The 57,671-nt window shown below is 38.7% G+C and carries 57 protein-coding genes (1 of these 57 running past the window's edge); 48 read left to right on the plus strand and 9 right to left on the minus strand.

Annotated elements, in window-relative coordinates; all coding sequences use genetic code 11:
• Positions 1 to 417: 417 nt before the first annotated feature.
• Both V7138_RS23175 and V7138_RS23180 read left to right on the plus strand, forming a co-directional pair.
• Complete coding sequence (locus V7138_RS23175; RefSeq protein WP_335402146.1) at positions 418 to 1,125, plus strand: Crp/Fnr family transcriptional regulator; 708 nt, start codon at positions 418 to 420, stop codon at positions 1,123 to 1,125.
• 16 nt (positions 1,126 to 1,141) lie between these two features.
• On the plus strand, positions 1,142 to 1,591 hold the full coding sequence (locus V7138_RS23180; protein WP_335402148.1) for a flavodoxin: 450 nt from the start codon (positions 1,142 to 1,144) through the stop codon (positions 1,589 to 1,591).
• Between the two features lie 102 nt (positions 1,592 to 1,693).
• On the opposite strand, the gene V7138_RS23185 is transcribed toward V7138_RS23180, so the two are convergent.
• Positions 1,694 to 2,560 (minus strand): VanW family protein, encoded by an 867-nt coding sequence (locus V7138_RS23185; RefSeq protein WP_335402270.1) that lies wholly within the window; start codon positions 2,558 to 2,560, stop codon positions 1,694 to 1,696.
• Positions 2,561 to 2,981: 421 nt separating this feature from the next.
• On the opposite strand from V7138_RS23185, the gene qoxA reads away from it, so the two are divergent.
• From qoxA to qoxD, 4 genes are all read left to right on the plus strand, one after another.
• Complete coding sequence (gene qoxA / locus V7138_RS23190) at positions 2,982 to 3,875, plus strand: cytochrome aa3 quinol oxidase subunit II (protein ID WP_335402150.1); 894 nt, start codon at positions 2,982 to 2,984, stop codon at positions 3,873 to 3,875.
• A gap of 280 nt (positions 3,876 to 4,155) precedes the next feature.
• The gene (gene qoxB / locus V7138_RS23195; protein ID WP_335402152.1) at positions 4,156 to 6,105 is read left to right on the plus strand and encodes a cytochrome aa3 quinol oxidase subunit I; all 1,950 of its coding nucleotides are present in this window, start codon (positions 4,156 to 4,158) and stop codon (positions 6,103 to 6,105) included.
• Positions 6,102 to 6,698: a cytochrome aa3 quinol oxidase subunit III gene (gene qoxC, locus V7138_RS23200; RefSeq protein WP_335402154.1), complete on the plus strand. Its 597-nt coding sequence runs from the start codon at positions 6,102 to 6,104 to the stop codon at positions 6,696 to 6,698. Before qoxB ends, qoxC begins: the two co-directional genes overlap by 4 nt.
• A gap of 1 nt (position 6,699) precedes the next feature.
• Positions 6,700 to 6,984 (plus strand): cytochrome aa3 quinol oxidase subunit IV, encoded by a 285-nt coding sequence (gene qoxD / locus V7138_RS23205; RefSeq protein WP_335402156.1) that lies wholly within the window; start codon positions 6,700 to 6,702, stop codon positions 6,982 to 6,984.
• 145 nt (positions 6,985 to 7,129) lie between these two features.
• Here the strand turns inward: qoxD and V7138_RS23210 are convergent, their stop codons facing one another.
• A complete protein-coding gene (locus tag V7138_RS23210; protein WP_335402158.1) occupies positions 7,130 to 7,348 on the minus strand; it encodes a hypothetical protein in 219 nt (72 codons plus the stop codon).
• Between the two features lie 427 nt (positions 7,349 to 7,775).
• On the opposite strand from V7138_RS23210, the gene V7138_RS23215 reads away from it, so the two are divergent.
• The 8 genes from V7138_RS23215 to V7138_RS23250 all read left to right on the plus strand — a co-directional run bounded on the left by V7138_RS23215 (position 7,776) and on the right by V7138_RS23250 (position 14,017).
• On the plus strand, positions 7,776 to 8,426 hold the full coding sequence (locus V7138_RS23215; protein ID WP_335402160.1) for a DsbA family oxidoreductase: 651 nt from the start codon (positions 7,776 to 7,778) through the stop codon (positions 8,424 to 8,426).
• Positions 8,427 to 8,741: 315 nt separating this feature from the next.
• Positions 8,742 to 9,629 (plus strand): DMT family transporter, encoded by an 888-nt coding sequence (locus tag V7138_RS23220; RefSeq protein WP_335402163.1) that lies wholly within the window; start codon positions 8,742 to 8,744, stop codon positions 9,627 to 9,629.
• A 43-nt stretch (positions 9,630 to 9,672) separates the two neighbouring features.
• On the plus strand, positions 9,673 to 10,068 hold the full coding sequence (locus V7138_RS23225; protein ID WP_335402166.1) for a VOC family protein: 396 nt from the start codon (positions 9,673 to 9,675) through the stop codon (positions 10,066 to 10,068).
• A gap of 195 nt (positions 10,069 to 10,263) precedes the next feature.
• Positions 10,264 to 10,983, plus strand: coding sequence for a YebC/PmpR family DNA-binding transcriptional regulator (locus tag V7138_RS23230; RefSeq protein WP_335402168.1), 720 nt, complete (start codon positions 10,264 to 10,266; stop codon positions 10,981 to 10,983).
• Positions 10,984 to 11,117: 134 nt separating this feature from the next.
• Positions 11,118 to 11,504, plus strand: a complete 387-nt coding sequence (locus V7138_RS23235; RefSeq protein ID WP_335402170.1) for a DUF2500 domain-containing protein — start codon at positions 11,118 to 11,120, stop codon at positions 11,502 to 11,504.
• A gap of 53 nt (positions 11,505 to 11,557) precedes the next feature.
• Positions 11,558 to 13,141, plus strand: a complete 1,584-nt coding sequence (locus tag V7138_RS23240; protein ID WP_335402172.1) for a M2 family metallopeptidase — start codon at positions 11,558 to 11,560, stop codon at positions 13,139 to 13,141.
• A 132-nt stretch (positions 13,142 to 13,273) separates the two neighbouring features.
• Complete coding sequence (locus tag V7138_RS23245) at positions 13,274 to 13,525, plus strand: hypothetical protein (RefSeq protein WP_335402175.1); 252 nt, start codon at positions 13,274 to 13,276, stop codon at positions 13,523 to 13,525.
• Positions 13,526 to 13,786: 261 nt separating this feature from the next.
• Positions 13,787 to 14,017 (plus strand): excisionase family DNA-binding protein, encoded by a 231-nt coding sequence (locus tag V7138_RS23250; RefSeq protein WP_335402178.1) that lies wholly within the window; start codon positions 13,787 to 13,789, stop codon positions 14,015 to 14,017.
• 65 nt (positions 14,018 to 14,082) lie between these two features.
• On the opposite strand, the gene V7138_RS23255 is transcribed toward V7138_RS23250, so the two are convergent.
• Positions 14,083 to 15,039, minus strand: coding sequence for a D-2-hydroxyacid dehydrogenase (locus V7138_RS23255; protein WP_335402180.1), 957 nt, complete (start codon positions 15,037 to 15,039; stop codon positions 14,083 to 14,085).
• Positions 15,040 to 15,359: 320 nt separating this feature from the next.
• On the opposite strand from V7138_RS23255, the gene V7138_RS23260 reads away from it, so the two are divergent.
• The 17 genes from V7138_RS23260 to V7138_RS23340 all read left to right on the plus strand — a co-directional run bounded on the left by V7138_RS23260 (position 15,360) and on the right by V7138_RS23340 (position 33,311).
• Positions 15,360 to 16,730 carry a hypothetical protein gene (locus V7138_RS23260; protein WP_335402182.1) on the plus strand — a complete coding sequence of 457 codons (1,371 nt, stop codon included), beginning with the start codon at positions 15,360 to 15,362 and terminating at the stop codon, positions 16,728 to 16,730.
• Between the two features lie 13 nt (positions 16,731 to 16,743).
• Positions 16,744 to 17,691 carry a phosphoglycerate dehydrogenase gene (locus V7138_RS23265; RefSeq protein WP_335402184.1) on the plus strand — a complete coding sequence of 316 codons (948 nt, stop codon included), beginning with the start codon at positions 16,744 to 16,746 and terminating at the stop codon, positions 17,689 to 17,691.
• Between the two features lie 477 nt (positions 17,692 to 18,168).
• A complete protein-coding gene (locus V7138_RS23270) occupies positions 18,169 to 18,861 on the plus strand; it encodes a GntR family transcriptional regulator (protein ID WP_335402185.1) in 693 nt (230 codons plus the stop codon).
• Between the two features lie 265 nt (positions 18,862 to 19,126).
• Complete coding sequence (locus V7138_RS23275; RefSeq protein ID WP_335402187.1) at positions 19,127 to 19,906, plus strand: fumarylacetoacetate hydrolase family protein; 780 nt, start codon at positions 19,127 to 19,129, stop codon at positions 19,904 to 19,906.
• Positions 19,907 to 19,929: 23 nt separating this feature from the next.
• Entirely contained in the window at positions 19,930 to 20,940 is a 1,011-nt protein-coding gene (locus V7138_RS23280; RefSeq protein ID WP_335402190.1) for a Bug family tripartite tricarboxylate transporter substrate binding protein, read from the plus strand.
• 60 nt (positions 20,941 to 21,000) lie between these two features.
• Positions 21,001 to 21,447, plus strand: a complete 447-nt coding sequence (locus tag V7138_RS23285; protein ID WP_335402191.1) for a tripartite tricarboxylate transporter TctB family protein — start codon at positions 21,001 to 21,003, stop codon at positions 21,445 to 21,447.
• Between the two features lie 12 nt (positions 21,448 to 21,459).
• Entirely contained in the window at positions 21,460 to 22,965 is a 1,506-nt protein-coding gene (locus tag V7138_RS23290; RefSeq protein ID WP_335402193.1) for a tripartite tricarboxylate transporter permease, read from the plus strand.
• 12 nt (positions 22,966 to 22,977) lie between these two features.
• Positions 22,978 to 23,742, plus strand: a complete 765-nt coding sequence (locus V7138_RS23295; protein WP_335402195.1) for an SDR family NAD(P)-dependent oxidoreductase — start codon at positions 22,978 to 22,980, stop codon at positions 23,740 to 23,742.
• A gap of 81 nt (positions 23,743 to 23,823) precedes the next feature.
• Positions 23,824 to 24,156, plus strand: coding sequence for a DUF3870 domain-containing protein (locus V7138_RS23300; protein WP_335402198.1), 333 nt, complete (start codon positions 23,824 to 23,826; stop codon positions 24,154 to 24,156).
• Between the two features lie 117 nt (positions 24,157 to 24,273).
• Positions 24,274 to 25,266: an NAD(P)H-quinone oxidoreductase gene (locus V7138_RS23305; RefSeq protein WP_335402201.1), complete on the plus strand. Its 993-nt coding sequence runs from the start codon at positions 24,274 to 24,276 to the stop codon at positions 25,264 to 25,266.
• Positions 25,263 to 26,351 (plus strand): amidohydrolase family protein, encoded by a 1,089-nt coding sequence (locus V7138_RS23310; RefSeq protein WP_335402204.1) that lies wholly within the window; start codon positions 25,263 to 25,265, stop codon positions 26,349 to 26,351. Before V7138_RS23305 ends, V7138_RS23310 begins: the two co-directional genes overlap by 4 nt.
• A 23-nt stretch (positions 26,352 to 26,374) precedes the next feature.
• A complete protein-coding gene (locus V7138_RS23315) occupies positions 26,375 to 26,728 on the plus strand; it encodes a Rieske (2Fe-2S) protein (RefSeq protein WP_335402207.1) in 354 nt (117 codons plus the stop codon).
• A 52-nt stretch (positions 26,729 to 26,780) separates the two neighbouring features.
• Positions 26,781 to 27,830, plus strand: a complete 1,050-nt coding sequence (locus V7138_RS23320) for an Ldh family oxidoreductase (protein WP_335402210.1) — start codon at positions 26,781 to 26,783, stop codon at positions 27,828 to 27,830.
• Positions 27,831 to 28,576: 746 nt separating this feature from the next.
• Entirely contained in the window at positions 28,577 to 30,805 is a 2,229-nt protein-coding gene (pflB, locus tag V7138_RS23325; protein WP_335402212.1) for a formate C-acetyltransferase, read from the plus strand.
• Positions 30,806 to 30,825: 20 nt separating this feature from the next.
• Positions 30,826 to 31,554: a pyruvate formate-lyase-activating protein gene (gene pflA, locus V7138_RS23330; RefSeq protein WP_335402215.1), complete on the plus strand. Its 729-nt coding sequence runs from the start codon at positions 30,826 to 30,828 to the stop codon at positions 31,552 to 31,554.
• A gap of 187 nt (positions 31,555 to 31,741) precedes the next feature.
• The gene (locus V7138_RS23335; protein WP_335402271.1) at positions 31,742 to 32,266 is read left to right on the plus strand and encodes an RNA polymerase sigma factor; all 525 of its coding nucleotides are present in this window, start codon (positions 31,742 to 31,744) and stop codon (positions 32,264 to 32,266) included.
• A complete protein-coding gene (locus tag V7138_RS23340) occupies positions 32,250 to 33,311 on the plus strand; it encodes a hypothetical protein (RefSeq protein WP_335402217.1) in 1,062 nt (353 codons plus the stop codon). Before V7138_RS23335 ends, V7138_RS23340 begins: the two co-directional genes overlap by 17 nt.
• A gap of 404 nt (positions 33,312 to 33,715) precedes the next feature.
• On the opposite strand, the gene V7138_RS23345 is transcribed toward V7138_RS23340, so the two are convergent.
• From V7138_RS23345 to V7138_RS23355, 3 genes are all read right to left on the minus strand, one after another.
• Entirely contained in the window at positions 33,716 to 34,192 is a 477-nt protein-coding gene (locus tag V7138_RS23345) for a hypothetical protein (RefSeq protein ID WP_335402219.1), read from the minus strand.
• Between the two features lie 17 nt (positions 34,193 to 34,209).
• On the minus strand, positions 34,210 to 34,404 hold the full coding sequence (locus tag V7138_RS23350) for a YwbE family protein (RefSeq protein ID WP_335402222.1): 195 nt from the start codon (positions 34,402 to 34,404) through the stop codon (positions 34,210 to 34,212).
• Positions 34,405 to 34,574: 170 nt separating this feature from the next.
• Positions 34,575 to 35,558: a polysaccharide deacetylase family protein gene (locus V7138_RS23355; RefSeq protein ID WP_335402224.1), complete on the minus strand. Its 984-nt coding sequence runs from the start codon at positions 35,556 to 35,558 to the stop codon at positions 34,575 to 34,577.
• Positions 35,559 to 35,814: 256 nt separating this feature from the next.
• Here V7138_RS23355 and V7138_RS23360 point away from each other — a divergent pair, with 256 nt between their 5' ends.
• From V7138_RS23360 to V7138_RS23370, 3 genes are all read left to right on the plus strand, one after another.
• On the plus strand, positions 35,815 to 36,672 hold the full coding sequence (locus V7138_RS23360; protein ID WP_335402226.1) for a carbon-nitrogen hydrolase family protein: 858 nt from the start codon (positions 35,815 to 35,817) through the stop codon (positions 36,670 to 36,672).
• Positions 36,673 to 36,691: 19 nt separating this feature from the next.
• A complete protein-coding gene (locus V7138_RS23365) occupies positions 36,692 to 37,363 on the plus strand; it encodes a GNAT family N-acetyltransferase (protein WP_335402228.1) in 672 nt (223 codons plus the stop codon).
• A 204-nt stretch (positions 37,364 to 37,567) separates the two neighbouring features.
• Positions 37,568 to 38,395: a cytochrome c oxidase assembly protein gene (locus tag V7138_RS23370; RefSeq protein ID WP_335402231.1), complete on the plus strand. Its 828-nt coding sequence runs from the start codon at positions 37,568 to 37,570 to the stop codon at positions 38,393 to 38,395.
• Positions 38,396 to 38,413: 18 nt separating this feature from the next.
• On the opposite strand, the gene V7138_RS23375 is transcribed toward V7138_RS23370, so the two are convergent.
• Positions 38,414 to 39,460: an ATP synthase beta subunit C-terminal domain-containing protein gene (locus V7138_RS23375; protein WP_335402233.1), complete on the minus strand. Its 1,047-nt coding sequence runs from the start codon at positions 39,458 to 39,460 to the stop codon at positions 38,414 to 38,416.
• Between the two features lie 239 nt (positions 39,461 to 39,699).
• Between V7138_RS23375 and V7138_RS23380 the strand changes: the two genes are divergently transcribed.
• The 9 genes from V7138_RS23380 (at position 39,700) to V7138_RS23420 (ending at position 48,239) form a co-directional block, all read left to right on the plus strand.
• Positions 39,700 to 40,287, plus strand: coding sequence for a DNA-3-methyladenine glycosylase (locus tag V7138_RS23380; RefSeq protein ID WP_335402236.1), 588 nt, complete (start codon positions 39,700 to 39,702; stop codon positions 40,285 to 40,287).
• Positions 40,288 to 40,565: 278 nt separating this feature from the next.
• A complete protein-coding gene (locus V7138_RS23385) occupies positions 40,566 to 40,913 on the plus strand; it encodes a flagellar basal body rod protein (RefSeq protein ID WP_335402239.1) in 348 nt (115 codons plus the stop codon).
• A 23-nt stretch (positions 40,914 to 40,936) separates the two neighbouring features.
• The gene (locus V7138_RS23390; RefSeq protein ID WP_335402240.1) at positions 40,937 to 41,587 is read left to right on the plus strand and encodes a PspA/IM30 family protein; all 651 of its coding nucleotides are present in this window, start codon (positions 40,937 to 40,939) and stop codon (positions 41,585 to 41,587) included.
• A 99-nt stretch (positions 41,588 to 41,686) separates the two neighbouring features.
• The gene (gene liaF / locus V7138_RS23395; protein WP_335402241.1) at positions 41,687 to 42,421 is read left to right on the plus strand and encodes a cell wall-active antibiotics response protein LiaF; all 735 of its coding nucleotides are present in this window, start codon (positions 41,687 to 41,689) and stop codon (positions 42,419 to 42,421) included.
• Positions 42,418 to 43,458 (plus strand): sensor histidine kinase, encoded by a 1,041-nt coding sequence (locus tag V7138_RS23400; protein WP_335402243.1) that lies wholly within the window; start codon positions 42,418 to 42,420, stop codon positions 43,456 to 43,458. Before liaF ends, V7138_RS23400 begins: the two co-directional genes overlap by 4 nt.
• Positions 43,451 to 44,083, plus strand: a complete 633-nt coding sequence (locus V7138_RS23405; RefSeq protein ID WP_335402244.1) for a response regulator transcription factor — start codon at positions 43,451 to 43,453, stop codon at positions 44,081 to 44,083. Before V7138_RS23400 ends, V7138_RS23405 begins: the two co-directional genes overlap by 8 nt.
• Before the next feature lie 315 nt (positions 44,084 to 44,398).
• Complete coding sequence (locus tag V7138_RS23410; protein ID WP_335402246.1) at positions 44,399 to 45,556, plus strand: HD-GYP domain-containing protein; 1,158 nt, start codon at positions 44,399 to 44,401, stop codon at positions 45,554 to 45,556.
• Between the two features lie 189 nt (positions 45,557 to 45,745).
• Positions 45,746 to 46,930: a hypothetical protein gene (locus tag V7138_RS23415; RefSeq protein WP_335402248.1), complete on the plus strand. Its 1,185-nt coding sequence runs from the start codon at positions 45,746 to 45,748 to the stop codon at positions 46,928 to 46,930.
• A gap of 82 nt (positions 46,931 to 47,012) precedes the next feature.
• Entirely contained in the window at positions 47,013 to 48,239 is a 1,227-nt protein-coding gene (locus tag V7138_RS23420; protein ID WP_335402250.1) for an ATP-binding protein, read from the plus strand.
• 710 nt (positions 48,240 to 48,949) lie between these two features.
• On the opposite strand, the gene V7138_RS23425 is transcribed toward V7138_RS23420, so the two are convergent.
• Positions 48,950 to 49,174 (minus strand): hypothetical protein, encoded by a 225-nt coding sequence (locus tag V7138_RS23425; protein ID WP_335402251.1) that lies wholly within the window; start codon positions 49,172 to 49,174, stop codon positions 48,950 to 48,952.
• A gap of 281 nt (positions 49,175 to 49,455) precedes the next feature.
• On the opposite strand from V7138_RS23425, the gene helD reads away from it, so the two are divergent.
• Positions 49,456 to 51,756: an RNA polymerase recycling motor HelD gene (helD, locus tag V7138_RS23430; RefSeq protein WP_335402252.1), complete on the plus strand. Its 2,301-nt coding sequence runs from the start codon at positions 49,456 to 49,458 to the stop codon at positions 51,754 to 51,756.
• Between the two features lie 233 nt (positions 51,757 to 51,989).
• On the opposite strand, the gene V7138_RS23435 is transcribed toward helD, so the two are convergent.
• On the minus strand, positions 51,990 to 53,546 hold the full coding sequence (locus tag V7138_RS23435) for an ABC-F family ATP-binding cassette domain-containing protein (protein ID WP_335402254.1): 1,557 nt from the start codon (positions 53,544 to 53,546) through the stop codon (positions 51,990 to 51,992).
• Positions 53,547 to 53,738: 192 nt separating this feature from the next.
• On the opposite strand from V7138_RS23435, the gene V7138_RS23440 reads away from it, so the two are divergent.
• From V7138_RS23440 to V7138_RS23455, 4 genes are all read left to right on the plus strand, one after another.
• Positions 53,739 to 55,067, plus strand: a complete 1,329-nt coding sequence (locus V7138_RS23440; RefSeq protein WP_335402255.1) for a polysaccharide biosynthesis protein — start codon at positions 53,739 to 53,741, stop codon at positions 55,065 to 55,067.
• A gap of 225 nt (positions 55,068 to 55,292) precedes the next feature.
• The gene (locus tag V7138_RS23445; RefSeq protein WP_335402257.1) at positions 55,293 to 55,982 is read left to right on the plus strand and encodes a Na-translocating system protein MpsC family protein; all 690 of its coding nucleotides are present in this window, start codon (positions 55,293 to 55,295) and stop codon (positions 55,980 to 55,982) included.
• Between the two features lie 140 nt (positions 55,983 to 56,122).
• Entirely contained in the window at positions 56,123 to 56,803 is a 681-nt protein-coding gene (locus V7138_RS23450; RefSeq protein ID WP_335402259.1) for a Na-translocating system protein MpsC family protein, read from the plus strand.
• Positions 56,804 to 56,916: 113 nt separating this feature from the next.
• A protein-coding gene (locus tag V7138_RS23455; protein ID WP_335402260.1) for an ATP-binding protein crosses the window boundary here: on the plus strand, positions 56,917 to 57,671 show its 5' portion. The gene runs 439 nt beyond the window's last position; 755 of the gene's 1,194 nt are visible here — the first part of the coding sequence; it begins with the start codon at positions 56,917 to 56,919; the stop codon falls past the right edge of the window.

Consider the following 57,671-nt stretch of genomic DNA (forward strand, 5'->3'; position numbering starts at 1 on the left):
CTTATTTCAGTGGGAAGAGTCAGAAAGGGCGGTTGATTCTAACATGCCATTGAGATTTTCAGAGGTTTGAATCCAAAAGCTGCCTTGATTTTGACATGTAACCAAGCTTTTTGGTCAATTCAGTCCAAATACATCCTGGACACTGACACTCACTTCATATTTTATAAGTTTGAAAGAATTCCCTTTGTTTTTGCACAAGTACTTTCCAATTTTGACCTACGTCAAAGTTTCTCTTTCCGCCCACATTTATAATAAAGGTGAGCAAAAAGACCATGATTGCAATTGTGACAACTTTATTAATCATCGGTGTTGTAAAAGGTGGTTTTCCTTATATCTGGTATGTTTATCTTAGAGTTAATTGTTCTAAACGTTAAACGATCAAAGGGCGAATGAACGATAAACAAAGGAGAGAAGATAATGTCTTGTCATTCTTGTAATCACGATTTTCATATAAAGAATTCATGTATTTCCAGGGTTCCGATTTTTAACCATTTAACCGAAACTGAAATGGTCGAAATTTCACAGGTTGCAGTAAGCAAACGCCTCAAGAAAGGTGAGCTTTTATTCCATGCTGATGAACTTGCTGAACAACTTTTTATTGTCCATAAAGGCTTTGTAAAAATGTACCGAATAACTGAGAACGGAAAGGAACAAATTATCCGATTTGTTGAAGAAGGTGACTTTATCGGGGAACTATCTCTTTTTTCAAAAACGATGACAACTAGCTTTGCGGAGGCAATGGAAGATACGGAGGTTTGTACCATTCAGCAGCAGGACATTCATCAATTGCTCCTTAGATATCCAACCATTTCACTAAAAATCCTAGAGGAATTCACGAGCCGCCTCCATGAAACGGAATCGCTTATTGAAAAATTAAACACACAGGATGTGGAAAAGCGTGTCGCAAGCTACCTAGTAGAACTAATCGAAGATCAAAGTGGAGAATCAATGACGATTCACTTACCAATTCGAAAAGGAGATCTTGCATCCTATCTTGGAACCTCTCAGGAAACACTCAGCCGCAGGCTCTCATCCTTTCAAAACCAAGGCCTCATTGAATTAAAAGGACAAAGGAAAATCATCATAAAACAACTAGAAGAGCTTAGAAATAAGGCAAACAACTAAGGAAAAGGTGATTGCGTTGAACAATGCCATTCTCGTATATGCAAGTATGTCAAGGAATACTGAATTGATGGCAACGTATATTGCAGAAGGTGTGGAGGAAAAAGGGGTTCAACTTGACGTGAAAGAATGCTTTGAAATAGATCCTAATGAACTCGTGAACTACCATGGAATTCTTATAGGAAGCTATACATGGGGGGAAGGCGAACTCCCCGATGAATTACTAGACTTTTACGATGAAATGGACCATCTGGATTTTCATTTTAAAAAAAGTACGGTGTTTGGTTCGGGTAGCGCACTTTACTCAAATTTCGGAGGTGCCGTTGACTTACTAGTAGAGAAACTCAAAGAACGTGGTGCTGACATTATCGCGGATCCCTTAAAAGTTGAACTTACTCCAAACGACAAAAACGAGATAATTTGCAAAGAATTTGGCAGACAATTTGCTGAAAAACTAATTGCTTTGTAAAAATTTCACACAATTGGCCTTCCGGAATAACCGAAAGGCTTTTGATATGTCTATATATTAAAACCGAACATCTACCATATTCACCCAGACTGAAAAAGTTGACTATCCCTTATTTCTTTTAGGAGTGATTTTTCGAGGCGTATAATTGATATCCTCTGAAGAGTAAATAGTCACAATAAGCGATCCGCCGTAAACCTTTGCCCGAATTAATATCGGCTGATTATATGTATTTTTAAAGAGAAAATCAGGTCCATACCAGCTTACTGTTGCATCACGTCCCGGAGGAACATAACCGACACGTTTACTATGGGAATAGCGCTTCACGATCTCAACCCCGGCAAGGTCAACGGCATTAAATAGGGTAGAGGAGGTTTGACAAATCCCACCCCCGATTCCTTCGATCAGTTCACCTCTAATGATTTCAGGTGCCGGCTGATAACCCCTGGCAGCAGTTCGTTTTCCAACGACCTTATTAAATGAAAAGGTTTCATTTTGAAAAAGGACATAACTATCAATCGCTGCGGCTGAAAGAGCAATATTTGTAGAACGTTCTTTATTGGATGAGTTAAAATGGGTCACATACTGCCCAATTTTTTTAACACGAATGGTTGATAAAAGTTCACTATCTACCCTTGGATAGGTTCTCTCAATGGGTACCTCAAGGAAATCCCCTTTTCCAAAAAAGTTAGAGTAAAATAACTTTGTGAATTTATCCTTATCTAATTTTACACCGACTTGTTCCTTAATGATTTCACCCGTTTTGCCAATCTTTGCATCCTTTGATTCCTCATATACTTGTTCATCTAAATAGGAAAGAAAGTCTGTATATTTTTTCGTATCCAATATAGGAACACCAACCAAGGGAAGTGAATATTCAGCCCGATTCACCGTGGCAATTGGATTTCCTTTATAGGTGATATATAGATTATCCTGAGGATGGAATTGCTGTACAGAAAAGAAAAGCATCATTGCCCATAATAATTTCAGTGTCCCCACCACCCTAACGAAACATCGTTTTTTATAGTATGGATGAATAGCTGAAATTCCATTAATGATGGTGGGAAATTTTTAACTTTAATATTGTAACAAAATGTTCAAAAACGAAAAAAACACCTGTGATATGCATCACATCAAGGTTTGAGGCATTTATGTTAATGAGATTTTCTTTTGACAAAAACTTCCTTCCGTTTTCTGTAACAACTTTTTTAGGTTCTTGATGTTATCATCATTTACACAGTGATAAAATTTTCAAAGAAAAGATTGAGAATATAATTAGCTACATATTACAAGTAGCTAAAAAATTTTTGACAACTTTGTGAAGTTGTACACAAATCCAGTACGACGTACATAGTTGTGAAATAAGAGCATCTATTCGGAAAGGAGTACTTTTATGAAAATCAAATGGTTTTTCTTTTCAATGGTTATTACTATTGCCACAGTGCTAACGGGATGTGAACCAGTAATGGTTTTAGACCCAAAAGGTCCTCAAGCTGCAAGGCAAGCCCATGATATCCTACTCTCAATTGGAATCATGGCAGTAGTAGTTATTGTCGTTTTTGTATTGTTAATATATATGCTTGTTAAATATCGGGCTTCAAAAATGCCAGAGGATTACGAGCCACCACATATTGAGGGGAACCCTTGGGTAGAAGCCATTTGTATCGGGATTCCAATTTTAATTGTAGGTTATCTTTCAGTCGTATCGGTTCAGAGTAACTACATCGTAGAGTCTGCGCCACAAGGTTACGAAGATCAAGAGCCATTGGTGATCTATGCGTCGTCCTCCGATTGGAAATGGCATTTTAGCTATCCGGAAGAGGATATTGAAACAGTCAATTACTTATACATTCCAACAGACCGACCACTTGAATTTAGACTTTATTCATACGGACCAATCACAAGCTTTTGGATTCCTCAGCTTGGCGGGCAAAAATACGCCATGGCCGATATGATTACAACATTGCATCTTGCGGCTGATGAGCAGGGCGAATTAATGGGTCGAAATGCGAACTTCAGTGGGAAAGGATTTGCAGAGAACACATTTAGCGTAAATGCTGTATCTCCAAAGGATTTTGAGGAATGGGTAGATGAGGTTAAAGAAACTGCCAAACCTCTAACAGAAGAGAAATTTGATGAGTTGCTAGAACCAGGGCATCTTGGACAAATGACATTTACCGGAACTCACTTAGAGTTTGCACCACCACCAGAGCATGATCACGGATCAGGTGATACTGAAGAGGGTCACGAAGCTCACGAAGCTAATTCGGAGCACGATGAGCATTAATTTATAGGAATTTTGCTATTCATGGACAAAAGTTTCGTGAGAAGTCATTGAATTGTTTTTGGAACCGCGTCTCGAGGACAAGACATACAGTGTGATACCGGAAAATGTCTTTGACAGAGCTATTCACGGACAAAACACAAGGTTGAAAGTAAATAATGTCCCTGATACGATGTCTCGAAAACAAAAACGAACGATTCATTAAAAAAATGTCTTTGAATAATTCAAACAAATAAATCTTGAACGCCGAATTTTGACTTCATTTGAAAGGAGTAACAAACGGATGGAATTCTTCGAACGTTTTGCCATACCACATCCTAGTCCAGCCATCTATGCAGCGATGGTTGCAATAGGACTTACCGTAATCGGAATCGTCGCTGGTTTAACCTATTTTAAAAAATGGGGTTATCTATGGCGCGAATGGTTAACAACCGTTGACCATAAACGAATTGGTATCATGTATTTAATATCCGCTTTAATCATGTTGTTCCGTGGTGGAGTGGATGCAGTTATGTTGCGTGCTCAGCTTGCCACACCTGAAGCTAAGCTGTTAGACGCGCAGCATTATAACGAAATTTTTACAACACATGGTGTAATCATGATCATGTTCATGGCAATGCCATTTATCATGGGTTTTATGAACTATGTTGTACCTTTGCAAGTTGGAGCGCGTGACGTCGCATTTCCACGTCTAAATGCGATTAGCTTCTGGCTTTTCTTTATGGGGGCAATGCTATTTAATATCTCCTTTGTAATCGGGGGATCACCTGACGCAGGTTGGACATCATATTTCCCACTTGCAGGCAATGAGTTCAGTAAATCAGTTGGAACGAACTATTATATGATCTCGTTACAGATTTCTGGATTGGGAACATTAATGACAGGTATCAACATGATTACGACGATTCTAAAAATGAGAGCACCTGGTATGACATTGATGAAAATGCCAATGTTCACATGGTCTACTTTAATTGCTAACCTCATTATTGTAACAGTGTTCCCAATTTTAACCGTTTTGTTAGCAATGGGAACAATGGATCGTCTATTTGGAACACATTTCTTTGCAAGCACAAACGGTGGAATGGATATGCTTTGGGCGAACCTATTCTGGGTTTGGGGGCATCCAGAAGTATATATCTTAATCCTACCTGCATTCGGTATCTATAGTGAGATCATTTCAACCTTCTCAGGAAGAAACCTATATGGTTACAAATCAATGGTTGGATCAATGGTCATCATCTCAGTACTTTCATGTCTAGTTTGGGCGCACCATTTCTTTACAATGGGGCAAGGGGCTGCATCAAACAGCTTCTTCTCAATCTCAACTATGTTGATTGCTATTCCGACTGGTGTGAAAATCTTTAACTGGTTATTCACAATGTGGAAAGGTAAAATCCGTATTACAGTACCAATGCTTTACTCAATTGGATTTATTCCGTTGTTTACAATTGGTGGGGTAACAGGGGTAATGCTTGCGATGTCAGCTGCAGACTACCAGTACCACAACACAATGTTCTTAGTGGCACACTTCCATAACACGATTATTCCAGGTGTTGTGTTTGCGATGCTCGCAGCACTCACATATTACTGGCCAAAAATGTTCGGATTTATGCTAAATGAACGTATTGGAAAATGGACGTTCTGGGCACTTTCAATCGGATTTGTCCTTGCATTCTTCCCAATGTACATTTCAGGATTAGACGGTCAGGCTCGTCGTATGTACACGTACTCTGAAAGCACTGGTTTTGGTCCATTGAACATGATTTCGTTCATCGGTGCGGGAATTATGGCAATTGGATTTGCTCTGATTGTGTATAACATCTACCATAGTATCCGCTACGCATCAAGAGATATCGGAAGCGATCCATGGGATGCACGTACATTAGAGTGGGCAACACATACACCAGTTCCTGAGTATAATTTTGCGTTAACTCCAAATGTGAACTCAAGTCAACCATTCTGGGATGACAAAAAGAAAAAGCATAAGCTATTCCCAGGTAAGATTGAAAAAATTCACATGCCAAACAAAAGTGGGCTTCCATTTATCATGAGTAGTATTTTCTTTGTATGGGGCTTCTCATTCGTATTTGCAATGTGGCCACTGTTGATTATTTCAACAATTGCTATCTTTGTATGTATGGCATACCGTTCATTTGAAAAGGATCATGGACATTATATTCCAGTTGAAAAAGTAATAGAAACAGAAGAAAAACTTGGAGGTGCTAAACTATGAAGCTAGGACACTCGCAACCTCTTGAATATAGTACGCACCAAAACGAGTTAAATATATTTGGTTTCTGGGTTTTCCTAGGTGCAGAAATCATGCTTTTCGCAACCTTGTTTACATCGTATTTTACACTAGAGAACCGTATTGGAAGCGGTCCGTCAGGTGCAGAAATTTTTGAAATTACACCTGTGTTAATTGAAACATTTTTACTTTTAACTAGTAGTTTTACAATTGGTCTTGCCGTTCATGCGATGCGCATCGGCAGACAAAAGGCAATGATCGGCTTCTTCGTGGTGACATTGCTTCTAGGTCTAACCTTCCTAGGTGTCGAAATCTATGAGTTTGTTCACTATGTTCATGTTGGCGCAGGTCTACAAACAAGTGCATTCACAGCGATGTTGCTAACAACTTTAGGAACACACGGAATCCACGTGACATTTGGATTGTTCTGGGGAACTATGATTATCCTCCAAATTAGAAAAAGAGGCTTAAATGCAGAAACGGCTGGTAAATCATTCATCTTTTCATTGTATTGGCACTTCCTAGATGTCGTCTGGATTTTCATCTTCAGCTTCATCTATTTGAAAGGAATGATGTAATATGAGAGAACTTTTTCCAGCTAAACAAATAAGTGGCTTTGTATTTTCATTGCTTCTTACAGTTATTGCGCTTTCCGTGTACTTCCTTGATCTTTCCTTTACAGTTGGTATAACAATTCTTATTGTTACAGCATTTGTGCAGGCATTGGTGCAGCTGATTGTATTCATGCACGCTGGCGAAACAAAGGATCGATGGGCAATTTACGCAAATGTATACTTCATGATTTTTATAGGATTAATTACAATCTTTGGTACACTATTCCTGCTTGTTTGGGATATGTCCTAAGGTGGGTAAAGGGGTGTCTCTTGTTGAGACACTCCTTTATTTTTCACAAGAATATATGTTGCGTGTATATGCGTATCTTTTTTGTGAGGAAAAATAAAAAGCTTAGCCGATTGATGGCTAAGCCTATAAGTAAACGAATGTTTATTTATTCTTTTGAACCCTGTGCCTTAAGTAACATTTCTTCAGATGCAATTAAAAACAGCCCCATTAAAAAGACAAAAATGGCCCCCATCACTGTTCCGATTCCAATCGGTGTTAACACACTGGAACCGCTCCCAAAGAATCCTAGACAAAAAATAATGATACCGGCAATAAGCACTGTTCCCCCAAAATACTTAACAGCCTCAAGCATAGTAAATTTCATTTTTCCTCATCCTCCTACTATAAATTATTCACCTTGTTCACAAAATTGTCAAATATTTTTCACTAAATGTTCGAAATTTAATAATAGGATGTGGAAATTAGGGGCTTAAGCGCTGTTTTTAAACGTTTGAAGCAGGGCTAATAAAGCGTTGTAACGGAAAAGTGTGTCTTGCGTTACATGGTAGAGGTTGTTTTCTATAAGCATGTACTACAAAAGTGGCCTTGTGTGACATGCTGGATCCGTATGCCCCCAAGCATGTACCGCAACAATGATCTTGCGCTAAACGCTCAACCAAACCACCCTTCCGATAACGACTCAAAAGTATTTTGGCTTCCGAAAAAGGGAAATAAAAACCGAAGTCACCAATAGAGCATTTAACAATCCAATGTGTTACCATAGGGAAAACTAACCTAAATGAGGTGTAAAAATGAAAATTGAGGTTTGGTCGGATTTTGTCTGTCCGTTCTGTTATGTAGGAAAACGTCGCTTAGAGCATGCACTTGAGCATTTTCCAAATCGTGATCAAGTCGAAGTGGAATTCAAAAGTTTCGAATTAGATCCGAATGCAAAGCCATATTCAGGAGAGAGTATCCATGAATTGCTTGCTTCAAAATACGGTACAAGCGTTGAACAGGCAAAGCAAATGAATGAAAATGTTGGACAGCAAGCTGCAGAAGTCGGGTTAGATTATAATTTTGATAAAATGAAGCATACAAATACATTTGATGCACATCGCCTCGCAAAATATGCAGCAACGGTGGGGAAAGAAAAAGAAATGACTGAGATTCTCCTTCAATCCTATTTCATAGAAGGAAAACTCATCAGTGACCATGAGGTATTAGCTGATCTTGCGGAATCTGTAGGTATCGAACGGCAAGCAGTGCTTGATGTGTTGAAAGACGAAAAGAATTATGCAAATGATGTACGAATTGACGAATCAATTGCACAACAAATTGGTGTTACCGGTGTTCCATTTTTCGTCATCAATCAAAAATACTCCATTTCTGGTGCGCAGCCAACCTCTACTTTCCTAGGTGCCCTCCAGCAGGTTTGGAAAGAAGAAAATCCTGAACAGTAATCAGGTCTAGTATATCAGAGAAAAGATAAAAAAAGTATGAAGGTGTACAGAGCCAATATGGTTTTGTACTTTTCTTTTATAGAAAAAAGGATGGTACCAATCACGTTTCCCAGTTGAGATGGACAATCTAATTCTCTTTTTGATAACATGTTCAATGTACTATAGAATGTGTACATTTTGCTGGATCCTTTACCAATTTGAGACAGGATACCCGTGTTACGGCTGTTCTTCATGAACGCAAAGGTGATTTTCAACATCCAAGAAGAAGAACTTAAGTACTTTAAAAAGAAAGAATAAAAAGGTGAGATCATCCTGATGTTTATATCTTTAGCTATTCTGTGTCTCATTTGGGGATTTAATTTTATTGTTATGAAATTGGGAAACGGTGTTTTTCCTCCTGGCGAGTTTGCAGCATGGAGATTTGTCACAGGTTCCATCGTCCTCCTAGCTTTATGTTTCATAAAGAAAATACCATTGCCGAGTAAATCCGATTTCAAGTGGTTCGTTTTATGTGGATTACTCCAAACCACTTATTTTAACATCGCAATTCAAATTTCCCTTAACTATATTAGCGCAGGTCTTACCTCTGTTCTGACTTACAGTATGCCACTTTTTCTATCACTCATGGCGCATAGGTGGATTCCTGGTGAACGGTTAACGGCTAGGAAGACATTTGGAATTGTGATCGGTATCATGGGGTTATTTCTCGCTATGAATATCCATTTTGGCGGATCCATTTGGATCGTGTTACTAGCACTAAGTTCTGCTATATCTTGGGCTTTAGCTAGTTTGCTATTTAAATTAAAATTAGAACATTGTGATACCATTCAGTTTACCACTTGGCAAATGACGATTGGGGCGGTAGGTATATTGGTATACACTCTTTCATTTGAAACTAGTGAACCAAATTGGGGCATCATGCCGGTTATATATATTCTATTTTCTGGAGTTGTTGCCTCAGCCCTTGCTTTTGTCATGTGGAATCAAATTTTGAGACGTACAGAAGTAAGCAAGGCATCGACTTCTTTATTGATTGTCCCACTTGTCGGTGTTATTTCTGGATACCTTTTTTTGAATGAAAGTTTAAGCATTATTACGTTAGCGGGGATATTACTTGTCTTAGTAGGGATATGGTTTGTAAATAGTAAAAGTACTCGCGAATCCCTCATGGAAGAATCGAGTGACTTCAAAAAAGCACTATAAGGAATACTTAAAGTAAGCATTGAATTTAAAGGAGAATATCATTATGGAAAAAGTCACCCCATTTTTAATGTTTCAAGAAGGTAACGCGGAGGAAGCGATGAATTTTTATACATCAATTATTGAGGATTCCGAGATTACAAATATTGTTCGGTACGGAGCAAATCAACCAGGGGACGAAGGGACTGTCATGCATGCAACTTTTACATTAAAAGGGCAAGAGTTCATGGCCATTGATAGCAATATAAAGCATCAGTTTACATTTACACCTTCGTTTTCAATTTATTTAACCTGCAGTACGGAAGAAGAAATCGATACACTCTATCACAAGTTAAAAGAAGGCGGAGGAGAATTAATGCCTTTAGGTGATTATGGTTTCAGTAAGAAATTTGGCTGGGTGAATGATCGCTTCGGTGTTTCTTGGCAACTGAATTTAGCATAAAATGAGAGCCAAAACGCTTAGATGATAAAGTCTAAGCGCTTTTTGGTTACATTTTCTTCTATTTTTTTCTCGAAAAGCGCTATTTGTTGGAGTATAATATAATTTGTTCAAAATGTAGGTTGTGGAACGGTTGCCTTTTTGTAGAAGTCAAAACTTACATTCTAATTTAAGATACGTTGAAAGCGAGTGTTCAAGATGGGACGTAAATGGAATAATATTAAGGAAAAGAAAGCTTCCAAGGATGCGAATACAAGTAGAATCTATGCAAAATTTGGACGTGAAATCTATGTAGCAGCAAAACAAGGAGAGCCTGATCCTGAATCAAACCAACATTTAAAAGTCGTTCTTGAGCGTGCGAAAACATACAGTGTACCAAAACATATCATTGACCGTGCAATTGAAAAAGCAAAGGGTGGTTCTGAGGAAAGTTACGATGAACTGCGCTATGAAGGCTTTGGGCCAAACGGATCCATGGTGATAGTGGATGCCTTAACAAATAACGTCAACCGTACAGCATCAGATGTACGTGCTGCTTTTGGTAAAAATGGCGGTAACATGGGTGTCAGCGGTTCTGTAGCTTACATGTTTGATGCAACTGCTGTTTTCGGCGTGGAAGGCAAAACGGCTGATGAAGTTCTGGAACTGTTAATGGAAGCAGATGTAGATGTACGCGACATTCTTGAAGAAGAGGATTCTGTCATCGTGTATGCGGAGCCAGAACAATTCCATGCAATCCAAGAAGCTTTTAAAAATGCAGGAATTACTGAGTTTACAGTAGCGGAACTAACCATGCTCGCACAAAACGATGTCACTCTTCCGGACGATGCAAAAGAAAAGTTTGAAAAAATGATTGATGCTCTAGAAGACCTAGAAGATGTACGTCAGGTATACCACAACGTTGACCTAGGCGAATAATGAATAAGTACGAAGACCTTTTGGACAGTGACTTGCCAAAAGGTCTTTTTTCATAAATATTTTTCGAACTATGAAACTTTCTGCTTATTAATGCGTATTTGTCTACTATAGATACCTTAAAAAGGGGGAAGTTTATGTATCCAGGTGATGCGGTCTTCAATGCTATCCCAATTTTTGTGATGATTATGTTTATTGTTGTGATTGGACTGATTATTTTTAATATGGGAAAGGGAATTAGTCAGTGGAAAAAGAATGAAGATTCACCTAAACTTAGTGTTCCTGCACTCGTAAAAACAAAGCGGACACATGTTAGCAGACATACCCATCATCATACAGAACCACATCACCACGACCATGTCACATCATCCACTAGTTACTATGTGACATTTGAATTTGAGAGTGGGGATCGTTCAGAATTTAAGGTTTCTGGTGGTGAATATGGTCAACTTGCTGAAGGGGATATGGGGAAACTTACATTTCAAGGAACGCGATATTTAGGGTTTGAAAGAATGAGAAATTAAAGGATTCTGTCAATTTTTCTAGAATTATAGGGTAAAGAGGAGGGGGTTCATTAATGTCAATACAACAATTTTTAGAGGAGCAAAATAAAGCAATTCGAGAATTACATATAAATAGTGCAGAAGCTTCATGGATGGCAGCGACCACTGGGGAGGACGAGTGGAATGCGAAATCAGCAGAAGCGGACACCGCATATAGTGTTTACTTTTCAGATGCGGAACGCTTCGAACAGGTGAAAAAATACATAGACCAAACGGAGGATCCTGTCCAAAAACGCCAGCTTGTGCTTTTATATTCAAACATGCTTGAAAACCAACTTTCAGAAGATAAGTTAAAGGAAATGGTTCAGTTATCAACGGAATTAGTGGGTGTGTTTAACACATTCCGCGCGACATTGAATGGAAAGCAAGTATCAGAAAACGATGTGCGTCAAATTTTAATTAAAAGCAATGACCTTGAACTAAGAGAACAAGCGTGGCATGCAAGTAAGCAAATCGCAAAAGAAGTCGAAGAAAAATTATTAATACTTGTGAAAAAGCGAAATGAGGCAGCTCGTTCATTAGGCTTTGATAACTTCCATCAAATGAGCTTTGCATCACAGGAGCTTGACCGTGAAGAAATCTTTTCGATTTTTACAAAGTTAAAGGAACTCTCCGATGAGCCATTCCGTCAGGTGAAAGGGGAAATGGATGAAGAGCTTGCAGAACGATTTGGAATTAAGGTCGAGAACCTTCGTCCATGGCATTATGCGGATCCATTTTTCCAAGAGGCACCCCCATTAAAAGAATTAGACTTAGATCCCTTTTATGATGGGAAAAATCTGGAGGAATTATCAGCAGCGACCTTCGCTAAAATGGGGATGGATATTACAGATATGCTTCAAAAAAGCGATTTATATCCAAGAGAGAAGAAAAATCAACATGCATTCTGTACCGATATTGACCGCGAGGGGGATGTGCGCGTTTTAAGCAATAATTTGCCTTCTGATTATTGGTCCAATACGATGCTTCACGAATACGGGCATGCAGTCTATTTTAAATATATCGATCGTAGTCTACCATTCTTATTGCGCAGCCCGGCTCATACATTAACAACCGAAGCAATTGCGATGTTATATGGTCGTTTCGGCAAAAATCCTGAGTGGCTTCAGCAATTTTTAGGATTGGACAAAGAGAAGGTGGATGAAATAAAGCCACTTATTGATAAATCTTTACGCCGTCAAATGCTGATCGCGGGGCGTTGGATTATGACGTTTGTGTTCTTTGAACGCGAGCTTTATGAAAATCCTGATCAAGATTTGAATCGTTTATGGTGGAAACTAGTTAGCGAGGTTCAATATTTGACACCACCTGAAAACCAGGATTATCCACATTGGGCTGCGAAGATTCACTTTACGTTGGTTCCAGTGTATTATCAAAACTATTTGCTTGGTGAACTCACAACTTCCCAGCTTCAGCGCTATATTGAGAAGAACATCTCAACTGATCTCTTTACAGAAAAAGTGGGAGAATTCCTGTTGAATGAATTCTTTAAGCCTGGCGCGTTATATAATTGGAATGAAAAAATTGAAAGAGCCACTGGAGAGAAATTAAATCCACAGCATTTCGTTGATCAATTTGTTGCAGTGAATACAAAGTGAAACTTCTTCATTGGGGGCATTCACCCCCAATGAATTTTCATTATACGAAACGATTTTTACTAACAGTTAAAGACACATGTAGTGAATTAAAAACATAATTTATCTCGAGATAGTCGTTAGGGAGATTATAAAGTGAGTGAAATAGATAAAAGAAATCGATTAAGCGATGAACCATTTACTTATCAAATTACGAAAAGCGGAATGGTACTGGTCTATTATTCAGGAAAGCAAATCAAAATAATAAAGGGTAAGGAGGCTGAAAGACTACTAGCAAAGATTAAAGAAGTTGAAGATGATAAAACAAAAATACAGTTATTGCTTGCTAAAGTTACGGGAAACTTTAAACGCGGAAACGAAAAGTTCGGTAAAAATAGCAAAAAGTAAATGAAGCCTCAACAAGCGTTAAGGCTTTTTTGACTTAGGTTGTGAAAGTTAAGACTGAGCTTTCTTCCCATGTTACAATCAAAAGGAGGGTGTAGATGTTCTCTTTTTTTGGTGCGAAATGTGCAATTTGTAAACGAAAAATAAAGCCTCTGCGAAAGTATGTTGATGATAAAGGGAATACAATTAAGGTGTGCAATCCATGCTCGGAATACGCCGAAAGACGTGCATACAAAATCAGAAGGTAAAGAAGGATGAAGTAGGTTGTACTTAACAGTTAAAGAAACAGCAGAATATTTATCAATTCCAGAAGAACTAGTGAAAAAACTTATTCAAGAAAAAAAGGTGCGTGCCCTTTTTGATGGCGAACAGTACCTCTTGAATAAAGACCAATTTAATACAACGGTTGAACAAATTGAAAAATACAAAAAGCTTTACGAAGAATGGCTCAACGAACCTATTCCCGAGGATATCGACGTAAAAGACGAGGATTGAGTTTGAGTCATAGGGATAGGTTCCGCTTCCCACCATGTTGACAAAAAGGGACAGTACGACTGTCCCTAATATCCCTTTTTATAATCCACAACATTTTTCGGTAGGACCCCACCTTGGGCATAGCTCTTCAGATTGGGAATAAAGATATCTTCAATGACACGCTTTGTGTAATGCTCCGTTGAACCAGATGTATGTGGTGTCACAATGACGTTTTCGAAAGTCCACAAAGGGCTGTCTTGATCTAACGGCTCTTTTGTAAACACATCCAACCCAGCCCCGGCAATCTCACCCGAACGAAGTGCCTCAATCAATTCATCCTCAACCACAATCTCACCGCGTCCAATATTAATGAAAAATGCTGATGACTTCATTTGCTTAAATTCGCTTGCTCCAAATAAATGATGAGTTTCATTTGTCAGAGGTAAAGTTATAACCACGTAATCACATCTTGGCAATACATCAGATAATTGGTCTGTTGTATACATTTCATCGACGAATTCCTCTTCACGTCCTGAATGGCGAATGCCAAGGACAGTCATTCCAAAAGCTTTTGCAATCTTAGCCGTTTCCTTTCCGATGTGACCTACCCCTATAATACCAATCGTTTTTTCATGAATCTCAAGCTTCATATCGGCATGATGCCATTTTTTCTCCTGCTGATTCCGTACATATGTATGAATTTTTCTCGTTAAACCTAACATCAATGCAAAGATCGTTTCTGAAATCGGAAAAGCATGGACTCCATTTGCACTTGTAAGCAGAATTTGTTTTCTCTCCATCTCTGGAAGAGGCATGCTATTAACTCCCGCACTCCAGCTTTGCAGCCAACGAAGCTTTGAATCATTATTGATGCAATGCTCCGCAATCTCCTTTTTCCAACCAACAATCACTTCAGCATCTTGTAAATGATCCAACCAAACAGATGAATCACGCCCAGCAACAATCTCCCAGTCAGGAATAATTGCTTGAATTTGTTCTAGATGTAATTGCTCAATATTTTGCGTAATAACTAGCTTTGACATGGTGTTCCCCCAATCCTAGAATTAATTTAATCTTATAGTAATACAGACTAGCTTGCTATACCAGTCGAACATGGTGAACTTTTTCCAAGTACCAATCTAAACAGTCAAGTACGTGTTTTATTCAAAGCTATTAATAAAAAGTCTATGTATTTAGTTATATCTTACATAATTATTGAAATTTTCCTAATAAATAAATATAATAAGTGTATATTATTTGGGTGATTATTGGGAAGGCTCTAATAAAGCCTTGTCTTATAGTAAAAACTCAGTTCCACGCTAGGGGACTGAGTTTTTTTAGTGCCCAGAGAAAGGAGTAAAGTGTGCAAACACCCATCCAAAAGCCAATTGGAACTCAGGGTATGATTATCTGCCTTCTTGCTATTGGATATGTCACTCTTGAATTGTTTCCTGTAGGATCGGTAAAAGCAATAGTATCCATCATGATAATTACTGTAGTTATCTGGATTCTTCCGCGTATCCGGGGCTCACTCATGATTATCAGCCTCATTCTATTAATCATTGGTATAATTTTCATGATTTCTTACGGCGCAACAGTTCGTGAGTGGCTTGATGCTGCAAGAATAAATCTTACTCTTGTTGCTATTTTCCTGTTCACCCCACTTCTCGGGATTCCGGTGCGGACAGGAGGATATGTTAATGCTCTTAAGTTGGTACTGTCAACGCGAATGAACAACCCTAATTTTTTCTTTGCAGGTTCGAGCCTGCTATCTCATATCTTAGGTGTTGTCTTGAACATTGGTGCCATATCAATCATCCACGAGCTTTCAAAAGCTTCAGATATCAAAAACAATAAGATGATTGCCGCATGCATAAATAGGGGGTTTATTAGTACCATATTTTGGGCCCCATATTTCTCTGCGATGGCTCTAATAACTAGTTCCCTTCCAGTTAAATGGGGTGATATTCTCTTTTATTCACTTGGTCTTAGTGGTATCGCACTTATTGTGAGTTATTTATTCGAGAGACCCTATAGGTTGGAAAAAGGTACAAAACTGAAACAAGCAGAAGGTGATACAAATGAGCTAAAAAAGGCAAAAAGAAAAGTAGCAGAACTATTTTTTCTTCTCCTATTGATGATAGTGGGAGTCCTCTTCATGGAGAAATTGACAGAGTCAAGCATGACCTTCATCATATGTGTTTTTTCCGCTCTTTTTCCGCTCATCTGGTGTCTTTTAAAGAGAGAATGGAAAAAATATAAAGTTGAGTTCAAACAACATATTTTCACTGGGATTCCTAGGATGAAGAAAGAAATCGTCTTATTTCTAATTGCAGGATTTTTTAGCGGTGCTTTCGTTAAGACAGGCTGGAGTAGTGAACTCGTTAATGGACTTAATGTAGTATTTTCTAGTTTTAGTATTGGAATTGCATATGCAATCGTGTTTTTAATAGTTCTTACAGCTGTAATCGGGCTGCATCCTATCGTAGTTGTTACTATTATCGTAACGAGCATTGATCCGACAATGCTTGGCATCTCTTATGAGTTTTTTGCCATCCTTCTTCTTTCAGGTTGGGGGATATCTAATACAGTAAGTCCTGCAACTGCAGTAAACAATCTTTTATCAGGGCTAATGAAAACTGACCTTTTCGAGGTTTCTGTTCGTTGGAATTTAAAATATTCTATCGTAATGCTGATTATCATTCCATGTTATTTAAAATTTGTAGGGATTTAAAGGAGGAATTATTTTGTATAAAGTAGTATCATCTTCACCAACGTTTGGTATGTATTCAAAACTTCCTGTAAACTATCTTGAAAATGAACAATGCACAGTATCGATCCTTGATAAAGATACAGCTAATAATGAGGAAAGGCTAGCGCTTGCCTTGAAAGAGGCTGATGCTTTAGTGGTAGGTGTTGAGAAAATTAGTAAGAAGGTAATAGATGCTGCAGAGAACTTAAAGGTGATTGCAAAGCACGGTGCAGGGGTTGACAATATCGACTTACAGGCAGCAAAAGAAAGGAACATATCTGTTGCATTCGCACCGGGAGCAAATAAACATGCTGTAGCTGAACTGGCGTTTGGCCTTCTTTTATCTCTTGCACGTGAGATACCTCTCACAAACCGTAAGGTAATAAATGGAGAGTGGCCAAGGGTGGTCGGTAGTGAATTATATGGTAAAACACTGGGTGTCGTCGGGACCGGAAGAATTGGAAAGGAAGTCATCAAAAGAGCCAGTGGCTTCAATATGGATATCCTAGCTTTTGACGTCTATCAGGATCAGAAATTACTAGAGTCAGGGGTTATATATGAGACTATGGATGTGATTCTAGAAAAATCGGATTTTATTACTATTCATACGGATTTGAACGAGCAATCAAAAAATTTGTTTAGTCATGAGGCTTTTAAAAAAATGAAAAAAAATGCTTACATAGTCAATACCGCAAGAGGTGGGATTATTGACGAAATGGCTCTTTATGATGCACTTATAAGTGGAGAAATCTCAGGTGCGGCGCTGGATGTATTCGAAAATGAGCCTACAGGAAACTCACCGCTGATTTCACTACCGAACTTCATTGCGACACCGCACATGGCAGGATATACGGCTGATGCCCTAGAAGAGGTTGGGATGATTACCGCAAGGAATATTGTAAATGTTTTAAAAGGGGAAAAAGCTGAGTTTGAGTTAGTATGAACGATAAAAGAGTCAGTCTAGGGCATCTAGCAACATGCTATTATAATGGATAAACTGTCTTTAGAAAATATTAATATCCTAACTTTTTTTATTGAGAAAAACACTATTTTCATGTTGACAATAAAAAATATTATATGCTAACATTCAGATTATCGAAATATTTGAAAAGTATATTACAGCTGAATATCTACTGGGGGACTACCCAAATAGTCTCTCACTTCATAGATATAACTCAGTGACGTCCAAACTAGGTTTTAGGTTTGTTTGTCATTGAGTTTTTTTGTTTAACTTTTTTCAAATGGAAGCCGTACGGCCTTCGCCATATCTATTCAAAGGGGAGATACATAGCTGAATTATCAATAAATTATCTGAATGTTTAGTGTTGACGGAATATACTTTTTTTTGTAATATAAAAATCATATATCATATATCATATATGATATATGATTCTTGTCGAGGGATGTGATAAAAATAAAAATGTATCGGACAAAAAAAGAAATGATTTATCAGATTCTGAGAGAAGAAATCCTAAACGGTCAATATAAATTTGGGGAAAAGTTAGTCATTAGCAGACTTGCCATTAGGTTTGAAAGCAGTGAAATCCCTGTCCGGGAAGCTATTAATCTATTAGAATCTGAAAAGTTAATAGAGTTCAAACCCCATGTGGGTGCTGTGGTTAGTACATTATCGGCTAAGGATATTCGGGAGATTTTTGAATTGCGTGTAGAATTGGAAGGGCTCGCAACGAGATTGGCGGTAGAAGCGTTGACGGAAGAAAACTTTTCAGAACTTAGAAAGATACTGGATGATTCCGTTCAAGCTTTTAAGGATAAGGATTACATCCGATTTGAAGAATTAAACGTAGCATATCATAACAAAATTTATTCCGCTTGTAATAATCAGCTCTTAATTCGGACCATTGATGATCTGTGGAGCAACACCAAAAGATACCCTTCTTTATTTAAAGGAAATGATGAACATATTCAGGCTTCAATCCATGAACACGAAGATATCTACAGGGCTTTATTGCGAAAAGACGGCATGCTTTCGGAAAGCTATATGATTAAACATAAAACACGTGCTGGTAGAGAAATTCTTCGGCTAACGCAACAAGAATTTTATGATAAGCTCCATGCTCGTCTTATTCCTAAGTCAAGCAACAGTAATTAATAATTTTTAGGAAACAAAAGAAATATATTCGTTTTGCAAAAAAACGATTAAACTAATCGTCTTGAAAGGAGGCACATAATGGGCATAAATATTGAACAGATCAAATAATTTCTCAATCCCAAATTTCCAAAAAGCCGGGAGAGGTGAGCTATTGTTCTCACTACTGATTTAATTTTAAATGAAAAACGCAAAAGGATATGGGTGTTCCAATGCAGGAACAAACGATTAACATTTTAAATAAATTGGCGAAAGGATTAAATATATAATGAAAATAGTGCAATTTTTAGAAAGCGGTACCAAGTCATATGGGGTATTGAAGGACGGGATTATCGTAAAAATTGAGGGAGACATATTTGGTGAATACCGGGAGACAAATGAAAGATTCTCTCTTGCCGATGTAAAGCTACTCGCTCCGGTCAATCCAGGCAAAATAGTAGCAATTGGTCTAAATTACAAAAAACACGCTGAAGAAGTGAACAAACCACTTCCGACAGAACCTATGATGTTCTTGGTATCCCCGACTGCTGTTATAGGACCAGGTGAGACAGTTGAACTCGTTAACCCTGAAAATCGTAATGATCATGAAGCTGAAATTGCAGTTGTTATTGGAAAAACTGCAGAAAATGTAAGTGTCGACGAAGCACTTCAATATGTATTGGGATACACAATCTGCAATGATATTTCGGACAGAGCACTTCAAAAGTTCGATGGGCAGTTTACAAGAGCAAAAAGTTTTTCAACCTATAAGCCACTTGGACCAGTCATTGTAACCGATATCAATCCGGATGACCGACCGATTACATTGAGGGTGAACGGTGAGATAAGGCAAGATTCAAATACTAGTGATATGATCTTCTCAACAGCTGAGATAGTTTCATTTGTTTCTAATGTCATGAGACTTAATCCGGGGGATGTCATTATTACCGGGACGCCATCTGGTGTATCGCCGCTTTATGATGGTGATACGGTAGAGGTGGAAATCGAAGGAATCGGAGTTTTATCAAATCCTGTTACTGTCAAGAACAGGGCAGTTTTACACAACTAATAAGGATTAAGGGGGAAATGCTGATGAAAAAGAGAAAATTGTTATTTCCAATCATAGCTGCTGCAATGGCAATAGGGCTTTCTGCTTGCGGCAGTAATAAGTCGGGTGAAAAAACAGAGCTTGCCAGCGGTTCGACAAAATCTGATTACCCAACAAGAGCAGTCGAGATGATTGTCCCGTTTGCACCTGGAGGAACGACTGACAGTTCTGCGAGGGCTATAGCGAGTGTTGCAAACAAATACCTTCCAAACGGGCAAAGTGTAACCGTAGTAAATAAGGATGGGGGAGCGGGAACAATTGGTATGAATGAGGTAGCTCAAGCAAAAGGAGATGGATATACCATTGGAATGGCGACAATTGGCCCAATGACTATCAAAACTCATTCAAAAGAAGTCACTTATAAGCCTGAAGATTTTAAACCGATCATCCAAGTTGTTGCAACACCTAACGTACTTGTCGTAAAGTCTGATTCGGAAATAGAGACCTTCGAAGATTGGATGGAGTATGTAAAGGATAACCCTAATAAATTTACATTTGGGACGAGCGGTGCAGGCTTGACCCAGCATATCACGATGGAAAATCTTATGACAAAAACTGATGTGAAGGTTAAACACGTTCCTTTCCAAGGGGGAGCACCTGCTCTAACTGCTCTACTTGGAGGTAATCTTGAAGGGGCACTTGTTCAGACACCTGAAGCCATTCCTTATATAGAGGAAGGGACACTTCGTCCAATCTGGATTTCTGGGACATTCAAGCCTGAAGAATTAGAGGATATTCCTCTACTAACGGAAAAAGGCATTGATGTTAAAGGAGATGTCTGGACCGGACTTGTAGCCCCAGCATCGGTTCCGGATGAAGTGGTAAAGGTGCTACATGATGCATTTAAACAGGCATTAGAAGACCCGGATGTAATTGACCAATTAAAGAAAATCGGAACAGAACCTGTGTACAAGAGTACTGAAGAATTTAAGAAAATTGTTCAGGATGACTATCAGTTAAACGGTGAAGTTCTTGAGGCTATTGGTCTAAAATAACAATTTTTTGGGGCGGGTGGGATATTTCCGCCTTCCCTTTCTATTAAAAGGGGTGACATGATGCGAAACGCAGGTGTTTTAGCGGCAATCCTGATAACAATATTTTCGGTTTTTTTTCTATACCATAGCACTAAGTTGGATTATCAAGGACCGCTCGGATTTGGTCCCGGTTTTTTCCCGCTATGGCTGAGTATCCTCCTCTTGTTCCTTTCAATCTTATATCTGATGATGAGTTTTAAAGAGGTCATTGATATACGCGAAATTTTGCCAAAGGGAAAGTCATTGCTGGATTTCACGTTTATTCTCCTTTCCATGATCTTGTTTATCCTTCTAATAGAAAGAACAGGATTCGTCATCGCAGGAACGGTGTCCTTGATTGTACTTTTGTTTCGCACGTTTAAGTGGTATTTCACTCTTTCATTGTCCGTTGGAATCTCGCTTGCGATATTTATTATCTTCGCAAAAGGGTTGTCGATTCCATTCCCGGTCAATTCATTCGGGTGGTAAGGGGAGGAATTTATGGAAACGTTTGGTCTGTTATTGAATGGTTTTTCTAATGCACTAACATGGGAAAACCTATTGTTTTGTATAATTGGAGTATCGGTTGGAATGTTTGTAGGCGTTATGCCGGGGTTAGGGCCAGTTGCGGGGACAGCGATACTTATTCCTCTCACCTTTGGCATGGATCCGACATCGGCGATAATTATGCTATCTGGAATTTACTACGGGGCAATGTACGGAGGTACGATTACATCTGTCTTAATTAATATCCCAGGTGAGGCAGCAAGTGTTATCACCTGTATTGATGGTCATCAGCTTGCAAAGCAGGGAAGAGCGGGCGTAGCCCTTGGTGTTGCTGCTGTTGGCTCATTCGTAGGTGGAATTACTGCACTTATTGGACTTGCTTTTATTGGACCACCGCTTGCAAGCTTTGCATTGAGATTCGGTCCGCCTGAGTTCTTTGCACTTATGATTCTTGGTCTTATGATGCTAATTGGACTTATGGGGAAGTCTCTTGTAAAAGGTTTCATTGCCGCGGTTTTTGGTCTCTTACTTGCTTTTGTAGGGATCGACCCGATTTCCGGAAGTTCTCGTTTCACTTTAGGCATCCCTGAGCTTTTTAGTGGGGTCGACTTTGTTATTGTTGCCATGGGGCTCTTTGGAATTTCTGAGATACTTTATAACGCTGATCAAGGGCAAACGGCTGAAAAGCCTGCGAGAGTCAAAGGACTATTCCCACGACGAGATGAATGGTCAGCTACCCTAAAATCGATTGGGAGAGGAACAGGACTTGGAGTTTTGATTGGACTTGTACCTGGAGCGAACGCAGTGCTGTCGTCTCTTGCTTCCTACTCTCTTGAAAAGAAGATATCAAAAAATCCTGAGTCTTTTGGTAAAGGGGCAATTGAAGGGGTAGCAGGTCCTGAAACAGCAAACAATGCGACTAGTGGAAGTGCGCTTATCCCACTTTTTACTTTAGGGCTTCCCAGCTCTCCAACAGTTGCTGTTATACTTGGAGCATTTATCATGCACGGTCTTCAACCAGGTCCAAAAATTTTTAGGGAGAATTCGGATTTTGTATGGGCGGTAATTGCAAGTATGTTCATCGGGAATGTGATCCTTCTTATCATGAACCTTCCGCTTGCAAATCTTTGGGCAAAAGTTGCGCAGGTCCCATATAAGATTCTTCTTCCGTTAATCATGATGTTTACGATGGTCGGTGCTTATACTGTAAAAAATAGTGTCTTTGATATCGGATTAATGTTGATTTTTGGCGTTATTGGCTACTTCATGAAAAAGCTTGATATACCAATTGCGGCAACCGTTCTAACGCTTGTGCTCGGAAGCCAAATTGAATCTTCCTTTCTGCAGTCGATGGCAATCTCGGATGGGAACGCCGGCATATTCTTCACAAGGCCGATTTCCGCTGTCTTAATAGTCCTCACTGTCATTATATTCGTTGGGACGTTAATTGCGGGGCTTAAGAACAAAAAAAGTATGTTGGGCACCGATATGGAAATATAGGGGGAGATTTAATTGAAACTGGAGGGAAAAGTATCCTTGATCACGGGTGCAGCCCGTGGGCTTGGCTATATTATGGCTTTGCATCTGCTAAGGGAAGGCGCAGTTGTAGTAATCAATGATATTGACGAAGATTCAGTAAAAGAAGCTCTGGCTTCTTTAAAAAAAGAAGGATATGAGGCCAACGGGTATGCTGCAAATGTTACGAATAAAGAGCAAGTTAAAAGTATGGTTAATTATGTTATAGAAACCTTCGGAAAAATAGACGTTTTAGTTAACAATGCCGGGGGAGCACTTAGAACTCCAAAAAGGTTTGAGGAAATTACTGAGGAACATTGGGATCTTGTCCTTGATGTCAATTTAAAGGGAACGTTCCTTGTCTCACAAGCGGTTGTTCCCTATATGAAAGAAGATGGAGGAAGCATAATCAACCTCTCATCCATTGGAGGAAGAACTGCAAGCATTGTTACAGGCGTCTCCTATGCAGCTGCAAAGGCAGGAGTCGTTGGTTTCACTAGAAGGCTCGCAAAAGAATTAGGACCTTTTGGAATCCGTGTGAACGCTGTAGCTCCAGGTCTTGTCCTATCGGGAGAACGCCTGCAAGAGACGTGGGACACAATGGTAGAGGAAGAAAAGGAAGAAGTTCTTGAAGCTATTCCATTAAGGCGCTTAGGAACAATAGATGAACAGGCAAAAGTAGTCAGCTTCCTTGCCAGTGATGAATCCTCTTATATGACCGGTGCTGTACTAGACGTAAACGGCGGTCGTTTCATGGGCTAAATTAATAAAAGGTGTTGAAGACCCCCCTCATGTAATTTATAATATTATTTAATAATAATAATTTTCAGACTGGGGGATCTCATGGAAATAAAAGATACAGTTCTGGTCACAGGCTTTGCACAAGGGCCAAAAGGTACTACTGTTTATGAAACTTACAAGACAATAGGCGTTGTTCTCGTCATCAATACTAAGACAGGCGTGATTGAAGACGCACAATTTACAGTTATTACCCAGTTAATGAATACTTATCTAAGTACCCTTGTTAAGGGATATGATACAAAACAGGGGATTCATCCTTTATTAGAAGAAGTAAAAAAACATTGTTTTGCTCCTTCACAGGGGGCGGTAATTCAATCCATCCGTTCCGCATGGGACAGATATAATGAAATAAGACAGGTACATTTGTCAAAATAACTGGTTATCTATGGGGATAGTTAAAAACTGTCTCTTGAAGTAGGTAAAACCCAGTGACAGGAGATGACTTCTCTTTGTTGCTGGGTTTTTTTATTTGTTTGAGAGGGGGGCGATGTTATGAAAGCAATTTTGATTAAAGAAGGGACAAAAGAATTGTTTATAGGAGATCACGATGCTCCGGTTATTGGAAATGATGATCTGCGTGTAAGAGTGATGGCAACCGCCTTAAATCGGGCTGATCTCTTGCAGAGAAGGGGAAAATATCCACCTCCTTTAGGTGAGTCAGAAATTCTTGGCCTTGAAATTGCGGGAATAGTGGAGGAAACAGGAAAGAATGTGTCTGGCATTAAACAGGGTGATCATATATACGCACTTCTTCCGGGAGGAGGATATGCAGAACAGGCAAGGGTTCCTGCTGGTCTTGCTATTCCAATTCCTAATGGTCTTACGTTTGAGGAAGCAACAGCCATTCCTGAAGCGTTCCTTACGGCATATTTGAATCTTTTTGAACTTGGAAACATGAAAAAGGGTGATTTTATCCTGATCCATGCAGCGGCCAGCGGGGTGGGGACTGCAGCTGTGCAGCTTGCACGAGAGGTAGGGGCTATACCGATTGCTACTGCTGGTAGCCGTAAGAAACTCGAGGTTTGTCAAAGGTTAGGTGCAGAGTACATTATCAATTACCGTGAGGAGTCGTTTTCTGAGAGGGTGCGGGAAATTACTAGTGGTAAGGGTGTAGATATAATCCTCGATCCAGTTGGTGCTTCTTATTGGGATGAAAACCTCGAATCCATTTCCCAGGATGGGAGATGGGTTGTAATTGGCGGAATGGGCGGTTACGAAGTCGAAAAGCTAAACCTACGTACCTTGATGAGGAAAAGAGTATCTCTTATTGGCTCAACGCTTAGATCACGCACCTTGGAGGACAAAATCCGTCTAACAGATGCATTCAGAAATTTCGCGGAAAACCGGTTCGGAAATGGAAGGCTATTGCCGGTGATCGATAGGATGTTCAATTGGGAACAGGCAAATGAGGCTCATCTATATATGGAACAAAACAAAAATATTGGAAAAATTATTCTAAAAATAAATGAGGGGGAATCGAAGTGAAAATCGATTTAGAAGTGAACAAAAAGAAAAATGAAAATAGTACATTAAAGGGTGTCATCGATACAGACGTCCATCATGAGATTAAATCGACAAGAGATCTTCTTCCATACCTTTCAGACCACTGGAAAAGATACATTCGGGATTATGGATGGGTTCCTGAAAGAAGTATTCCATTTAATCAAATTAGGAAAGAGACCAAATACAGAATGGATACAAGGCCGAGTGACGGGTCAACGCCAGGATCAGATTATAACCTTTTGAAAGAACAGCTCCTTGATAAACACAATATGACCTATGCGGTGTTAACAGGTTGGTTCTATGAGGCAAGTGTAGCAAAGGGCTGGTACGAGTTTGCTGCAGCAAGGGCTTCTGCATATAACGACTATACTATCGAGAAATGGTTATCAAAAGATAAACGATTATTAGGTAGCATCACGATTCCACAGGACCCTGTCGCTGCAGTAAGGGAAATCGAGCGGGTTGCTGATCACCCACAAATGGTCCAAGTTATGTTGCCGATAGCTGATTTTGCTTGGGGAGATCCAATGTACCATCCAATTTTTGAGGCTGCGAACAGACATGGTTTAAAGATTGCCATGCACCTCTCAGCATCAATAACGGCTCAGGGTGGTGATTTTCTTCGATATTATGTGGCATGGCGCTCTGTACATCCACAATCATACATGACCCAGACTATCTCCCTAATTACAAATGGAGTGTTTGACAAATTCCCAGAGCTTCAGGTGGCCTTAGTAGAGGGGGGCTTTGAGTGGGTACCATTTATGATGCACAGGATGGATTCTGCTTATAAAGCACTAAGGGCTGAAACTCCTTGGGTTAAGAGAATGCCAAGCGAATACTTCCGTGATAATATGAGGTTCACAACACAGCCATGGGATGATTTAACCCCAAGGGAATTCATGAACATTATTGATATGATGGGCTCAGAAGACATGATTATGTTTGCTTCCGACTATCCTCATTGGGACTTTGATCCACCTGAAAGGACGATACCAGGTGGAGTACCTGAAACACTTAAGAATAAAATCTTGTTCGAGAACGCTCGTAATTTTTACAAGCTATAGGGTAAGAAGGGAGGATGCTGAAGATGAAATACCAGGTATGCAGTATAGATGAACTTGAGAAGAACGGAAAGTTTCCATTTACGATAAATGGAAAAGGAATTGTCCTTGTCCAATCAGAGGATGGAGGAGTATATGCTCTACGTGATGTTTGCCCTCATAAAGGGCCTTGCCTTTCTGATGGGATGTTAGACAAAGGATGCTCATCAAATGAAGTAGGAGAATATATCTTCGAAAAGGAAAAAGAAGTATTACGATGTCCTTGGCATAGTTGGGAGTTTGATATTAAGACAGGTAAATCGCTTTTTGCCCCGGATAAAATTAAGGTAAAAACATACGAGGTATTAGTTGAAAATGGTTTGGTTTTTATTAATGCATAAGTGGGGCAGTAATTTACTGCCCTTGTAATCTGTATAGAAAGAAGGATAAAATATGGAGTTTAAAGTCTCAACACTCAATGAATTTTCGAACAATATCTTAATGAAGGCGGGGGTACCCTTCTTTGAGGCCGATATAATTACTAGAACAATGATTGAAGCGGATTCTAGGGGGATACACAGTCATGGCCTTATGAGACTTCCTATATATATTGAACGGATGCAGAAAGGTTTCATCAGAAAAGAGTCCAAAATTACTGTGGAAAAAGAAAACAAAGGAACTGCCGTCATTAACGGACATTTTTCAGCTGGCCAGGTAGTCGCAACAAAAGCCATGGATATGTCTATCGAAAAAGCAAATGAATACGGAATTGCTGCCGTGTCAGTTAAAAACTCGAACCATTTCGGAATTGCCGCTCATTATGCATTGAAGGCTGCTGAAAAAGATATGATTGCTATTGTTATGAGCAATACTGCCCCTTTAATGCCACCTACTGGGGGTGCTGAAAAGGTCTTAGGAAACAATCCTCTAGCTATAGCAGCACCATCGAGTGGAAATAATCCACTCCTTTTAGACATGGCCCTATCAAATGTGGCACTTGGAAAAGTCTTGTTTGCTAAAAATAATGGAATCGAAATCCCTGAAGGATGGGGTACCGATAGAAGCGGCATTCCGACAACGGACCCTGCGTCTGTCCTCGATGGAGGGTTTATCCTACCAGTAGGAGGACCTAAAGGATTTGGCTTGGCACTAATGGTAGAACTGTTAACTGGAGTCTTGTCAGGTGGTGATTTTTCAAAGATGATTCCAAGTATGTATGATACTACTAAAAAACAAAGCATTTCGCATTTAATGATTGCAATAAATATCTCATCATTCATGGATGTGAACACATTTAAAGACTTAAGTGAAACACTAGGATCATATGTGAAAAATGCTGTAAAGGCCCCAGGAGTTTCCCAACTGTATCTCCCTGGAGAAATTGAGTTTGGTATCGAAGAAAACCGGTTAAAATCAGGAATACCTATATCAGATGGTGTACTAGAGGATTTAGCAACATTGGCTAATACAATGAATTTAACACCTTTAACTGAAGTAATATAATAAAATTAATAAAATTAATATGGACGACAATGAAACGAAATCTAGCATCAATCGCAATTCGTATATAAAATTTTTGAGTCACTTAGGTGACTCTTTTTTAGTTAGAAGTGAGAAAGGGAACTTGAAAGTCCCTGCTTTCTAGTTAATAGGGGTTGGTGGTACTCCAGAGGCATTGGAAGCACGTTACATTCCAGTTTTTAGGGGAGTGGTGATACTCTAGGTGCGTTGTAGTAACAATAGATTCCAGTTATTAGGAAAGTGGTAGCGGTCCAGAGGCGTTGGAATGACACCACACTCCAGTTATTAGGAGATTGATGATAATCCAGTAGTGTTGAAGTAAAATACATATCCAAAAATTCGAGTTTATTGGTCTTCACCAGCTATAGAAGGATACTACATTCAGAAATTAGCAGGATGGGTGCGTCCAAACACTCAGAATCCATCAGCCACCCTCGTCCCTAGGACACTGAACTAGAAGTAGGCAAGTACCATTTTTTCTACTACACTACTTTTGACTAAATTTTGATGAAATTATGGCAAAAATAGTAACTTCTTTAATATGTGAAATATTTCACATGACAATACCTCCTGCTCGTTGTATGATGATGGTGTAAGGAAGTTTGTTCAGTAGTGAGCAATCGAAAGCCAATCGAAAGCTAATCGAAAGCAGTTCAAAAACTATTCATAAACAAACAAATCCTTAATCAAAAGCAGATGAAAAAACCTTGTAATGGAGGTAATTGATAATGAAAGCATGGACTGGTTTTAAAGAAGGAAAATGGCAAAAGGAAATTAATGTACGAGATTTCATTTTAGAGAATTTTACACCATATAGTGGCGATGATCGATTTTTAGAAGGACCAACTGAAGCGACAAATGCGCTTTGGGAGCAGGTCATGGAATTAACAAAACAGGAACGTGACAATGGTGGAGTACTGGATATGGATACAAAAATTGTATCTACGATCACTTCACATGGGCCTGGTTACCTTAATCAGGAAAAGGAAAAAGTGGTTGGTGTTCAAACAGATAAGCCATTTAAACGCTCTCTTCAACCGTTTGGTGGAATTAGAATGGCGGTTGATTCTGCAAAATCCTATGGCTTTGAAATTGACGAAGAGATTATAAAAATCTTTACTGAGTATCGTAAAACACATAACCAAGGTGTGTTCGATGCGTATACACCGGAAATGAGGCTTGCAAGAAAAGCGGGAATCATCACAGGACTTCCTGATGCATACGGTCGCGGAAGAATCATTGGCGATTATCGAAGAGTGGCGTTATACGGTGTTTACCGCCTTATCGAAGACAAGAAAAAAGATCTTCTTGAAACCGGAAATGGTGCCATGAGCGATGACATTATTCGTGACAGGGAGGAGCTTTCAGAGCAAATTCGTGCCCTTCAGGAATTAAAAGAGTTAGCCATTTCTTATGGCTATGACATTTCGGAACCAGCTACTAATGCGAAAGAGGCATTTCAATGGCTATACTTTGCCTATTTAGCTGCGATAAAAGAACAAAATGGAGCAGCGATGAGTTTAGGACGTGTATCCACGTTCCTAGATATCTATATCGAACGAGATCTGGCAAACGGAATTCTATCTGAGCAAGAAGCACAAGAAATAGTCGACCATTTTGTAATGAAACTACGGCTTGTGAAGTTTGCGAGAACACCAGATTACAATGAACTATTTAGTGGAGACCCAACCTGGGTAACAGAATCACTTGCAGGTGTAGCACTTGATGGCCGCCCACTAGTGACGAAAAGCTCTTTCCGTTTCTTGCATACACTAGATAATCTCGGACCTGCACCAGAGCCTAACCTAACCGTTCTCTGGTCTGTGAAACTGCCGGAAAACTACAAGAAGTACTGTGCGAAAATGTCGATTAAAACAAGCTCTATCCAATATGAAAATGACGATATCATGCGTGAAACGTATGGAGATGATTATGGTATCGCATGCTGTGTATCCGCAATGGCAATCGGAAAACAAATGCAATTTTTCGGAGCTAGAGCGAACCTTGCGAAAGCATTATTATATGCTATAAATGGTGGAATCGATGAAAAGCTAAAAATTCAAGTGGGCCCAAGCTACTCACCAATTACTTCAGAGTATTTGGACTATGAAGAAGTTCTTCAAAAATATGATGTCGTGCTTGAATGGCTTGCAGGACTTTATGTGAACACATTAAATGTCATTCACTATATGCATGATAAATACAGCTATGAGCGTTTGGAAATGGCGCTTCATGACCGTGAAATTTTACGCACCATGGCATGTGGAATTGCAGGGCTATCTGTTGTGGCCGATTCTCTCAGTGCAATCAAACATGCAAAGGTCAAAACAATCCGTGATGAAAATGGCATTGTCGTAGATTACGAGATTGAAGGGGATTTCCCTAAATACGGTAACAATGATGACCGAGTTGATGATATCGCGGTTGAGCTTGTGAAACGTTTTATGAATAAGATTAAAAAGCATAATACCTATCGTAACTCTGTTCACACTCAATCTATTTTAACGATCACATCAAATGTCGTGTATGGGAAAAAGACAGGCAACACACCCGATGGTCGTAAAGCTGGGGAACCGTTTGCACCAGGTGCAAACCCACTCCATGGTCGTGACACAAAGGGTACACTTGCTTCCTTGAGTTCTGTTGCGAAGCTGCCATATGAATACGCATTAGATGGAATCTCAAATACCTTCTCTATCGTTCCAAAAGCGCTAGGAAGAGAGGAAGAAGCAAGAATTAGCAATCTAGCAGGCTTGCTTGATGGGTATGCCATGAAAAAAGGACATCATTTAAATGTGAACGTCTTTGACCGCGAAACATTAATAGACGCGATGGAACATCCTGAGCTTTACCCGCAATTAACAATCCGTGTTTCAGGATACGCCGTGAATTTTATCAAACTAACAAGAGAACAACAAATTGACGTGATTAACCGAACATTCCACGAAAGTATGTAGGATTAAGGAGGACGAAAAGCATGAACGGACGCATTCATTCCATAGAAACATGTGGAACAGTAGATGGACCAGGACTACGTTATGTTATTTTCACACAGGGGTGTTTGCTCCGTTGCCAGTTCTGTCATAACCCTGATACCTGGAAGTTAAATAGGGGAAAGGAAATGAGTGTTTCAGAGATTATCTATGATATCAAAACATATCTTCCTTTTTTCCAAGCTTCAGGTGGAGGAGTGACCGTTAGTGGTGGTGAACCCTTGCTGCAACTCGACTTTTTAATCGAATTTTTTAAAGAGTGCAAGAAGCTTGGGATTCATACTACAATTGACAGCTCTGGCGGTTGCTTTACTCGTTCTCCGCAATTCATGGAGCGCTTAGAGAAATTGCTTCCGCTAACCGATTTGATCTTACTTGATATAAAAGAGATCGATCCCGTGAAGCATAAAGAATTAACAGGCTTAAGCAATGAGCATATACTTGATTTTGCTCAGTATTTATCAGATAAAAACGTTCCGGTTTGGATTCGCCATGTGTTAGTTCCAACCATTAGCGATAATGATGAGGATCTTACCAAACTATCAATGTTTATAAAATCCTTGAATAATGTGAAAAAGATCGAGGTTCTCCCGTATCATAAGCTCGGAATTTACAAATGGGAAAGCCTTGGCCTTGAATACAAACTCAAAGATGTAGAGCCCCCAACCGATGAGCGAGTTGAAAACGCAGAAAGAATATTAATAGGATCATAAAGTAGAGAGCATGAAATCACTCGTCTGAATTTCATGCTCTTTTTTGTGTCAACGACTACCTCTGTCCAAGAGAAGGAATTACAGTACTAAGAACGAATTGTAGAGAGGAGAAAAGATTTAATAAAAATTGAAACATTATTGGAGTTGAAACGACTTATTCTTGATTGGGGGCGAGGCATTGGAGAATATGTCATTCGAGATAGAAAAAATCTACGACACGTATTACCGGGATGTATATCATTTTGCGCTGTATTATACAAACAACCGCCAAGAAGCGGAAGACATCACACAAGAAACCTTTATTAAAATCATGAGAAACATTGGTAATCTAAAAAATCCAGAACGAATGAAAACATGGATTTTCTCAATCGTAAAGCATACGGCAATTGACCTAAAACGAAAACAAAGGTTTGTTCAATTCCTGCCGGATTGGATTTATGAAAAAGAATCTGGAGAAGCGACACCTGAAAACAAAGCCATCCAAAAGAATGAGTGGGAGGAACTACAAGAAGCACTCATAAAACTAAAGCCACTCTATCGGTCCATCATCATTTTAAGGGGATTAAAAGAGCTTTCTGTTAAAGAAACGGCTGAAATTATGGGATGCAGTGAAAGCAAAGTGCGCGTTGACTACCATAGAGCCATACAACAAATGAAAAAGCATGTTCAAGTACTTGAGGAAGGGTGGGGATTCAATGAACAATCGAAATGATGAAAAATGGCTACAACCATTAAAAAATCGCCCTGACCTTGAACCAAATCCAGTTTTTGCAAAAGAGCTTAAAGAAGCACTCACAGATGAATACAGGATAAAAAGAAGAGATTTTCCGTGGTTAAAAATGTGGCTCCCACTAGCAATGGCAGTCCTGTTATTCTCCATTATAACGGTGTCCTATGTGACGAATAATCAAGAACATGGACAGAAGCCAGTCGAGACAGAGGAGACGACCAAAGAAGTGAATCCGGATTTTGATGTTTTGTTGGCTGAGAATCCTGCGTATCAACAAATGTATAATTCAGTTTTAAAGTTTACCGGCATAAATGAAGCGAGTAAGCTGGTTGTTAATTTTTTTGAGGCATTGCATGTAGAAGATAAGGATTTTCTTAAGGAAAATGTGTTTTTTGTAGCGAATCCGGAAAAAGAGGTTGAAGTGTTACTTGATTTTTACAAGGGAATGGACATGAGGTCATTGGAAGTTCACTCGTTTAAGGAAAGTCAGGCGGAACCAAGTGTAGAAATCGTCTTTTCATATAAACAAAACAATGAGGAAAAACTTCACCACATTCATGTTAACTACTTGGAAGAAGGTCAAACAGAAATTTACGCGCCCCTTGATGAATATGTTCCAGAAATCGAAAATGATCTCGAGCTAAATGAGCAGGAGAGGGCTGCATACGAAGCGTTCAAGGTCGACCATAATCCTGAGGAACTAAGAAATCTTGGGCCAATCAGTGTCGCGAAAATATATATCCAAGCCAATGCAGATGGTGACCAAGAAACCTCGTATGCTCTCTACACAACAAGAGAAGAACGAGTCATGTGGTCCAAAGAAGAGGATAAGAAGTACTGGGAACAAGAAACGAGAGACCCTGACAATGAAAAGAAGCCATTTTACGGATTGGGATCGGGGACCTTCATACAACAAAATGATAATGAAGGCTACATCTCCTACCGTACCAAAAATGGAGACATGGGCTTCCAAATGGTAAAAGACGAAAACGGTGTTTGGAAGGTCTCTTTCATGCCCATTCAATAATGAAACAAAAAATCCAACCCCATTTTAACAGGAGGTTGGATTTTAATTATGGTCTAGGAAATTATAAAATTTATCGTTGTGGATAAATTTTAATGAGTGTATCCAAGTCCAGCTCCAGCGCCTAGCCAGTTTTCCACCTGAATAGTCTTCTAAGAGTATCTTGCGAAAAGCTTGCTTTGAGCAGCTCGAGGGCATAAGCCAATCTGTCAAGAAGGATAAAATACATCCTTCTCGCCATCTTTTCTTATGCTTGTCGGACTTGCACAGGACAAAGGAAGCTTCGAAAGCATAATCATCGCACGAAGAAAATGCATTGCATTTTCGAGGAAGTGCTGACATCGACGTTTGCCACAGGAGGTGGCAGTAGTTAGTCGATGTTCCCCTTCAAGGCGCTTGCGCTTTTGTTATTGCAGTCTAAATCCTTCTTCATAAAGATAGTCTTCGGCTTCATCGTATGAACCAAAGGCAGCCTCTAGGTTTAAGCCTGAGTATATATTCCACCATTCATCCTCAAGTATGAGCAACAGCGTTTGTCCCTCATCATTTACCCAGCGTTCCTCTTGACCTTCACCAATGATAGCATTTTCCCTTGCTAGTGAAGAATTTGCTGAGAGGGATTGAATGGATTCTTTCACAATTTTTCGTAACTCAGCTTCAGAGAAATCCCGTACATTAATAAATCCCTTTTCATCTACATCATAGTTCTGAAGGTTTCCGGCATATACAAAACCATTGCCATTTGGGTGAAGATGCTGAACAACAATCTTTTTTTCAAACACACTGTCATTAAAATGAAAATTTACTCTTCCTAACGATACATCTTTGCGTTGAAGCTCTGGGAATGATTCAACGATTTTCAATTTTTCATCGAACGATAACATATGGGTTGTCCTCATTTCTATTGTAATATTTCTTTTACGCGCCCAACCTGACCATCTTCTAGACGGACTTTAATTCCATGAGGATGAAAGCTAGACTTTGTTAAAATGTCTTTCACAGTACCTTTTGTCAGTATACCCGTTCGTTGGTCTTTCTTTAACACGATTTGTACTTGTTTCCCTGGCGCTATGTCTGCACGATTTTGCCCGTTCATTACAAAAACCCTTCCATTTATTATTTGTTTATTTAGTTTACCTTACATTTAAAAATTTATCTTCAAAAAAAGATGACCACATGAGTCATCAGTCAGGGTCACGGGAAAGGTCCTAAGTCCCGCCATATTTTCACAGGGAGCGTGGACCTGTCCTTCTGTCCCAAGAACAGCTAAAACAATTGGATCGGATGCATTGAGGGGTCTAATGGTTTAAATTCATAGCCTTGGTCTTTTAAATAGTCTAGTAGCCTTGGCAAATGTTCAAGTGTTTCTTTTCTTTCGTGCAATAATATCACAATTGGCTGATTAGCACGATTCAGTTTGTTCAACTGTTCGATTACACTATCCACATAGCGGCTATCTCGATAGTGCCAATCGCGGCTATCGATGTTCCAATCCCACATCTTATAACCTGCAGCATCGACTGCATCTTTATACCCATCTGTCATATAGGGTGAACTGCCAAACGGAGTTCGAATGAGATCTGTTTCGATTCCAGTAAGTTCTAAAATCGTCTGTTGCGTTTGGTCCATTTCTCCGACAACAGTTTTAGAAGATTGGTAGAATTTACTTTTATCATGGGTCACGCCATGAAGGCCGACACTGTGCCCTTTGCTAACCATTTCCTTAACAGCATCGGGATATTGTTTAATATTGTTGTCTAGCATAAAAAAAGTTGCTTTCGCATCATATTGATCAAGTAAAGCAAGGATATCCTTTGAAACCTTATGAGGACCATCATCAAATGTAAGATAAACCGCCCTTGATGGCGGTGCTGGCGTTTCCTTAGGTGTTTCCTGTTCTTCGTCGACTTCCTGTTCATCATCTGCTTCGGGAGTTGTTGGATTCACGGTATCGGGAGCTTTTTCGACTGTAGGTTCTGGTATAGGTGCAGGTTCTTCCTCAGTAGGCTTTTCTTCATCACGATTCTCTATAGGTTTGTCGTCAACTTTTAAATCATCATCTATTGGTTCATTTTTTATTGGAGTTTCAACAGGCGCATCGACCTTTACAACCGGTTCGGATGCATCTGCTTCTAGAAAAAATTTTGTTTTTAATAGAAAAAAAGAATAAAAGAGTAACAACACAATGAAGCCAAACAACAGAATAATTTTAATAATATTGCCCTTTCCAACTTTTTTACTATTTGACATTAAGCATACCTTCTTTGCTGTGTTATTCTTCACTATATATGACGTCTTATATTGTAGAAAGGTTTCAGAATTATTACGGTAATTTTACAATAACAAGGACTATCTTACCATAAGGGACAAGCGTGGGGAAGAAAAACATATGGCAAAAAAAGGTTTTTGAACAACGGAAGCTAATAGTCTAATATAAAGCTTGTTTTGATTAGAAAAATAGTTAATAATCCACTTATAAGCACATTTAATTGAAGGGGGATTTCCATTGAAATTAAGGGTTTCAGCTGTACAGTATCATCTTCACACTATTGGTTCTTTTGATGAATTTGCTGCTCAATGTGAGCATTATATAAAAACGGCAATGGAATTTGACGCAGAATTTATTCTATTTCCTGAATTTTTTACAACACAACTTTTGTCAATTGGTAGGGAGGACGGCACAAGCCTGACAATTGAGGACCTCCCAAGTTTTACAGATCAATACAGAGAGCTTTTTTCAAAGCTTGCGAAACAATATAATGTCCACATTATTGGTGGAACCCATGTCGTCCGTAAAGGCGAACACCTCAACAATGTAGCCCATTTATTTTATCCAGATGGCAGAGTTGGGGAACAAGCAAAGCTGCATATTACACCTACGGAAGTGCATGAGTGGAATATGTCACCGGGTGAGGATTTCCAAGTGTTTGATACGGAAAAAGGTCGTATTGCGATGCTTACCTGCTATGACATTGAGTTCCCTGAAATCGTTCGTATCGCAAAAGCAAAGGGCGCTGATGTCATCTTTTGCCCATCTTGTACAGATGACCGCCATGGTTTCCACCGTGTCCGTTATACAAGCCACGCGAGAGCAATCGAAAATCAAGTATATGTAGTAGGTACGGGTACAGTTGGTTCGCTGCCGACCGTTGATTTTATGCGTGCCAACTTTGGTCAGGCGGTGGTGATTACACCAAATGATATCCCATTTCCACCAAAAGGGATTTTAGTTGAGGGCGAAGTGAATAACGACATGATCGTAACGGCTGATCTTGACTTAGATCTACTTTATGAGGTGCGTGAACGCGGTTCTGTTACAACATGGCGCGACCGTAGAACAGACATTTACCCAGATTGGAAATAAAAGAAGGAGAGTGAATGAGATGGACTATAAACGAATCACAAGCATCAACGACCCATTATTCTTTAAAATGCATGAATTAATGAAGAGCGTGTTCCCGAAAGAAGAAGTTCTTGATTATGAGCTTTGGAAGGAGCCATTAGAGGACCCAAGCATTCGCGTATTCGTAGCGGTATACGAAAATGAGGTTGTAGGAGCAACTGAATATCGTTATTACCCGGATTGGAATATCGCGATGACTGATTTTACAATCATTGGTCAACCCGGATTGAGCATCGGTCGTTTCTTAGCACAAAATCGTAGCAAGGATCTTCAGGAGCTTGCAAGAGGAAATGGAAAAGAGCTTTTTGGAATGTTTGCTGAAATCTATGATCCTTATCAAGTAGCTCACTATGAGTTTGGGACAGTAAAGCCGATGGATCCATTCGTTCGTCGCGAGGTTTTATCCCATCTTGGCTATAAACGTCTAGATCTCGACTATATTCATCCATCTTGGAACAATGATGGGGAGGCCGTGAAGGGACTTGATCTATGCTTCATGCCTGGCGATGAACAAGTCAATGAACTTCCAACTCAATTAGTTGTTGATTTCGTAACAACCTACTATACCGTTCTTCCAAACAAACCAGCAGAATGGCTTGATATGGTGGATGGTTTAAAGGAAAAGGAATCTATTCAATTATTACCATTATAAAAATAAGGTCCATGTTTAAATCTATCCGGTTTAAATATGGACTTTTTTTGTCTGAAAATTGTCTGAAAAACGACATGTGATATAAATCATATTCCATGGGATGAGTGAGGATTTACAATGAACATAGAAGTGTATGTTTGGAAGGCAATTCGTGTTTGTAGTTGACCTTCTTAACAGACCAATATCCTTAAAGCTGGTGATATGGTGATTAGTCAAATTTTAGATGGTTTTAGTTTTCACTCTCAATGGAACGGCGGAGTTATCTTTTTTACCCTGATTTTAATTGTCTTATATATGTTTCTTTTACCAACGCCAAAGGATCACCCAAGATATAAAACCATTGCGTTTGTTGGAAGTATGCTGTTGATACTGTTTTCTGTCGGAAGTCCGTTGAATCTACTGGGACGCATGCTGTTTCGAGCACACATTATTCAAATTGTCGTTGTACTTTTGATTGCAGCACCGTTACTTGTAATCGGAATGAAGACAAACCTGCTTGAAAAAATGTTAAAAAACAACGGTTTGAAAAAAGTATATCGGATTCTTACTCATCCAGTGTTTACGATTGTCTTATTTCATGGTTTGTTAATTGGGTACCATGTACCATCTGTATTTGACTGGATTCGAACAGGGTATTTTACAAATTACTTCTTTTTAATTGGGTTGATTCTAGCAGCTGTACTTTTGTGGTGGCCAATCATCTGTCCGATTCAAGATGAAGATAAGATGACTTATAAGCAAAAACTCGTTTATATTGTGGTTAATATTGTGTTGTTTGCGCCAATCACACTCTTTTTATGGCTTTCAAATAGTGAGTTATACTCGGTTTACAGCGACACAAGTCAAATGCTCGCAGCGTTAGCATTATGTATGCCTCTCGGTGAAGAGATTCCACCGGATTTGTTGGAAACATTGCTTCCATACCCACCAATAGGGGAACAAAAGAACGGAGCGATTATTTTAATTATCTCACAAGCTTTGATATTCGGCTTAAGCGCAATCTGGTTGTTTGTGAAAAAAGGCAGGAAGTAAATTCCTGCCTTTCGTAATTTAATTAAGTTTTCCGATATAGGCTAAGTCATTGACTTCGTTTGAGTCGGTGGAGCCATCTAGGATTTTTCGTATATCTTGTAGGGAATCCTGTAAACCAATTGTTTCTCCTTTTTTACCGGTAAAAGCTTCGGCCACATAAAAAGGCTGGGTCAAATAGGCTTCAAGGCGTTCACCGCGTTTGTACGTTTGAATTTCTGCGTCCGGAAGCTTCTCAAGCCCGTGCACCGTAACGAGTGAACGAAGCTCGCGGTAGCGGCGTAATAGTTTTTTTGCACGCTGCTGAATAGTGAAATGTGTTTGATCTAGGTGCGCCCCTTCGAGAACGGAAGAGGTTGAGTATACAGGGTTGACGGCAGGGAATTGGTGTCTAGCAGTGAGGTCAGCGTCAAATTGCCATAATGTTTCAAGTGGTCCAAATGGTACATCTTCGTCAACAACTTCTCCTTTTAAATCAACAAGGATGGTAGTGACTGTATCCACTCCGATTGAATGCAATTTCTCTTGTAAGGTTTGAATTTCACCAGTGATGACATGGGAGCGGTCTGCCGTAAAAGCAACTTCTTTTGTTTTACCAAGCTTTGCAATCTCGTCGTAAGCGTCTTTGATTGTTTTTACCTGGATTTGAACTTCATCCAGAATATCGTTTACTTCTGGGTGATTTCCTTCCGGTAAAAGTAAAACGGTTGCAAAATCATTGTTGCGTAAGCGATGGAATAGTTCTGCAAGTAAAACTAGTTGCCCCATGCCAGGACGAGCGACAAGACCGACGGTACCGCCTTTTGCTAAAGGAGCAAAGACATCAAGCGTTTTAATCCCCGTTTCAATCATTTCAATTTTCTCCCCTCGAATTAATAATTCATCCAAACTACATTCAGCTAAGTCAGCAAGTGCTACTAATGTGCGCACCTCTGCACGGCCAACAGGAATCTTTCCTGTGCACAGATTGGAGACAGTGGCTGGCCGTAACCCAACCGAGCGTGCTGCAGTTGTTAAATTTGGTACTCTTCTGCGAAGCAAAGATACATTGAGTCGAATATCTTCCAAAATTTTCACCTCCTATTACTTTCTAGAGTAAACTAAATTTCGTTTGAGTGCAATAAATTATTTCGTTTGAGAGTAATTTATTTTACGTTTGCGTAAAAGAGGGTGCTAAAATCGATAGGTACATAGGGAAATACAATACTTTTCAAATTTTAATGAATTGTCCGGTCCAACATCCACAAGAATACACCCACTATCCCAACCCCATACTAATCCTAAAAACCAAACGTGAAGGAGTAATCATGACGGAAATCCTACCTGCATTATTTTTTCATCAACCTACATTAGAACTTGCTAAAGCTCTTCTCGGTTGCAAGCTTGTGAAGCACACAGACAAAGGGATTGCATCAGGCTTCATCGTCGAAACCGAGGCCTACAAAGGTCCTGAAGATCGTGCAGCACACTCTTACCAAAACAAACGGACAAAGCGAACAGAGGTGATGTTTGGGGATCCTGGGTATGTCTACACGTACCAGATGCATACACATTGTCTCGTCAATGTGGTCAGTAACGAAATCGACAAACCAGAAGCCATTCTAATCCGAGCCGTAGAGCCAGACGAAGGAATTGACTTGATGTACGAACGCCGCGGCCAAATGCCAGCCAAAAATTTAACAAATGGTCCTGGAAAATTAACAAAAGCTTTAGGCATTTCAATGGATGATTATGGTCGCCCATTTTTCGAGCCACCTATTTACATCGCAAAAGGCTATACACCTGAAAATATCTCAATCGGTCCACGAATTGGAATCGAAAATACTGGAGAAGCAAGGGACTATCCATGGCGATTTTGGGTCACGGACAATCCCTTTGTATCCCGCAAAAGATAAGGGTTTGCTCACATTGAGCAGACTCTTTTTGCATGAAAAGGATTTCTGACCTATTTTCTATGGCTAGCTCCAGGCACCATCGGCTCGAGGTCATAAGCTAATCGCTTCGGAAGGTAAAATGCACCTTCTGTCAGCGCTTATCTTATGCTAGTCGCCTAAAGCTAAGTGCCTTGCGCTTTTCTAAATAAGCCTCAGGTCCTAGTGAAAAATATAACTGGGGCTCATTATAGCGAAATGAAAATCAGGATAAGATTGAATCATGAAAGGAGGAAGTAAACATGAAAAAATTTGGATTGTTTATTCTTGGAGGTATTGCAGCGATTGTACTTTTATCACAGGTTGGTCCATTGATTGGCCTAGCGATAAGCTTAGCGATTCTGTATTTTGCATTTAAAAGGTTTCTCAAATCAGATTCAACACTAGGTAAGGTGATTTGGGCGATCATCGGAGTCATCGCACTAACAGCATCCGCTTCAAACGTACCAGCCATTTTAGGTGTCGTTGCTGCATACATCCTCTATGTTGTCATTAAAAACTGGAAAAAAGAAAAGCAGCAAGTAGTTACGGAATCATCAGACCCATTCACTAACTTTGAAAAGCAATGGGCTGAATTAAACAAACAATAATCAAAAAAAGGAGAATGATACACATGGCAAACTTATTAACTCGTATAAAGGACACAATTTTAGCAGATTTTCACGGCATTTTAGATGAGAAAGAAAAGAAAAACCCAATCGCATTGCTTAATCAGTACTTACGTCAATGTGAGGCAGAAGTAGAAAAGGTACGCAAGCTAGTGGAGCGTCAGCACTCACTAAAGGATCAATTTGCACGAGAGCATCGCGAAGCAGCAGCCCTTGCTGAAAAACGTAAATATCAAGCAGGTGTGGCACAACAAGCGGGAGAAACAGAGCTTTATGATTTTGCGGTACAGGAGCAAACGGCCTATGAAGAGCGTGCTGCTAATTTGCAGGAAGCCTTGCAAAACGCTGGGGCAGAACTAATTGGGCTTGAGAAAAAGTATGAGGAAATGAAACATAAGCTTAAAGATATGAATATAAAGCGTATGGAATTAATGGGGCGCGAGAACATTGCACGTGCCAACCATCGCATGAACCAAGTGCTAGATACAAACGCAGATACAAATAAAGCCTCAAGAACGTTTGAAGAAATGGAATCTTATCTTGATCGCCTTGAAAATCAAGTGAATTCCTCGTATCACCGCAATACAATTGATGCAAGAATCGCTCAGCTTGAAAAAGAAGTAAAAAATGAAGAAACTCATTCAATTTCACAGTGAAAACATGGTATTCTAAGAAGGCGTAGACAATCTACGTCTTCTTAGCCCAAATTTACGGATAATAATCAATGCATTCAACATAAAGAGGAGGGAAGTACCTTGTTCGATAAAATAAAAACAGACAATCTTAACGCATTTCTTCTTTTTGGAATTATTTTATTAATCATTGAAATTACATTTTTTAATGGCGGGGTCCTGTTCTCTTTTATTATATCGTTTGGATGTATTTATATTGGTCGTAAAAAAATGCCGAAAACCTTTGGGAAAATTCTATTTTGGTTCGGTTGGATAAGTCTAGCTCTTACGATTTTAGGAATGATGACAGTCAAGTTTTTAATACTGGCGGTTTTGATCTATTTACTCATTCATTTTTTTCAATCGAAGAAGAATCCGAATTATATCAAACCTGAAATAACAGAAGCAGAAAAATCCTCTGCGCATGAACCGATTCTTAAGCGTCAGCCATTGTTCCAAAACATCATCTTTGGCCAACAAAAAACGCCGGAGTACGTGTATGAGTGGAATGATGTGAACATTCAATCGGTGATTGGCGATACAATTATTGATTTAAGCTACACGGTTCTTCCTAAGGGGGAATCCGTTATTTTTATTAGAAATGCCATTGGAAATGTAAAGGTCTTTGTTCCGTATGAGGTTGAAGTTAAGGTGCATCACTCCGTCCTTTACGGTGCAACAACGATTTTTGAAAATCATGATACTAAAACAATGAATCAAACACTTCATTATCAAACGCAGGAGTATGATGATGCAGAACATAAGTTAAAAATTATTACCACAGTGGGTGTCGGGGACCTTGAGGTGAAACGAGCATGAGTACCATAAGAAGACAAATTATTGTTGGTATTTGTGTCTCGGTGTTTTTATTTCTATTAGCCCATGTCATTGTATTTATGGCCTTTCCTTTAGCCAATTGGGCTGCCATTTGGAAGACCGAACTAATGGATTTGCCTTATTTGATTCTTGCCTTAAGCCTAAGCTTAATTGGCGGGCTTGTTATTGGAATAATCTCTGGAATACTATGGAGAAAACAGCTGGTTTCTGTTTCTGATGCGATCTATCAGATTGAACAAGGGAGGTCGATTCCCGATATAACTGAAAATCAAACCGCTGAAATGATTGCGATTTGGGATCGGATAAAAAAAGTTCAAACCCATATTGCAGAACAAACAAAGCTCTCCCAAAAGCTTGCGAATGAAAAAGCAGAGGATCAAGAAAAGCGCATTCAAAAAATTGTTTCCGAAGAGCGGAACCGTTTAGCACGAGAACTTCATGATTCCGTTAGCCAACAACTTTTTGCAGCATCGATGATGATGTCAGCCATTAATGAATCCAGGACAGGTACGGACGAACGTGAGTCAAAACAGTTTAAGCTCGTTGAGGAAATGATTCACCAATCCCAACTAGAGATGCGTGCGTTATTGCTCCATTTACGCCCAGTCGCATTAAAAGGAAAGACGCTTCAGGAAGGTATTCAAGAATTATTAGTTGAACTCGTACAAAAAGTACCCGTCACCATTGAAACGAAGATTGAGGACTTTCAAATTGATAAAGGAATCGAGGACCACTTATTCCGTATCCTCCAAGAATCCGTTTCAAACACCTTAAGACATTCGAAAGCTAACCAGCTAGAAGTCCTGCTAATTAAAAGAGATGAATTTGTGATTTTACGTATTGTTGATGATGGAATTGGATTTGACGTCGAACAAGCGAAGACAGGCTCCTATGGGCTCCAGAATATGTATGAACGTGCAGTTGAAATAGGCGGCACGATGCGAATCGTAAGTATTAAAGAAAAAGGAACGCGGATTGAAGTGAAAGTACCATTGCTGGAAGGTGAAGAAAATGATTAAAGTATTATTTGTCGATGATCATGAAATGGTAAGGATAGGGGTCTCATCCTACTTATCAGCACAGCCAGATATTGAAGTTGTTGGGGAAGCAGACGACGGGAAAAAGGGAGTTGAACTGGCCTTAGAGCTCCGACCTGATATTATTTTAATGGATCTCGTCATGAAGGAAATGGACGGTATTGAAGCAACCAGGAGAATTATCGAAAGATGGCCAGAGGCAAAAATCATCATTGTAACTAGCTTTATTGATGATGAGAAGGTGTATCCAGCGTTAGAAGCGGGTGCAACAAGCTATATGCTGAAAACCTCAAAAGCAAGTGAAATCGCAGAAGCAGTCCGTAAAACGTTTCATGGACAATCGGTTTTAGAGCCAGAGGTTACTGGGAAAATGATGGTCCGTATGAGACAAAAGGATACGCATCTTCCCCATGAAGAACTAACAAACAGGGAAATGGAAATTTTACTTCTAATTGCAGATGGAAAAACAAATCAAGAAATCGCTGATGAACTCTTTATCGCTTTGAAAACGGTAAAAGTACATGTAAGTAACATCTTAAGTAAGCTCGAGGTTCAAGATCGTACCCAGGCAGTTATTTATGCATTTAAACATTCTCTTGTAAAATAAGACAAAATAATAGATTTTTCGACAAAAAGGCACAGAATACTACCTGTGCTTTTTATTTTTTGGTAAGATATATAGGTAACAAATATGTCATTTTACCCTATATAGGTATAAAGAACTATTTTACGATTACCATATTTTATACGATTAAGGAAGATTTTTATAGCCAAACTACTATTCAGTTTGTAGGACAGATGGTTTATAATTGAAAAGTCGATTCATGACGAATTTCGTCTGTGACTTTTGTACTGTTTTTGTAATAAAAGAAGGACTATTGCATATATATCTAGAAATATAAGAGAAAATGGAGAAAAAGAGATGCAGAAGATGAAAATTAAATCTACAATTCTTAGCAGTGAAGAAAAAGGTACTTTAAAATGGTTTTTAACCCTTTTTTACTTAATAATGGTAGTATATGATGTATTCTATTATTTTATCTATCCAAAGTTCATTACCAATACATCTGTAGGGTTACCGAGCAAATTTGGATATTTTGTATACTTAATAATGATTGCTTTAATTCCTGTAGCTATCTATTTAAGTAAAAAGGACAAACATTTTCTAGTAAAATACCTAGTAGTATTAACTTATTTGGTTCTCTCAATATGTAATGATGTTTCATACTATATTAATAGCTCACTAGAATATAAGAGTGGTAATATAGCAGAAATGTTTGTTATATTGTTTTCTCCAATTTTTGTAAGTAAACGATTTTTTTATGTAGTATCTATTGGTGAAATTAGTAGATATTTGTTAACTGGGGCTATTCTTCAGTCCTATGAGGCATTTTTCCCAATATTACTAACTTTGGTATTTTCTTTAATAGCACTTATTTTCTTATATAGATTTCAATCCTATGTAAATGCAGTAAAAACATCATACGATGAACAGTTAGAAGGAATGGTTAAAGGTGTTATTGCTGCCCTAGAATTAAAGGATCCGTACACTAGAGGTCATAGTGAAAGGGTTGCAAGCTATGCTTTAACCTTAGCAAAAGAAGTAAAGCAGTTTACAAATGAAGAGTTAAAGGCTTTTAATTATGCTTGTTTACTACATGATATTGGTAAGGTAAATATTCCAGACCAAATTTTGATGAAACCCTCAAAGCTTACTAATGAAGAGTTTGAGGTTATAAAAACCCATCCAGTTGTTGGTGCCGAAGCTGTAAAAAATATTGAAGGATTAAAGGGAAATATTTCAGTAATTCGATCTCATCATGAACGCTGGGATGGAAATGGATATCCCGATAATTTAAAGGGAGAAAATATCCCATTTCTAGCTAGAATTGTGGCAATTGCTGATGCCTTTGATGCAATGACATCATCAAGATCCTATCGCAGTGCTCTACCAGCAGAAGAAGCTTACAAAAGAATAATAGAAGGACAGGGCACACAATTTGACCCTAATCTAGTAGAAGTATTTAAAAAGGTTTTTCCAACATGGAAAAAAACACAAAATTCCATTATGCATAAATAGTACTTTACTACTTTATTTGAAGGGAGGGAAAAACTATGAAAATCAGAAAGCTAAAAAAACTTAAAACAACTTGCTGGTGGTGCACATGGACACCTAGAACACCACAATAACTATCATTCTTAAAGGATGCTTGCTTTCGGGTATGCATCCTCTTTTATTTGAAAATAATACTAATCGTAAGGTGGATATATGAATTTAACAAAAGAATCTTTACTAAAATTGCACGATATTGAAATTCGCAAGGATAGTAAACATTACATTGTAGAAGACCTTGCAACTCAAGAGTTTTATGAAATGCCAAAGGTGTGCGTTGATGCGCTAAATTTAATCAAACAAGGACTTAATCTAGGTGAAATAGAAGAAAGGCTAATTAAAACCTTTCCTGATGAAGAGATCAATTTGCTTGATTTTGGTGATCAGCTAATTGAATTAAATTTAATCCAATCAGTTAACGGCGAGGAGATTGAACGAAGCCATGACAAAAATAAGTTAGGTTTTGAATGGATAAGCCCTAAGTTTGGAAAAATTTTCTTTAATAAATATACAAGTTATTTATACGGACTTATATTTCTAGCTAACATAGGCATTTTTTGTTTGCAACCTTCATTGTTTCCTCACTACACTGATTTATTTGTTTTTGATATCATGTCACTTAATGTTCTAGTAATTGGGATTATCTCTTTAATACTTGTGCTGATTCACGAATCTGGACATATCATAGCGATTAGGTCCTTTGGTTTACCAACTAGATTAGATATAGGTCATCGACTATATTTAATAGTTTTTGAAACCGATCTTTCCTTAGCATGGAAACTTTCCCCCGAAAAAAGAAACATTCTTTATTTAGCTGGTGTTTGCTTCGATACGGTCATTCTCTTTTTTGCTCTTATTTTACAAATGTTTTTACCAATCCAATCAAGCTTTCTAACAGGTTTACTTGGTTTAGTAGTTTTTGATGTGATTGTAAGAATAATCTATCAGGCATGTATTTATATGAAAACCGATTTTTATTTTTTATTTGAAAATATGACAGGTACCTATAACTTAATGGAAAATGGAATATTTTTCTTGAAAGGTCTGTTTTCACGTTCTAAAGTGAAAAATAAGGAACTTTTCCACGGGGAAGAGAGAATAGTAACAGTTTATAGTTTTTTCTATGTGATTGGGGTAGGTATTACAATTGGCCTGTTTTTTATATATTATTTACCTCAATTAATATATATGGCTACTAAAATGCTTCCTGGCTATTTGGAGCCTATAACCGATCCGATTTTTTGGGATGCTATTTTGTTTACAGCCCAGATACTTGTAATCGTAGGATTCTTAACATTTTCTTTTTACAAATCCTATTATAAGAAAAATGTCGAAAATTGATAAATATTGTTATTTTTGTGGGTCTTTTAGTATATAATGTAAATGTAAGATTTGCTATGATTATTTACAAAGAGGGCTTTTGATGGTTATTAATAACACTTCTGCTTTATTACAGCATGAAGAAAGACGCGCGTTAAAAATATATTTAACATCTTTTTATATTACTTTAGTGTTATTTGATGTGATATTTTATATTATTTACAAAAATCTGAAGGTAACTCCAGGATTTAGTAATAAACTTAGTCTCATAAATTATTTGTTTTATTTTGGTTTATTAATACTTTCTTTCTATCTAATTAAAAGAGGAAAGCAGACTATTATAAAATATATTTACGTAATGGTCTATTTTTCTCTTGCACTAATTTATGATTGTCTCGTTTTTGTAGATAATCCTACAAAATATGCGAGTGGAAATGCAGCGGAATTAATCCTTGTTTTATTTTCACCTATATTTATAAATAATCGCTTTTTTTGGGTGACGTCGATTGCAGCACTTATGCGTTATGTCATCGTTGGTAGTGTTATTCATTCAGCTATAGTAATGATTCCTATCGTTTTAGTATTAGTATTATCAATCGTCGCCTACATCCTACTAACCCGTTTCAACTCGTACACGAAGGCATTGACGGAAACGCATGAGGAACTTCGGAATAAGGAGAAGCTTGCGTTTTTAGGGCAGATGGCAACAACGATAGGCCATGAGATTCGCAATCCGTTGGCATCGTTGAAGGGGTTTACCCAGCTTCAGCGAGAAAAGCATAAAGAGGATGATTTGCAGTATTCGATTATGGAGCAAGAGATCGACCGGATTGATTCAATCTTGACTGATTTACTTGTTATCGGGAAGCCAAGGCAAATTAATGTGGCGCATTGTAATTTGCAGGAACATCTCGGATATGTCATCTCCATCATTGAGCAATCTGAACAAGGAAAAAACATTGAGGTAGATTTGAAAATGGAACCGTCATTCCCACTGGTGGAATGTGATGAGAAGCAAATGAAGCAGGTTTTCTTAAATCTTATTAAAAACGGGTTTGAGTCTATGCCAGAAGGCGGGACACTTACGATTGAAGGAAGCCAGATTGATGACAATAAGGTGTCGATTCGGATTTGTGATGAAGGCTGTGGAATACCTGCGGATGTACAAGAAAAGCTGTTTCAGCCGTTTTTTACAACCAAAGATTACGGTACAGGGCTAGGTCTAATGGTGTCTAGAAAAATCATAGAGGACCATCATGGAAAAATAGAGATGGAAAGTGAACCAGGAAAAGGAACAAAAGTGGAAATTACATTACCGATTACACAATAAGCTAACTCATTGAGAGTTGGCTTATTTTTTGAAGGAAAACAAAAAACAGGCCGGTTAGATAACGAGTTCAGATACCTGTCACATTTTTAAAAAATGCATTTAAGAATGTCCTCAAATTTGTTGTATATTTTGTCCTGCAAAATGCAGGACTTTTTGTTATGTAAGAACATTACAAAGTGCCGTTAAAAGTAATTTAGGGCAAAGGCTCAAGTATTATTGAATATTGATTTCACAGTGCTTGAAAAATAAACGTAAAAATTCCGCTTAAATTGAGAAATACCCATATATCCTTAAAAATAGGGGTAGTTTTTCTGCTAATATGATCCAAATCTCTTGATTTTGTCTTATTTAGAGGGGTTAACCGGAAAATTTCCGCCTACTTCTGCTTATTAAGCTTTCTTTTGTACATTAGCCGGAAATTCTCCGCTTATGAATCTCATAGCTACGCGAAATACAACAATAGCTAGGGGGCAAAGAGATACGTGGTTTTGTGAATAAAAAACACCGCATTTTGCAGTCCAATTTGCAAGGTAACAGAAATCTCTGTAACCTTACAAATTGGACTGCAGTTTCACGCCTATTTTTATCATTATTGGCGTTATATCAATAAAAAATGACCATCAATTTCTTTTAAAAATTGATGGTCATTTTTAAGTTTTGTGACAGGAAACAGAACCCGTTGCCAGTTAGACCTGTTTTTACGATTAATGTTATTTCATCCCGGCTTCTGTTTCTTCGATGCCTTTGTTTTCAATCCAAATCTTGATATGTGTTAAAATGGAAAATGCAAAGAAGAAATTCATTGCGAGCACGCTTACTAACAAATGGATATCCCCAAAATAAATGCCAGTGTACCCTTTTAATTTAATGACAATAAATCCTTCAAAGAGCAACAAAAAGACACTCAAAAATGCAGCAACTCCTGTGCGAATCATGGTACCATCCCCCTTGTATTTATTACGAATCTATATGTAACTCAATAATTTGTGTATAATTTGTGAACTTACTCAAATTATACACCACTTTCACAATGTATGTAAAATGTAAGCGCTAAAAAATATATTCGATTCCAAATTAAAAAAAGGAAAAATTAGGTTGCCTTCCAAATAAGCCTAGACTATAATCAAAATTACGACTTTTATAGGAATACTTTGTTCTTTTTTACCGTGAATTGAAGCTTATTCATGGTTTTTTGTACGTTAATGGAGGTGGTTGGATGACGGAGGAGAAGCATCCGGACTTTGATGTGGAAGTAGAGCGGTTAGATTTTACGAAAAAGTACATGGATATTGTCATTCGGGCTTCAGAGTCAACCGAGGAAAATTTTCGGGATAATTTAAGGAGTGCCCTTGATGGTGTGGACTTCAAAGACAGTAGTTTGAGCTATTTAAATATGTTAACGAATTCAACGATGCTCAGAAGGACCCATGAAGAGGTACGAAACCTAAAGAGAAACCGAAACAAGCCCTATTTCGCCAGGATTAATTTTAAACGGGAAGAAACGGGGAATGAGGAGATTCTCTACTTTGGCAAGGTATCTCTTTTTGACAAGGAGACCCAGCTCCCGATTATTGTAGACTGGCGCTCCCCTGTTGCTAACCTTTATTATGATGGTCGTCTTGGGGAGGTTTCGTATGAAGCCGAGGGGGAGGAATATGAGGGGTACTTATCGTTAAAGCGACAATTCATCATTGAAGAGGGCGAGCTCGATGAAATTCGGGATGTTGATTTAACAACGACAGATGAGCTTCTCCAAAAATCCTTATCTGAAAGTGCAAGTAATCGCCTCACTGATATCGTGTCAACGATCCAGGAGGAGCAAAACAACATTATCCGTGCTGATCTCAACAAGCCGATTATTGTTCAGGGGGCTGCTGGAAGTGGGAAGACAACCATTGCCCTGCACCGCATCTCGTATTTTATCTACACTTATGCAGACTATTTTTCACCAGACCAACTGATGATTCTTGCCCCAAACCGACTTTTCATCGATTATATTTCAGAAGTACTCCCAGAGCTTGGTGTGGATCATATCTTGCAAACGACCTATGTTGATTATGTGAAAAAATGCCTTGGGAAACCGATTAAGCTCACAAAACCAGAAGAGAAGCTGCTTGGTTTTATCCATAATGAATTCAAAAATCCAGACATGATTAAGTGGATCTCGGCATTCAAAGGCTCACTTGAGTATCGGGATATGTTGGAGCATTATGTGGAGGATATTCTAAGTTCATTGTTACCACAGGAGGACTTTTTTGTCTCGAAATTTAAACTGTACAAAGCGAGAGATATTCATCACCTAATGACCTATGAATATCGTTATCTTCCTTATTATAAACGGATTGATAAGGTGAAAAAGGTACTTCAAAATACGGTTCGTCTCCAAAAAAAGAATATGATTCATAAGGTTACGAAGTTTTATGATGATAAGCTAGATAACGTCTTGTTTAAAACAAAAATTGACGCTGAAAAGCGCCGCCGTTACGTAACAAAAGCCCTTGATAAAAAGGCAGAGCTCATCGAAGAAATCACCAAGCAATCCCGCACAGCCGTTAATGCATATATCAAAAAGCTTCCACACCATGATGTGTTCTACTATTTTCAAAGGTTTGTGTCAGAGCTTTTTCCGACCTATGCTGCGGGAATCTTGAACGTTGAGCAAATCCAGTTTTTTATGGACTATCAAAAACAACTTCAAAAATCAAAGCAATATGAGCTTGAAGATTTAGCGGGGCTTCTTTATTTAAAGGCTAAGCTCTACGGAGTTAAGAAGGAATGGAAGGCCCGTAATGTCGTAATCGATGAAGCGCAGGATTATAGCTATTTTCAATTAGCGGCCTTAAAAACAGCACTCGAAACGGATATGTTTACAATTGTTGGCGATTTAGCGCAAGGAATTCACTCCTATCGCGGAATTAATAATTGGACGCCAGTTCTTGATCAAATCTTTCCAAGAGCGACCTATAAAACCCTGCAAAAAAGTTACCGGACCACTATTGAAATTATGAACACGGCAAATGAATTACTATCGTTGCTGGAGTTAGATTTACCAATGGTCGACCCTGTAGTTCGCCATGGGGAGAAACCGGTATTTCATCAAATTAGTTGTTTAGAGAAAGAAACAGTGGAAGCCTTAGCTGAGGTTATTCAGAAACTTTACGATGAAAATATGAAAACCGTTGCAATTATCGGGAAGACAAATAAAGAGTGCCAAAAGCTAACGAAAGCCTTCAAAAAACACAGTGAACTTCCGGTTCAGCTTTTAAAAGAAAATGAAGAGATTAACAAGGAAGAAGTCGTCATCGTAAGCTCGCATTTATCGAAGGGTTTGGAATTTGATGCGGTGATTATCTATTCGAATGAGGAAAAATTTTATACCAATGAAATCGACATCAAGCTCTTGTATGTGTCCATGACTCGTCCGTTGCACCGACTGCATTTTTTCGGGACTGACCCTACCGATTTTATGCTGGATAAAGTAGATGAAGTATTATATACAAAAACGCAAAACACCTGACTCGTGTTTTGCGTTTCTTTGCTGTCTAGCGCAAGCGCCTAGCCCCTCGAGGTCATAAGCCAATCCGTCATGAAGGATAAAAGGCATCCTTCCCGCCGGCTTTTCTTATGCTTGTCGGACTTGCACAGGACAAGGAAGGCTTCGGCAGCATCATCATCGCACGAAGAAAATNNGCCACAGGACGTGGCAGTAGTTAGTCGATGTTCCCCTTCAAGGCGCTTACGCTTTTCTATTTAAAATACTTTAGTTGTCCAAGATTCAACGTTCCACACATCGGTCACGACATCTTGATAAAATTCTGGCTCGTGGCAGATAAGGAGCATGCTACCTTTATATTCTTTAAGGGCACGTTTCAATTCATCTTTCGCATCGACATCAAGGTGGTTTGTCGGCTCGTCAAGAAGAAGGATATTTGTATCTTTATTGATTAACTTACAGAGGCGTACCTTCGCTTTTTCCCCACCACTTAATACTTCAACCTTACTTTCAATATGCTTTGTCGTAAGACCACATTTCGCAAGTGCAGCCCGAACCTCATATTGGTTGAAGGAAGGAAATTCACTCCAAATTTCTTCAATACAAGTATTATAATTTGCTTCCTTAATCTCTTGTTCAAAATAGCCAATCTCTTGGTTTTCACCAAGCTGAACAGTCCCCGAAAGAGGTTTGTTCATGCCAAGGATGCTTCGTAGCAACGTTGTTTTCCCGATTCCGTTTGCCCCAACTAAGGCAATCTTTTGACCTCTTTCCATACGGAGGTTAAGCGGCTTTGAAAGTGGTTCATCATATCCAATAACAAGATCCTTCGTTTCAAAAATGAGCTTGCTTGACGTTTTGCCTGCTCTAAAATTAAATTCCGGCTTTGGCTTTTCCTTCGCCAGTTCAATAACTTCCATCTTATCGAGCTTCTTCTGACGAGACATTGCCATGTTTCTTGTAGACACCCGTGCCTTGTTACGGGCCACAAAGTCCTTAAGCTCAGAGATTTCCTGTTGTTGCTTCTTGTAGGCAGCCTCAAGCTGCTGCTTTTTCACTTCATATACCTTTTGGAAATTATCGTAATCTCCAACATAACGATTAAGCTCCTGGTTTTCCATATGATAAATAAGATTGATAACACTATTTAAAAATGGAATATCATGTGAAATTAGAATAAATGCATTTTCATATTCTTGGAGATAACGTTTTAACCAGATAATATGCTGTTCGTCTAAGTAGTTGGTTGGCTCATCCAGTAAAAGAATATCTGGCTTTTCAAGTAATAGCTTGGCAAGAAGCACTTTTGTACGCTGCCCACCACTTAAATCCTGTACATCACGCTCAAGCCCGATATCTTCAAGACCCAATCCGCGCGCGATTTCGTCAACCTTCGCGTCAATGACGTAAAAGTCATTGTTTGTAAGGGTGTCCTGGATGGTACCGACATCCTCCAGCATTTTTTCAAGCTCCTCAGGTGTGGCGTCACCCATTTTTCCGTAAAACTCATTCATTTCTGCTTCCATATCAAAAAGATATTTAAAAGCACTGTTTAATGCATCACGAATCGTCATTCCTTTTTCAAGCACAGTATGCTGGTCAAGATAGCCAACGCGGACATTTTTTGACCATTCAATCTTACCGGCATCAGGCTCAAGCTTTCCAGTGATGATATTCATGAAGGTTGATTTACCTTCTCCATTTGCACCAATTAACCCAATGTGCTCCCCTTTTAATAAACGAAACGACACATCATTAAAAATGGCACGATCACCAAAACCATGGCTCACATTTGATACTGTTAAAATACTCATCTATTTACACCTTTTTCATCAGTTTAGTTATCCTTGATAAAAATTACACATATACCGATTATAAACGAGAAATCAAGGGGTTGGAAAGGGGACTTTATTAGAAGTAAAGTAAAAATTTTCTTTTCGTCAAATAATTAGCGGACTTGTCTCATATTCATATAGTACTGAAAAAAATAAATAAGGGGCTACAGGATGAAGACATTTTTTAAAGGGACATTGTTACTGGTTATTGCAGCATTTATTGGAGAGTGTGTGGAATTTTTAATCAATCTTGTTCTAGCAAAAGAGCTTGGTGGACATGGAATGGGATTATATATGACCATTTTGCCATCAATCTTTTTAGTCGTGATTTTGGCAAGTCTTGAGCTGCCTGTATCCATCTCCAAATTTATTGCCGAAAAAGAGGACAGGTACCATCGCAGTATGTTAAAGCATGCGACAGTCTTGACAACTGTGTTTACAGCGATTATTATTTCCTTAGCATTCGTCATTTTACCGGTTATACCTTTGTTCGATGATTACCATCCTTTTGTAAAGTGGTTAGTTATCATTTTTATCCCGATTGTTTCATTTTTATCGATTGCCAGGGGTTATTTTATGGGGATTCAATCGATGGGGCGCATTGCCTTTGCGAACTTCCTTCGTAAGGCTGTGCAACTAATTTTGTTAGTGTTCATCTATCAGTTACTAGAATTTGAGATTCATACCTCAATCTTAATTGCCCTATGTACAATTGTTGCAAGTGACCTGGTCGTATTTGGCTATTTAGGCTATGAGTATCTCCTTCATTATCGTAGATTGGGACAAAGACCAGAATCCACTTTAAGTGGAAAAATGGTACGAAAAAACCTGCTCGCGGTTTCCTTGCCGACAACTGGGATGCGAATATTCCATGCCATCTCACACGCGGTACAGCCGTTTCTGATCAAAGCTGCTTTACTAAAAGCGGGGATGCCAGCAGCTATAGCGACCGAGCATTTTGGTTTGATGACAGGGGTAGCGTTAACGATTGGCTTTTTCCCGGCGTTCATTGCACATTCATTGCTGATTGTGTTAATTCCAACGGTGTCTGAAGCTTATTCTAAGCGTGACATGGGAATGCTGCAATCCTTACTCCAGCAGGTTATGAAAATGACCTTCCTATACGGAATTCCAGCCTGTGTGATTTTTTATTATTTCGCAGATCCGCTCACTCATATTTTCTTCGAATCATCAGCAGCGACTGTCTATTTGCAAATGCTTTGGCCGTATTTCTTGTTCCATTTCTTCTTAATTCCAATGCAGGCTTACTTAATTGGGCTTGGATTAGTGAAGGATGCGTTCATTCATAATGTATGGTCAACCGTTGTGTCCTTTGCGATTATGTTCACCCTAGGTTCTCTCCAAACCCTGCAAATGGAAGGAATCATTATCGGGATGAACATGGGTGCAGTCTTACTTGCTTTGATGCATTACGTGACTATCTGTAGAAAAATTGGGGTCTCTGTGATTTCGACAAAATTTTTGGGTCCAGCAGTGTGATTTGTTTGTAAAATCATGAAACTTCGTGTTATAATGAGCGGGATTAATGTCTAGCTGTCATTAATCACATTTTTTTTAGGATGAATTTGACTAATAAAATTTTAAAATATAATTTTGAAAAGATTGGTAAATGGTAGAATACGAAAAAGTCTAACCATGGCCTAGCTTCTATTTGTGTAGAGGTTAGGCCATTTTTTATTGCGTTTTAGGAGGATTATGGATCGCATGTCGAGAAGCAACATTACAAAACAGGAAGAATTAACACATATTAGCAGCTATGTTAGTAAACTAATAAAATCTAAGTTTGGCAAAGGACCGGAAACTTGTTTTACATCGATTTCCGAACAATATATTGTCGTCCATATTAAAAAGTTCATGACAAAAATTGAACACGAACTTGTCAAGAAAGAGGATTTTGAAACTGCTTGTAAAATTCGAACAAACATCATGGAAGACGTTTTAGACCCAATACAAGAATTGTTGGAAGAAATATGTAATAAGCAAATCACCCAACTATATCAGGATTGGAATTTTCAAAAAAACACAGGGGTTTTGCTAGCAGTGGTGAAAGCAGAGGTGGAAGCTGAAAGAGAAAATTCGCTTGAATTTATGCTGCTTCGAAATGAAATAAGTAAGCAAAGCGAATTTTATCAGTATCAACCAACTGAACAGAGTTTCACTAAGATTGGCGAAAAAGTTTATATTATTCGATTAGCTGGTTACTTATTACCGATTGAAAGAATACTGATCGAAAAAGGGTTACATATCCTCGAGGAAAGAGAAAATAGAATCCGGAAAAGATATGATACGAATATTGAACGATTTAACAAAATCATAAAAAATGAAATTCATGATATTTTTATGATTTGGAACTATGAACAAGATGAAAGCTATAAAATCTTTTATTGCAAATGAGATTGTTTTCATAATTCCCATCAAAGTTGACAAACTATGTGTAAACATGGAAATGAAAGGGAAACGATGCTACAATATTAGAGGCTAATGAATTTGAAGTCATTGGTTATTGTGGTGAATTCCCTAGAGGTGGGAATCATATGAATTTACAAGAAAAATTAAAATACATAAGTAGTTACACAAGCAAACTCCTCCGAAATAAATTTGGACGGGGACCTGAATCCTGTTTTGCGGTAACAGCAGATTGCTATTTAGTCCTACATATCCGAGGTTTTATCTCTCCGATGGAAGAGGTTCTTTTACAGGAGAATCAGCATATTCAAGTGGATCATGCGAGGGATGTCGTAATAAAAAGCATATTATCTGAATTAAAGGGTGTATTCCAGGTAACCCTTGAAACAGAAGTACGGACCTTTTTTCATGATTGGAACTTTCCAAATAACACAGGTGTCATTATTGCCGAGTTAGAAGATTCATTACTGCCAATGGAAAAGAATGGGGAAATCGATTTTTCCCTTCTAGAATCTGAAGTTGCGAGAATTAGCCTTCTTGTCGAAAAGCCACCGGAGGAAACACTTAGTTTTCAAATTTCCCCAAGATTGTTTATCGTGAAGAGAGAAGGAATCTTAGTTCCGATTGAAAAGGCGTTAATTGAGTCCGGCTTTGAGAAAGAGCTCCATTTTACAAAGGACGAACTTGAAAAAAGCTATCTACATCGCTATGGAAAATTTGATCAAATTTTTCAGCGTGAGGTTATCGATATATTTGTTGACTGGAATTTTAAAAATGATAACAGCTTGATTTGTTTTAATATCAAATAAACATGGTAAATGCGAGGATGTCCTTTGGGATAAGCCTTCGTCATGGCCTAACTTCTTGATGAGGTTAGGCCTTTTTCTTTTTAAAGGGAATATAGAGAAAAGGATTGGGTGAAATGGGAAATAGAAGATGGAAGGTGTTAAATTTTGCAGTTTTAGTCTGTTGTGTCATTTTGATTGTAGGAAAAATCTTTTATGTCGAACTAATAAGTCGGTTGGAGCCTTATCTTTTACTGATTGCGCTTATTGCTTCAATTTTCTCCATTTTTGAATCGCGAAAAAATCGGGAGTTCCGCTTTCTCGTGGAAAATGCTCCATACGCCATTTTGCTTATGCGCAAAGAGGAGATTATCTATAGTAATGATACGGGGAAATATTTAATCGGTGCGGATGAGAGGTCGTTAATCGGGCATCGGCTTGATGAGTTTATTCAATATGATTCCGAAATATCAACGAGAAAAATTGAAAAAGGACATAAATTTAAGAGGATTACAGAAGGTAAAATTGCCCATCCAGCTTTGGGTGAGATTGATGTAGAAATTAAATTGATGCCGATTATGTATCAGGGAGAAAGCTGCCAATATATCGTCGTCCGTGACATAACCGAGTTGAAAAAGGGACAGGAGCTCATTCAACAAACGGATAAGCTTTCGATGGTAGGGGAGATGGCAGCAGGTATCGCCCACGAAATTCGGAATCCACTAACAAGCTTAAAGGGTTTTACACAGCTTTTGCATCATGAAAAAGCAAACACCTATTCTGAAATTATGGTGTCTGAAATTGACCGAATTAATACAATTGTCGATGAAATGCTGTTGCTCGCAAAGCCAAAAAAGCTTCAGTTGCGAAGGCAAAACATCACAAATGTGCT

Origin of the sequence: Bacillus sp. JJ1533 (genome assembly GCF_036965045.1) — a bacterium.
GTDB lineage: Bacteria > Bacillota > Bacilli > Bacillales > Bacillaceae_L > Ferdinandcohnia.

What these genes read in the sequence shown, in the direction of transcription:
- V7138_RS23175 (WP_335402146.1), top strand. Translation starts at nt 418, where the DNA reads ATGTCTTGTCATTCTTGTAATCACGATTTTCATATAAAGAATTCATGT.
- V7138_RS23185 (WP_335402270.1), bottom strand. Translation starts at nt 2,560, where the DNA reads ATGATGCTTTTCTTTTCTGTACAGCAATTCCATCCTCAGGATAATCTA.
- qoxA (WP_335402150.1), top strand. Translation starts at nt 2,982, where the DNA reads ATGAAAATCAAATGGTTTTTCTTTTCAATGGTTATTACTATTGCCACA.
- qoxB (WP_335402152.1), top strand. Translation starts at nt 4,156, where the DNA reads ATGGAATTCTTCGAACGTTTTGCCATACCACATCCTAGTCCAGCCATC.
- qoxC (WP_335402154.1), top strand. Translation starts at nt 6,102, where the DNA reads ATGAAGCTAGGACACTCGCAACCTCTTGAATATAGTACGCACCAAAAC.
- qoxD (WP_335402156.1), top strand. Translation starts at nt 6,700, where the DNA reads ATGAGAGAACTTTTTCCAGCTAAACAAATAAGTGGCTTTGTATTTTCA.
- V7138_RS23210 (WP_335402158.1), bottom strand. Translation starts at nt 7,348, where the DNA reads ATGAAATTTACTATGCTTGAGGCTGTTAAGTATTTTGGGGGAACAGTG.
- V7138_RS23215 (WP_335402160.1), top strand. Translation starts at nt 7,776, where the DNA reads ATGAAAATTGAGGTTTGGTCGGATTTTGTCTGTCCGTTCTGTTATGTA.
- V7138_RS23220 (WP_335402163.1), top strand. Translation starts at nt 8,742, where the DNA reads ATGTTTATATCTTTAGCTATTCTGTGTCTCATTTGGGGATTTAATTTT.
- V7138_RS23225 (WP_335402166.1), top strand. Translation starts at nt 9,673, where the DNA reads ATGGAAAAAGTCACCCCATTTTTAATGTTTCAAGAAGGTAACGCGGAG.
- V7138_RS23230 (WP_335402168.1), top strand. Translation starts at nt 10,264, where the DNA reads ATGGGACGTAAATGGAATAATATTAAGGAAAAGAAAGCTTCCAAGGAT.
- V7138_RS23235 (WP_335402170.1), top strand. Translation starts at nt 11,118, where the DNA reads ATGTATCCAGGTGATGCGGTCTTCAATGCTATCCCAATTTTTGTGATG.
- V7138_RS23240 (WP_335402172.1), top strand. Translation starts at nt 11,558, where the DNA reads ATGTCAATACAACAATTTTTAGAGGAGCAAAATAAAGCAATTCGAGAA.
- V7138_RS23255 (WP_335402180.1), bottom strand. Translation starts at nt 15,039, where the DNA reads ATGTCAAAGCTAGTTATTACGCAAAATATTGAGCAATTACATCTAGAA.
- V7138_RS23270 (WP_335402185.1), top strand. Translation starts at nt 18,169, where the DNA reads ATGTATCGGACAAAAAAAGAAATGATTTATCAGATTCTGAGAGAAGAA.
- V7138_RS23275 (WP_335402187.1), top strand. Translation starts at nt 19,127, where the DNA reads ATGAAAATAGTGCAATTTTTAGAAAGCGGTACCAAGTCATATGGGGTA.
- V7138_RS23280 (WP_335402190.1), top strand. Translation starts at nt 19,930, where the DNA reads ATGAAAAAGAGAAAATTGTTATTTCCAATCATAGCTGCTGCAATGGCA.
- V7138_RS23285 (WP_335402191.1), top strand. Translation starts at nt 21,001, where the DNA reads ATGCGAAACGCAGGTGTTTTAGCGGCAATCCTGATAACAATATTTTCG.
- V7138_RS23290 (WP_335402193.1), top strand. Translation starts at nt 21,460, where the DNA reads ATGGAAACGTTTGGTCTGTTATTGAATGGTTTTTCTAATGCACTAACA.
- V7138_RS23300 (WP_335402198.1), top strand. Translation starts at nt 23,824, where the DNA reads ATGGAAATAAAAGATACAGTTCTGGTCACAGGCTTTGCACAAGGGCCA.
- V7138_RS23305 (WP_335402201.1), top strand. Translation starts at nt 24,274, where the DNA reads ATGAAAGCAATTTTGATTAAAGAAGGGACAAAAGAATTGTTTATAGGA.
- V7138_RS23315 (WP_335402207.1), top strand. Translation starts at nt 26,375, where the DNA reads ATGAAATACCAGGTATGCAGTATAGATGAACTTGAGAAGAACGGAAAG.
- V7138_RS23320 (WP_335402210.1), top strand. Translation starts at nt 26,781, where the DNA reads ATGGAGTTTAAAGTCTCAACACTCAATGAATTTTCGAACAATATCTTA.
- pflB (WP_335402212.1), top strand. Translation starts at nt 28,577, where the DNA reads ATGAAAGCATGGACTGGTTTTAAAGAAGGAAAATGGCAAAAGGAAATT.
- pflA (WP_335402215.1), top strand. Translation starts at nt 30,826, where the DNA reads ATGAACGGACGCATTCATTCCATAGAAACATGTGGAACAGTAGATGGA.
- V7138_RS23335 (WP_335402271.1), top strand. Translation starts at nt 31,742, where the DNA reads ATGTCATTCGAGATAGAAAAAATCTACGACACGTATTACCGGGATGTA.
- V7138_RS23340 (WP_335402217.1), top strand. Translation starts at nt 32,250, where the DNA reads ATGAACAATCGAAATGATGAAAAATGGCTACAACCATTAAAAAATCGC.
- V7138_RS23345 (WP_335402219.1), bottom strand. Translation starts at nt 34,192, where the DNA reads ATGTTATCGTTCGATGAAAAATTGAAAATCGTTGAATCATTCCCAGAG.
- V7138_RS23350 (WP_335402222.1), bottom strand. Translation starts at nt 34,404, where the DNA reads ATGAACGGGCAAAATCGTGCAGACATAGCGCCAGGGAAACAAGTACAA.
- V7138_RS23355 (WP_335402224.1), bottom strand. Translation starts at nt 35,558, where the DNA reads ATGTCAAATAGTAAAAAAGTTGGAAAGGGCAATATTATTAAAATTATT.
- V7138_RS23365 (WP_335402228.1), top strand. Translation starts at nt 36,692, where the DNA reads ATGGACTATAAACGAATCACAAGCATCAACGACCCATTATTCTTTAAA.
- V7138_RS23380 (WP_335402236.1), top strand. Translation starts at nt 39,700, where the DNA reads ATGACGGAAATCCTACCTGCATTATTTTTTCATCAACCTACATTAGAA.
- V7138_RS23385 (WP_335402239.1), top strand. Translation starts at nt 40,566, where the DNA reads ATGAAAAAATTTGGATTGTTTATTCTTGGAGGTATTGCAGCGATTGTA.
- V7138_RS23390 (WP_335402240.1), top strand. Translation starts at nt 40,937, where the DNA reads ATGGCAAACTTATTAACTCGTATAAAGGACACAATTTTAGCAGATTTT.
- V7138_RS23400 (WP_335402243.1), top strand. Translation starts at nt 42,418, where the DNA reads ATGAGTACCATAAGAAGACAAATTATTGTTGGTATTTGTGTCTCGGTG.
- V7138_RS23405 (WP_335402244.1), top strand. Translation starts at nt 43,451, where the DNA reads ATGATTAAAGTATTATTTGTCGATGATCATGAAATGGTAAGGATAGGG.
- V7138_RS23410 (WP_335402246.1), top strand. Translation starts at nt 44,399, where the DNA reads ATGCAGAAGATGAAAATTAAATCTACAATTCTTAGCAGTGAAGAAAAA.
- V7138_RS23415 (WP_335402248.1), top strand. Translation starts at nt 45,746, where the DNA reads ATGAATTTAACAAAAGAATCTTTACTAAAATTGCACGATATTGAAATT.
- V7138_RS23420 (WP_335402250.1), top strand. Translation starts at nt 47,013, where the DNA reads ATGGTTATTAATAACACTTCTGCTTTATTACAGCATGAAGAAAGACGC.
- V7138_RS23425 (WP_335402251.1), bottom strand. Translation starts at nt 49,174, where the DNA reads ATGATTCGCACAGGAGTTGCTGCATTTTTGAGTGTCTTTTTGTTGCTC.
- helD (WP_335402252.1), top strand. Translation starts at nt 49,456, where the DNA reads ATGACGGAGGAGAAGCATCCGGACTTTGATGTGGAAGTAGAGCGGTTA.
- V7138_RS23435 (WP_335402254.1), bottom strand. Translation starts at nt 53,546, where the DNA reads ATGAGTATTTTAACAGTATCAAATGTGAGCCATGGTTTTGGTGATCGT.
- V7138_RS23440 (WP_335402255.1), top strand. Translation starts at nt 53,739, where the DNA reads ATGAAGACATTTTTTAAAGGGACATTGTTACTGGTTATTGCAGCATTT.
- V7138_RS23445 (WP_335402257.1), top strand. Translation starts at nt 55,293, where the DNA reads ATGTCGAGAAGCAACATTACAAAACAGGAAGAATTAACACATATTAGC.
- V7138_RS23450 (WP_335402259.1), top strand. Translation starts at nt 56,123, where the DNA reads ATGAATTTACAAGAAAAATTAAAATACATAAGTAGTTACACAAGCAAA.